Consider the following 57,671-nt stretch of genomic DNA (forward strand, 5'->3'; position numbering starts at 1 on the left):
AGATAACGACCTGATGGACAGACATCAGCAGTTAATCAATGAGCTGTCGACTTACACCAAAGTCACGGTCACGCGCAAGAACGCGGAAACCTTCAACGTCCTGATCGGCAGTGGCCATACCCTGGTGTCCGGGACCCATTCCAGCGAGCTGCAAATGATCAATGGCGATCCGGATCCGCAACAGACCCAGCTGGCAGTGGTGGCAGGTAAATCCCTGAAAGCCATTAGCTCGGACGATGTTGGCGGCAAATTGGCGTCACTGTTTGAATACCGTGACAAAACCTTGCCACAGGTGATGGATGAGCTGGGCAAAATGACCATAGGTTTCACCGAGTCGGTGAATCAGCTTCAGTCACAGGGGCTGGATCTGAACGGTCAGGTGGGTGAGGCCATGTTTACCGATGTCAATGCCCCTGAGGTTGCCGCCTCCCGCGCGCTGATCCCCCAGGGCTCAAGTGCGCAGGTGAAGGTGTATATACAGGATCTCAGCAAGTTGCAGGCCGGTGAGTACGAGCTGGGATTCAACGGCAGTCAGCATACGCTGAAAATGCCGGATGGTTCTTCGCAGTCCGTCATTCCGAGTGGCCTGCCGCCGAGTTTCGATGTTGATGGCGTGCGGATAGAAATTGCCGCTCCGATTGCCAGCGGCGAAAAAATCCTGCTGCGGCCTACCCGCAATGCGGCCAGAGACGTGCAGGCTGAAATGACAGATCCGGCAAAAATTGCGGCGCAGAGTTATCTCAGCTCTGCAACGCAGGCGCAGGGAAAAGCCGAGTTTGCTATTACATCTCCCGGCCCGTTACGTGAATTCCAGGTTGCGGTATCACCCGACTCCTCGCAGTTTGCGGTGCTGGATATGCAGGGCAATGTGCTGCAGGCTCCGCAGCCTTATCCGCCAAGCGGGCAGGTGGTGGTCGGCGGCACCGGGTTCACTCTGAGTAATGGTGCGGCAGGCGGTGACGTCTTTGCCGTTAACCTGAATGCGGCCACCGGCGATAACGGGAACCTGATCAAAATGCAGGATCTTCAGGATATGAAGCTCATGAATAAAGGCCGATCCAGCGTGATCGACGTCTATGAGGGGCTGAACACCGAAATGGGTGTGCAGCGCGCATCGGCCGCACGTCTGAAAGAAGTGGGTCGTCAGGAAAAAGAAGCTGCAGAGAGCCGTGTGGCTGAAATATCCGGCGTCAACATGGATGAAGAAGCCGCAAACATGATGAAGTTCCAGCAGGCCTACATGGCATCGTCCCGCATTATGACGGTGGCGAACGAAACCTTTAATACTTTGCTTAATGCCGCGCGATAAGGAGTTAAAGCCATATGATTAGCCGAATTGCCAGCTTTCATAACTATCAGTCCGTGGCGAATGATATGAACCGTCAACAAGTGAAAGTCGCGGATAACCAGGAACAACTGGCGTCCGGCAAGCAATTGCTGACCGCCGGGGACGATCCGGTTGCCTCTATCTATGTGCAGAATTTTTCACAGCAAAATACGGAAATTGATCAGTCGCTGCGCTCTATCACCCTGGCACGTAATCGCCTGAACAGTGAAGAAACCGCGATTTCCGATGCGGAAACCCTGCTCGATGACGCCAAACGCAAAACCATGTCTATGGTGAACGGTTCGTTGTCAGATGATGACCGAATCGCACACATGCAGGATTTGCGAGGGCTGTTTGATTCCGTTATCCACTTAGTCAATACCCAGGATGAATCCGGCAACTTTGTTTTTGCGGGCAATCAGTACGACAAACAGCCGTTTTTCCGTGACGGCAACGGCAATGTCAGTTATGTCGGCGACAGCTATCAGCGGATGTCTAAAGTGTCGCCGAACGTCGAAGTGCCTGTGAATGATCCGGGCGACAAGCTGTTTATGAACATCGAGAACCCGTATGGCGATTATCAGCCGGATTACGATCTGCAGTCTGGTTCGCTGTTGCTGCTGTCGCATGCCCGGAATAACAACCACTCAGACAATGCCAGCTATACCATTGATTTTACGCAGACGGGGTCAGGGGCGGTTTACGATCTTTATCAGGATGGTTTGCTGGTTGACAGTCAGCCCTTCGATCCGAAACGCGGAATCGAGTGGGGGACATTGTCGGTACAGCTGGAAGGCGAAGTGACAGACGGTGATCAGATCACCCTGAGCCGGCAGGATACTTTCAGTCTGTTTGATTCTTTCAAACGCGGAATTGAAGTCTCTGCCCGCGCACCTTCTGATGCCTCAGCAACCGCTGAATTGCACCAGGTGGCAGAAGAGTTTTCACAGGCGTTCAAGCATATTAACCGGGCGCGATCAGAAGTCGGCACCCGGCTGCAGACCCTGGATCGTCAGGCCGATATGCATGAAGACTTTAAGCTGGTGATCAATAAAGCACGCGGTACGCTGGAAGATCTGGACTATGGCAAAGCCGTGGTGGAGCTCAATGAAAATATGCTGGCGTTGCAGGCTTCCCAGCAGGCGTTTGCGAAAACTAAAAACCTTAGCCTGTTCAACTATATCTAACTTCCGGTCTCGGCTGGCCGTTTAATGAGCCCCTTTATCGGCATTTCAGGTAAGGGGCTTTGTTTTATCTTTGCCGCTGTCAACTTGCCGGGCGGCAAGGCTTGGCGGCAGAGCGGTTCAATGAGCTGGCATGGCTTTGCCGCTTTGCTTCAATTGCCACTGAAATAGAGTTCAAAGCCATGAAAATAAAGACTTATTATTTATGGCACACTAATTGCTAAAGTATTATTGTGATTTTCATTAACGACATTTTTACTAACGCTGGTCCCGCTTCACTCTCTGATGGGTTGACGTTGCGGGTAGCTGTTTCGCTAACAGCGAAAAGTCAAAGGAGAGCAAAATGGGTGTAACAGTGAACACCAACGTGTCTGCCATGACTGCGCAGCGCTACCTCAACAAAGCATCTGAGGGCCTGAGCCAATCCATGGAGCGCCTGTCTACGGGCAGCCGCATTAACAGCGCCAAAGACGATGCGGCCGGTTTACAGATTTCCAACCGTCTGATTGCGCAGACGCGTGGTCTGAACGTGGCGATGCGAAATGCCAATGACGGTATTTCAATTGCGCAGACCGCAGAAGGTGCGATGCAGGAATCCACCAGTATTCTGCAACGTATGCGTGATCTGTCGCTGCAATCGGCGAACGGTGCCAACTCGGATGACGACCGCGTTGCTATCCAGGAAGAAATTACCGCGTTGCAGGACGAGTTGAACCGTATCGCGGAAACCACTTCGTTCGGTGGCCGTAAACTGCTCAATGGTACTTTCGGTGAAGCGGCCTTCCAGGTCGGTGCGGATGCCGGTGAAGCGATTGTTGTCGGTCTGGACAGTGTCCGCGCTGACGAAGCGAAAATGGGCGGCAGCTTGCTGGTCTCGACCACGACGATTCAACCGGACGCAACGCTGGCCGCTGATACCAATATTGAATTGAGTGTTACGGCAGCAGACGGCACGGTCACGCCAGTGGCTATCGGTCTTATTGGCGGTGATGATGTGGAAGAAATTGCCACCCGTATTAATGGCCAGAATGGTCTGATTAATGCGTCCGTGACCGAGAAAGGTGAGCTTCAGTTGGTCTCCAGTGACGGTACCGTGGGTGTCACCAATGGTGCGATCAGCATGATCAACAGCGACGGAACGACTGTCGCGGGTGATATCGCCGGTACGGCGACTGATATTACTGTCTCGCAAGTCGATGTATCAACTGCAGGTGGGGCGCAGCGTGCTGTTCCTCTGATTGACTCGGCGCTGAAATATATCGACAGCATGCGAGCCGATTTGGGTGCAAAGCAAAATCGTCTGACGCACACCATCAATAACCTGGCCAATACCTCTGAGAATGTGTCTGCCTCGAACAGCCGTATCCGTGATACCGACTTTGCGAAAGAGACAACAGATATGACTAAGAATCAGATTCTGCAGCAAGCAAGTACCTCTATTCTTGCTCAAGCCAAACAGATTCCGCAGTCTGCACTGAACTTACTGCAGTAACCTCTAAACGCAGTATTTTGATTAAACGGCAAGGTGGCAATACCTTGCCGTTTTTTATTGGTGCCAGCCAATAAAAAATTAGCAAATAAATAGCAAAAAAATCCTGTAAAGTTTTCTTCCTTACCGCCGATAACCCTTATAGAACAAGAAAGTGCGCCACTGCTTAATCAAGGTAATGAATTCTGATTCATTGTTGATTGTGTTCAGTTTCACACTTTTTTGCCCAGTAAAAAAATTTCAAAAAAAATCTTAAAGCTTTCTTCACCAGTGCCGTTAAAGGTGATGTACGAAGAATAACTCGGACTTGCCGGCTGAGCTGGTCAAGCCACAAAGAAGCACAAGTAAGGAGAATTACTATGGCAGTTACAGTAAACACTAACGTTTCTGCAATGACCGCTCAGCGTTACCTGAACAAAGCTAGCGATAATACAGCAGCTTCTATGGAGCGCCTGTCTACCGGTTCACGCATCAACAGTGCAAAAGATGACGCAGCAGGTCTGCAAATTTCTAACCGTCTGATGACTCAGAGCCGTGGCCTTGACGTAGCAGTACGTAACGCCAACGACGGTATCTCAATGTCTCAGACTGCTGAAGGTGCGATGCAAGAAACCACCAGCATCCTGCAACGTATGCGTGACCTGTCTCTGCAATCGGCGAACGGTTCTAACTCAGATGACGACCGTAAAGCGATTCAGGAAGAAGTAACAGCACTGAATGATGAACTGAACCGTATCGCGGAAACCACGTCTTTCGGTGGTCAGAAGCTGCTGAATGGTTCATTCGGTACCCGTGCATTCCAGGTGGGTGCAGATTCCGGTGAAGCCGTACAGCTTACGCTGAAAAATATGCGTTCTGACAGCGCTGACATGGGTGGTAGCCTGATGGTTTCAACTAACCAGGTGGCAGATAAAAACTCTACCCTGGATGCAGATACAACCATCGAGCTGAGCGTAACGGATGCTGACGGTAATGCGACAGCGGTAAGCATCGACCTGGTTGGTGGTGACGATATCGAAGAAATCGCGACCCGTATCAACGGCCAGAATGACCAGATCAATGCGTCTGTTTCTGAAAAAGGTGAGCTGCAAATTTTCTCATCTAACGGTACTGTCGGTGTGACTACCGGTACTATCGCAATGACTGATACTGCGGGTAATGCTGTGGATGCCTCAATTGCAGGCACAGCGGCTAATATCACAGTGTCTCAGCTGGATGTCAGCACAGTCGGTGGTGCACAGCAAGCAGCGGCCATTCTGGATGGTGCTATGCAGTTTGTTGATTCGCACCGTGCAGAGCTGGGTGCGAAACAAAACCGTATGGATCACACCATCAGTAACCTGAACAGCATCAATGAAAACGTGACTTCTTCTAACAGTCGTATCCGTGATACTGACTTTGCGAAAGAAACCACAAACCTGACTAAGAACCAAATCCTGCAGCAAGCGTCGACCTCTATCCTGGCGCAAGCGAAGCAGGCGCCTCAGGCGGCACTGAGCCTGCTGGGCTAATCCGTTCAGTAAAGCGGCAGGGGCAAGCCCTTGCCGCTTTTTTCGATCAGAAGGTGTCAGAAAATGGACGTAAAATCTGTATTAAACCCTTCATTTCTATCCCGCTTTTCTTCAACCGGTGCGAAATCACCTGTTGGCACAGATGTTGCAAACCCTTCTGTTGGTCATCCACGCGAAGATTCTTTGGCGGTCGCAACCCCAGGGCACAATACCTCAGGTGTGGCAGCGAACACGGACGTCAGACGCGTAGAGCAGTCGGCCAGGTTGGAAGAACAGCAGCAGTTACATCGCCAGCAATTAGAGAAACTGGTGGAAAGTATTGAAGATTTTGTCGGCTCAATGAATAAAGGGCTGGCATTTAGAATTGATGAAGAGTCTGGACGTCAGGTCGTTACCGTTTATGAAAAAGCAAGCGGTGAAGTGGTCCGGCAGATCCCCGATGAAGATATGTTGGCGCTGTCACGTCAGATAGCTACCTATACCACCGGGCTTTTGACCACCAAAGTGTAATAGTAACTGATTGAGGTTGTAGATGAATATTGGCGCAATGGGTACGGCATCCGGTTTGGATATCAATGCCATGGTCGACAAGATTGTCGCCGCAGAGCGGGCGCCAAAAGAAGAGCGCATCAATCAGCGAAAAGAGCAGGCCAATGTCGAGCTGAGTGCTTACGGGCGCCTGAAAGGTGCACTGGATGGTATGAAAACCCTGATGGCAGACATCAGGCAGAACCATACACTGGCTGAGCGTACCGCTTCTTCAGACAATCAGGATCTGGTGTCTGTCCGTGCCAGCCATGAAGCGCAGCCCGGGCGGTATTCCGTTGAAGTCAAGCAACTGGCAACCTCGCATAAAATAGCGTCCCAGCCGGTTGATGATAAAACGGCAATGGGTGCCGGAAAATTGACACTGTCCGTCGGTGGTCAGTCTTTTGACGTTTCATTCGACCAGGATCAAACCAAACTGCTGGATGTGGTTCGTGAGATAAACCGTCATCCGGATAACAAAGGCGTGCTCGCCACTGTTATTAAGGATGCCAGCGGCGCCCGGTTGGTGCTGAACTCCGATAAAACAGGGGCTGGCAATCCGCTGAAAGTGACTGTCGAGGCGCAAGCCGGCAGTCCGTTGCAGTCTTTTGCGTTTGATACCGGTAATCCCGGCAGCCCAATGCAGGAAATGCAGGCTGCCTCTGATGCCAAAGTGCTCATTGACGGCCTGGCAGAAGTGACGAGCGACACCAATACCCTGACAGATGCGATTCCCGGTTTGGATATAGATTTAAAGCAACTGTCAGCGAATGCCGAAAAACCGCAAGCCGTGATTGAAATCGGCTACGACAAAGACAAGGCCGGGGCACAGATCGAACGGTTTGTGAACGCTTACAATCAGTTTTACGACACCGCTCTGGAACTGGGTAAATTTGACCCGAATACCCAGAACAAAGGGCCGCTGGTTGGTGACAGTATGCTGCGCTCATCGGTTCAGCAACTGCGAAACGCATTCAGTACGCCGCTGGAAGAAGGGCCATCGAGTTTGCAGACCCTGAGTGAGCTGGGTGTGACAACCACACTGAGCGGGCATCTGGAAGTTGACTACGATAAACTCGACAGGCAATTGAACCAGAATTTTGCTGCTGTCGGTGAATTTTTTGGCAGCCGTAAAGGTTTTGCCCGCCGGATTGAAGATATGTTACATGCTTATACAGGTGTGACCGGCAGTATCTCGAACCGGGAGAAAAGCATCAATGAGCAGGTGTTAACGCTCAATGATGATCAGCGCGATCTGGAACGCCGGATGGAAGGCGTCTATCAGCGCACCCACGACCAGTTTTCTGCAATGGATCATGCCATGGGGCAGATGCAGAGCCAACTGGGATCAATGATGAGTATGATGCCGCAGATGTAATAGCGGATAACAAGAGGGAAGGCAATGTCAAACAAGATGATGCAAACCCTGGCCGACATTGATCAGCAGCTGAATCAGCTTATCAATGACGGTACGGACATTGACGTGGACACCCTGTACCGCTTGCTGGCGGATCGCCAGACGGTGCTGAATGATCTTAAAGCCGTGCCAGAAATGCTGGATCAAGTCAGCTGGCAGGAAGCAATAACCCGAACATCGGATTTGCTGACAAGATTGCGCGAAAGGCGCGAAAAGTCAGCAAGTCAACTGAAACGATTACAGCACGGACAACGTTCGCTGCAGGCATATAATCAATTTCGTTAAGGTAACATCATGGGCATGAGAGGAAATCTACAGGCTTATAAACGAGTCTCAGTAGACAGTCAGTTAACATCCGCATCACCTCACCGTGTGATTCAAATGCTGATGGCGGGTGCCATAGAGCGTTTGATTCAGGGTAAAGCGGCTATGGAGCAAGGATCAATTGCCATCAAAGGTGAGCGCCTCGGTAAAGCTCTGGATATCATCATCAGCTTGCGTGGCTGTCTGTCATTTGATGATGGCGGCGAGATTGCCAGCAATCTGGACTCGCTGTATTTGTATATGATTGAAAAAATCACCGAAGCCAACCAGAAAAACGAAGTAGGGCATGTTGATGAAGTGATCGACATGTTAAGGGAACTGAAGTCAGCGTGGGATCAGATTCCTCCTGAGCATCACAATATTACTCAGATGGAGTATTAATCCGTTTACGAGTCAGTATTCAGCTTCCTACTTCCCCCGCACGATTTTGGCCGTTAATAGTCTATTAATTGTGTATCCGGCGTAATTCCGTGGCACTGGGCTCACAGCTTTTCACTGTGCCCGGTTGCCAAGTCCTGTTCTTTTATTACAATGGGCAGCATCAGTTTTGGTTGCTGTTCCGTTTGAATACGCCATAAGAATACATAAAGACAGGCAAATATCACTTCTATGCAAGGTTTAGCTAAGACCCTCGTCATTGATGACGACCCGCAGCACCGTCACGATCTCAGCGTGATCCTTAATTTTGTCGGTGAGCAGCATGAAGCGATATCCACCGATGAGGCTGAAGGCGCACTGTGGGAACAACCCTGGGGCGCCTGTTTGATTGGCAATATCCATTCTGTTAAAAAACAGAATCAGGTGCTGGAACAACTGCGTCAGCGATATCACATTCCTGTGTTATCCATGCCTCAGCATGAAAAAGCAGTCTCAGGCATGCCGAATTTTGTCGGCACCCTGGCCCATCCTCTGCACTACAGCCAGTTGATGGATGCGCTGCGTCATTGTCAGGAATTCCAGGGCAAAAATCATTTTCAGGTGCCGCAACTGTCCCGAAAAAATACCCTGTTTCGCAGTATGGTCGGGCGTAGTGACAGTATCAGTCAGGTCCGTTACCTGATTGAACAGGTTGCAGGGACGGACGCCAGTGTGTTGATCCTTGGTGAATCCGGTACAGGTAAAGAAGTCGTTGCCCGTAATATTCACTACCACTCCTCTCGTGGTAAAGGCCCGTTTGTGCCAGTCAATTGCGGCGCAATCCCAGCTGAGCTGCTGGAAAGTGAGCTGTTTGGTCATGAGAAAGGCGCATTTACCGGCGCGATATCCTCACGCAAAGGGCGGTTTGAACTGGCGGAAGGCGGTACGCTTTTCCTGGATGAAATCGGTGATATGCCGATGCCGATGCAGGTTAAGCTGCTGCGCGTTATTCAGGAACGTTGCTTTGAACGTGTGGGTGGCAATCAGAGTATTAAAGCCAATGTCCGCATTATTGCCGCGACCCACCGTAATCTGGATACTATGATTGCAGAAAACCTGTTCCGGGAAGACCTGTTTTATCGTTTGAATGTATTCCCGATTGAAACGCCGCCGTTACGTGAGCGACTGGAAGATATCCCTCTGCTGCTGCAGGAATTACTGTCCCGGATGGAAGCTGAAGGGGCGAGATCGGTGCATTTTACCCCGAGAGCGATCACCTCTTTGATGGAGCATGACTGGCCAGGCAACGTGCGTGAACTTGCCAATCTGGTCGAGCGCTTGATGATTCTCTATCCGGGTGAAATGGTGGATGTGAACCATTTACCGGTGAAATACAGGTACTGTGATTTGCCGGATTTCCGTCCTGAAGAGCGCATGATGTCTGTTGAGGAACAAGAGCGTGCGATGTTAGCCGATGTCTTCGCCGACAGTTATGATGAGCAGGACGAGAGTTTCGGTTTCAGCGATTTACCACCTGAAGGCCTTAACCTGAAAGAAATGCTGGCGGATCTTGAGATTGACATGATTCGTCAGGCACTCGAAGCGCAGGGAGGGGTGGTTGCTCGGGCAGCCGACATGCTGGGCATGCGACGCACAACTCTGGTCGAAAAAATGCGTAAGTACAATATCTCGACCAAAGAGTCTGTGCGTGAAGAGTCTGTGCGCGAATAGCATCAGCGAGTAAAAATTTATCCTGGAGTATTGTAACTTTTATGCAGTACTCCAGACTCTGACAGGAGTGATGTCAATATTCTGACATCACTCTTTTTTTATGGGCTTACCATAACTTGTTGTTTTTTGTTGAATATTTTTGGCATAAAAAGTGCTTATTTAGTGTAACAAAGGACAATGCGAAAGTAGGTGTAAGGTGGAAGAAGGGCAGTCTGTCTCCCCGCTGGGAAACCTGAGTCAACAGGTCAGCCGGTATAAGCAAGTGATTGAAGTCATGCCGACTGGCGTGATCTTGCTCGATGGAATGGGAATGGTATGTGAGGCCAACCCTGAAGCTGTCCGCCTGTTAGGAGAGCCATTGGCCGGGGAACGCTGGCTGGATGTCATACAGCGTGCCTTTGCGCCTCAGGAAGATGACGGCCATGAAATTTCTTTACGCAGTGGTCGTAAAGTCAAACTGGCCATCTCCGCGTCAGCCAGTGGACAGCTTATCGTGATCACTGACATGACAGAAACCCGCCTGTTGCAGTCCCGCTTCAGTGAGATGCAACGCTTATCCTCACTGGGCCGTATGGTTGCTTCGCTGGCGCATCAGGTCAGAACACCGCTGTCCAGTGCCATGTTATATGCCGCCAATCTGGCCGCGCCTCAGCTGACCGCGCAAACCCGCGACAGGTTCCAGAGCAAACTGATGGACAGGTTGCGGGATCTGGAAAAGCAGGTTAATGACATGCTGCTGTTTGCCAAAGGCGGTGATAACAAAGTGGTGGCACCTTTTACGCTCGAAGCCTTGTTCAATGAACTGGACGCCATGATAGAGGCCCAGGTGGTGTCCAATCAGGTGGATTTCTCGATTGAGTGTGATGATGAGAGCCCCAGTGTTTTGGGTAATGTGAATGCCCTGGCGAGTGCGATCAGCAATCTGATCACCAATGCCATTCAGATGTCAGGCAAAGCATGCAAAGTCTGTTTGTCGGTACACTGCGGCGCCGACATGATTCACCTCAGCATTACCGATAACGGTCCCGGCATTGCCCCTGAGATGCAGAAAAAAGTGCTGGAGCCTTTTTTCACTACCCGCCAGCAAGGCACAGGCTTAGGGCTTGCCGTGGTGCAGATGGTGGCAAAAGCCCACAATGGCAGCCTTTCGCTGTTTTCCACCCCGGGAGAAGGCGCCTCATTTACGCTCAGCCTGCCTAAGGCAGAAAGCCATGAGCAAGACTATGAATTAACAGCAACAGGAGACAGGCAATGACGAGCCGAGTACTGATCGTTGAGGACGACGAAGGTCTGCGTGAAGCTTTAGTGGATACACTGGCGCTGGCAGGTTATCAGTGGCTGGAAGCAGACAGTGCCGAACAAGCCCTGTTGCTGTTGAAATCTGAGCAGGTGGATATTGTGGTATCCGATGTTCAAATGGCCGGTATGGACGGACTGGGCCTGCTGCGAAATATCAAGCAACACTGGCCCAAACTGCCGGTACTGCTAATGACAGCCTATGCCAATATTGAAGATGCTGTACTGGCAATGAAAGACGGCGCCATTGATTACATGGCAAAGCCTTTTGCTCCGGAAGTGTTACTGAACATGGTCAGCCGCTACGCGCCTGTGCAAGCGGTCAGCAGCCAGGCGATAGCCGCTGATGAGAAAAGCCTGAAATTACTGGCGCTGGCCGAAAGAGTCGCGCAGACTGACGCCAGCGTGATGGTACTCGGGCCGAGTGGCTCGGGCAAAGAAGTCATGTCGCGATACATCCATGAGCACTCACTGCGCCGTGAGGGGCCTTTTATCGCGATCAATTGTGCCGCCATTCCCGACAATATGCTGGAAGCGACCTTATTCGGTTATGAAAAAGGCGCCTTCACCGGTGCGGTTCAGGCCTGTCCGGGAAAATTTGAACAGGCACAGGGTGGTACCATCTTGCTGGATGAGATCAGTGAGATGGACCTGAACCTGCAGGCGAAACTGCTGCGCGTCTTGCAAGAGCGAGAAGTTGAGCGTTTAGGCAGCAGGAAAAGTATCAAACTGGATGTGCGGGTGCTGGCCACCAGTAACCGGGATCTGAAACAATATGTGGCGGAAGGAAATTTCCGGGAGGATTTGTACTACCGCCTGAATGTTTTTCCGCTTGTCTGGCCGTCGCTGTCTGAACGTCCGGGCGATATTATGCCGCTGGCCAGTCACCTGGCTGACCGGCATTGCAAGAAACAGGGCATGCCATCGCCGGTCTTTTCTGCCGCTGCACAAGCCAAACTGCTGCAGTATGGCTGGCCCGGCAATGTCAGGGAGCTGGACAATGTGGTCCAGCGGGCACTGATTCTGGCCGGTGATGCCGACATAGGTGGCGAGCATATTCTGCTGGAAGGCATGGACTGGATGGATTCACACAGCCTGCAGCATGCTATCAGCCTGACTCCGGTGGCATCGCAGGCAGTGAACGACACATCGGTACATGTGATACCACCTGGTGTGTCAGGGGCTGACAGCCTGGGCAGCGAACTTCGCGAACAGGAATTTGCCATTATTCTGGAAGCCATACAGGCCTGCGAAGGCAAACGAAAAGAAGTGGCGGAGCGATTAGGCATCAGCCCGCGCACGCTCAGGTATAAATTAGCCAAGATGCGGGACGCCGGAATCGAGATCCCAGTTTGACCATAAAAGCGGAATTAACAGATTAATTTCATATTTTTGGCGTTAAGCTTGCACAACTTTATCTTTTAAGATGCGATCAATTTAGATTGTGTCAAAAAAGTACCACGGAGATAACCTATGAAAGTCAACGGATTTATGTCAGAAATGCAGGCAATGCAAATGGAAGCCAGCAATGCGTCACGTCCGGCGACTGGCGCTAAGGTCAGTGCTGATTTTGGTGCAGCCCTGCAAGATGCGATACAAACGGTTAACGGATTACAGAATACATCCAGTGAGATGACCAGTCGTTTTGATCAGGGCGATCGCAGCATTTCGCTGTCAGATGTCATGATCGCGCGAAATAAATCCAGCGTGGCTTTCGAAGCAACCGTCCAGGTTAGAAATAAGCTGGTTGAAGCTTATAAAGAACTGATGAATATGCCGGTTTAATTCAGGAATTAAGTGAGTGTCGGAACAAACATCCAACGAACTCGCCATAGCGGGTAGTGCTGCAGCTCCTGTCGTTGCCAACAGCGACCTGGATCTGCAAAATCCGGATCTTGAAGAGAAGAGTGCCAGCACACGTGTTGACAGCATGCTGGGCAACCTTGATTTGCTGCGTCAGATTATTCTGGTGCTGTCAGTGGCTATTTGTGTCGCTTTGATAGTGCTGGTCGTCGCCTGGCTCAAAGAACCGGAAATGCGTCCGCTGGGTAATTTCTCCACTGAAGAGCTGATTCCGATTCTGGATCATTTTGACCAGAAGCAAATTGAATACCAGCTGGAAGGCAATACCATCAGGGTGCCGGCTGATAAATACGGCGCACTTAAGCTGGAGCTGACCCGTGCCGGACTGAACAACCCGACGGCGGAAGGTGATGATATCCTGCTGCAGGATATGGGATTTGGTGTTTCACAGCGTCTTGAACAAGAACGGCTGAAACTGAGTCGCGAACGTCAGCTGGCAAGAGCCATAGAGCAGATCAGACAAGTGCGCAAAGCGCAGGTACTGCTGGCGATGCCAAAGCAAAGCGTTTTTGTCCGTCATAATCAGGAAGCGACGGCCAGTGTATTTCTGACCCTGAGTACAGGTGGCACGCTGGGTCAGCAGGAAGTGGACTCCATTGTTGATATGGTCTCTACCGCCGTGCCGGGCCTGAAACCCAGCCGTGTCACAGTCACAGATCAACACGGTCGTCTGCTCAGCTCCGGTACTGAAGATCCGGCAGCCACGGCACGCCGGAAAGAATACGAACTGGAGCGCAAACAAGAGCAAGCCTTGCGCGAAAAGATCGATGCAATATTAATTCCTGTCCTGGGGCTGGGTAATTACACCTCTCAGGTCGATGTCTCGATGGATTTCAGTGCCCAGGAAGAAACGCAAAAACGTTTTGATCCCAATACGCCGTCTACCCGCAGTGAATATACGCTGGAAGATTACAACAACGGCCAGTCTGTAGCGGGTATTCCGGGCGCGCTGAGTAATCAGCCGCCGCAGGATTCAGCGATACCGCAGGATGTGATTGACTTACAAACCGGTAAAGGCGGCAACGGCTCTGTGCACCGGGAAGCAACGCGAAATTTTGAACTGGATACCACTATCCGTCATAAGCGTTCGCAAACCGGCACTATCAGCCGTCAGACGGTTTCAGTGGCAGTGAATTATAAGCCGCAGATCAATCCGGAAACCGGCGAAATGACCCGTATTCCGGTGACCGAAGAAGAACTGGTGAAAATCCGTCGTCTGCTGATGGGCGGGGTCGGTTTCCTGCAGGATCGCGGCGATATGCTGGAAGTGATTTCCGTACCTTTCGCCACTCAGGAGCAGGAACGCATTGTCGACTTGCCTATCTGGGAACACCCGAATTTCAATACATGGATTCGCTGGCTGGCTGCAGCGCTGGTTATCATAGTCGTGTTGGTGGTGCTGGTACGCCCTGCCATGCGCAAACTGCTCTATCCGAACCAGGCTGCCGATGGTACACCTCTGGATGAGAATGGTCTGCCTATCATGGCGGGTGACGGTTCAGATCTGATAGGGGCCGATCTGGACGGTGTTGACGGTATCGATTTAACCAATAACAACCTGGATCTGCCAAATCTGCACAAAGACGACGACTTGCTGAAAGCCGTGCGTGCACTGGTGGCCAACGAACCGGATCTGGCGGCTCAGGTTGTGAAGAACTGGGTATACGAAGATGGCAAATGAAGTCGCGACTACAGATGAAAAACCGTTCGACATTAATAGCTTAAGTGGAACGGATAAAGCAGCCATCCTGTTACTCAGTCTGAATGAACAGGATGCGGCTTCCATCATACGCCACCTGGAACCCAAGCAGGTTCAGCGCGTGGGTGGGGCGATGGCCAGTATGAAGGAACTGAGCAATGATAAGGTGACGGCTGTGCACCGCCAGTTCCTGACCGATATCCAGAAATACACCAGCATTGGTATGGGCAGCGCCGACTTCGTCCGCAATACCCTGATCGCCGCACTGGGTGAAGATAAAGCCAATAATCTGGTTGATCAGATCCTGATGGGCAGTGGCTCCCGCGGCCTGGATTCTCTCAAATGGATGGATCCACGTCAGGTGGCCAGCATCATTCTCAATGAACACCCGCAGATTCAGACTATCGTGTTGTCGTATCTGGATCCTGAGCAATCGGCAGAGATTTTATCCCAGTTCCCTGAGCGCGTGCGCCTGGATCTGATGATGCGTATTGCGAATCTGGAAGAAGTTCAGCCTGCTGCCCTGCATGAGCTGAACGACATCATGGAGAAGCAGTTTGCAGGTCAGGCTGGTGCTCAGGCCGCGAAAATTGGCGGCATGAAGGCGGCAGCCGATATCATGAACTACCTCGACAACAATATCGAAGGTCTGTTGATGGATCAGATCCGCGAGAACGACGAGGAGATGGCCGTTCAGATCGAAGACCTGATGTTCGTGTTCGAGAACCTGGCCGAAGTGGACGACCGGGGTATCCAGAGCCTGCTGCGGGAAGTGCCTCAGGAACTGCTGCAAAAAGCGCTCAAAGGGGCCGACGATATGTTGCGCGAGAAAATTATGCGCAATATGTCCAAGCGTGCTTCTGAATTGCTGATGGATGACCTTGAAGCGATGGGGCCGATACGTGTCTCCGATGTGGAAGCAGCACAGAAAGAAATTCTGTCTATTGCCCGTCGTCTGTCTGAAGCCGGCGAGTTGATGCTGAATGGCGGCGGTGGGCAGGATGAATACCTCTAATTCAGCCGGGGAAGCACAATGACGATTGAACGCCGTCGGGGCTTTGTCCGCCTGAGTGGCCATCAGGCAGAAGAACTGGAACGTTGGGCTTATCCCGATTATAGCGATGAAGATCGCGGCCCGGTTGAGAACGCATTAAATTATGATCCGGGCTGGCGCCCGAGAGAAGTGCCGGAAGAGGAGCAGGCTCCTCTGCCACTGACCGCTGCCGATCTGGATGATATCCGCCAGTCAGCCTACGAAGAAGGACTGGCCGAAGGCCGGGCTGCCGGTCATGCTGAAGGCTTTGAAACCGGAAGGCAGGAAGGTGCTGCCGCCGGTCATCAGGAAGGGCTGGAGGCTGGCCGGGAAGAAGGACTGGCTGCCGGACAGGAACTGGTTGATCAGCATGTGGCTCATCTAACGCAGGTTTTTGACAAACTCGCCCAACCCTTACAGCAGGTTGATCAGCAGGTAGAAAGCCAGCTGGTGGAGATGGTCAGCGTGCTGACTCGTGAGTTAATCCGGGTTGAAGTGCAGACCAATTCTCAGGTTATTTTGTCCACGTTACGAGAAGCCATTGCCACATTGCCGCTGGCCTCTCAGTCGATCACTGTGCAACTGCATCCGGACGATCTTGCGCTGGTAACTGCCGCGTACAGCCAGCAGGAACTGGATAACCGTCGCTGGCAGTTGCTGGCAGAGCCGGGGCTTGAGCGCGGTGATGTCCAGCTCAGTGCCGGTGATTCTGCGGTGGATTATCGAATGGAAGATCGCGTTCGTCACCTGCTGAGCCAGTTTCTGGGCATGAATCAGCGCCCTGCTGACAGTTCATCACAGGATACCGCGGAATGACCCTGTCGCAGCGGCTGGGTAGCTACCGCTTACAGGGGCTAGCCTGTCGCCCCGTGGCCTCCGGGCGGCTGGTGCGCGTGGTCGGTTTAACGCTGGAAGCCATTGGTTGCCGGGCGCCTGTTGGCAGTGTGTGCCGTGTCGAGGCGGTACAGGGCAGTATCGAAGCCGAAGTTGTCGGATTCAGTGGTGACACCCTGTACCTGATGCCCAGTGAGCAGCTGACCGGGGTGATGCCCGGCGCTAAAGTCACGCCTGTGATGAGCGACGGTGGCCTGCCGGTGGGTCCTGAGTTGCTTGGCCGGGTTATTGACGGCATGGGAAATCCCCTGGACGGCAAAGGACAGATTTATACCTCGGCCCGGGCCGCACTGAATGCGGAGCCCATCAACCCTCTCGCAAGAAAACCAATCAGTGAACCTTTGGATGTCGGATTAAAAGCCATTAATGGGCTGCTGACCGTAGGTAAAGGCCAGCGCATTGGCCTGTTTGCCGGTTCCGGGGTGGGTAAATCTGTCACTCTGGGCATGATGACCCGGGGCACTACGGCGCAAGTGGTGGTGGTCGGACTGATTGGTGAGCGTGGCCGCGAAGTCAGAGAATTTATTGATGAGATCTTAGGTGAAGAAGGCCGCCAGCGCGCGGTTGTGGTGGCAGCCCCTGCTGATGCTTCTCCTCTGATGCGCCTGAAAGGGTGCCAGACTGCCCTGACCGTGGCGGAATATTTCCGCGATCAGGGCTTAGATGTTTTATTGCTGATGGACTCGCTCACTCGCTTTGCTCAGGCGCAGCGTGAAATTGCTCTGTCGATTGGTGAGCCACCGGCCACCAAAGGGTATCCGCCCTCTGTGTTTGCCAAGCTCCCGGCCCTGGTTGAGCGCGCCGGCAATGGCGGCGATCATCAGGGGTCGATCACGGCATTCTTTACTGTGCTGACCGAAGGCGATGACTTGCAGGATCCTATCGCCGATGCATCACGAGCGATTCTTGACGGCCATATCGTGTTGTCACGTGAGATGGCCGATGCCGGCCATTATCCGGCCATTGATGTTGAACGCTCCGTCAGTCGTGTTATGCCCGCCATAGTGGATGAAGAGCAGATGCTGATGTCGAAAGCGGTTCGGCAGATATTGTCTATTTGCCGCAAAAATCAGGATTTGGTGTCTATCGGCGCCTATAAACCTGGCTCAGATCCGGCGATTGACCAGGCCTTTACGTTAAAACCCAGGTTGGATCAGTACTTACAGCAAACAATGAAAGAGTCGGTTCCTTATGACATGTGTGTCAACATGCTCCGTTCTGCGCTGGGAGCCTGAGGATGAAACACCTAAGCGGCATGACCGGAGGCGCGGATGTCTGATCAGGCACTGAACCTGATTCTTGAACAGGTCAAAGACAAAGAACATAACGCGTTTCTGGCACTTCAGCAGGCTAAGCGGGATTTGGACAGCTTTTATCAGCAACGCGAACAAATTGAAAAATACCGCTACGATTACTGCCTGCAATTGACCGAGCGTGGTCAGAATGGACTGACGGCCAGCCAGTTTAGCCATCTGCATAAATTCCTGGGTCAGTTAGACGAAACTCTGGTTCAGCAGGGAGCGGCCGGCCGTGAATTTGAACGTCAGGTAGAGAAATGCGCTGAGTTCTGGCAACAGGCCCGTACTGAACGAAAGTCGGTTGAATGGCTGCTGGAAAAAAAACACACAGAACGGGAACAGCGTCTGGCGCGTCAGGAGCAAAAGTTAATGGATGAGTTTGCCACATTGCAATCTGCCCGCCGCCGGTGTTAGTCGCTTATCGCAGTCAACTCAAGAGCTGGTTCACTTCTTGCATAGTTTTGAGTATAGCCACGACTTTGGTCGTCAAATAATTGTCAGTGTAAGGTAGCTATGAAACCGTCCAGCAGCATTTCTGTCGATTTTAGCGCGTCCGGATCCTCTGTCCGGCCGGGTAAGCCTGCTCGTTCTGACAGCCGTGAAGAACCGGGACTGTCAGGGTTTTCATCACGACTTGAGTCTGCCGTCCACAGTGAAAATAAGACGGCGACTAAGCGTCAAAAAATTGAATCGTCTGCCGCGCAGCCGGCAAAAGCCAGTGACAATACCGCGCAAACACACAAGGCGAAAGACAGCCAGCGGCAAGAAAATGCAGATAAAGTGACTGCCAGTAAAGCATCGGGAGCGCCGGACGACCCCGCGCAGACAGCGGAGAACGACAAGCCTGAGTCTGAGGGCACTGAAGAAAGCATTCGCGCCGAGGCAGAAGCACTGTTAGACAGACTTAATGCCTCCAGCCAACAGCTGCAAATGGCAAAGGATGGCAAAGAATTGCCACCTGAAGCTGAAAGCAGCGAAACGGAAGGGGCGGAGATGGGCTTATTGTCGCCGGGTTTCTCTGTCCAATCCGGCGCTCAGACACTTGCTCAGACTGGTGATCTGTCTGAGGGTGGGGGTGATGATGACAGTGTGACGGCCGGACAGTCGGGTAAGCTTGCCGAGATGCTGGCGGCAGTCACTAAAGGGACAGCTTCTGATGCCAAAGGTAAAGGCGATAAACCTGACTTGACGCTGGTGGCCGGCTCGGTTCAGTCCGCCATTCAGGGTGACGCCAAGGCGGGCAGCGAAGGAGATACACAGCCAGATTGGCTCAGTGATGCTATTGCCCGGCTTTCTGCTTCTGCCAAAGGCGGGGAAGCGGGTCTGGCTGACGGTGCAAATGCTAATCAGGCCGGAGCCGGTCAACCGGGCGTCTCTGCATCGCTTCAGGCGGCTTTGGCTGATGCCGGACTGCAGATGGATACAGCGCAGAAAGAAGCGATGGCGACGGGGGCAGCATCAGGCACCAATGCGATCACCGGGCAGCCTACTTCACTGGCTGCGATGCAGCGAGCTGAAGCGCAGGCACAACCTACCGCACTGCCTTTACAAAAAGAGATGGCTGGTGAGCAACTGGCGGAGAGGGTGCAGATGCTGATGAGTAAAAATCTCAAGCATGTCGATATTCGTCTGGATCCGCCTGAATTGGGCCGGATGCAGATAAAACTGGCCATCAATAATGACCAGGCTTCAGTCCAGTTTCATGTCGGTAACGCGCAGACCCGGGATTTGGTTGAACAGGCCATGCCGCGATTGAGAGAGCTGTTACAGCAGCAAGGTATCCAGTTGACCCAGGGCAGCGTCCAACAGGACGGTAATCAGCAGTTTGCCGGCCAGCATACCGGGACCCAACAGGGTGAAGAAGGCTTGGCCAGAGGCGGTCAGAGCGGCCAGTCGCAACAGGATGATGACGATGGCAATGCGATTGCCGTGACTGTCAGTGAACCAAGCGACGGCATTGATTATTACGCATGACCTCCAGCGGCATAGCTGGCATCCTGCGACACCCAAGTGACTATTATTGACCCGCGAACGGAATTGGAAATATGGCTGAATCAGCGGCAACAACAAATAGCAAAAAACGCATTTTATTGATTTTAATTGCTTTGGTCCCCGTACTTCTGGGGGGCACAGCAGCCTGGTTTTTTCTGTCTGACGATCAGTCTGCTGCTGATAGTGACGGCATGTCGGCAAGCCAGTTATCAGGTAAGCCGGAACCGGCTTATTATGTGATTTTGCCGCATCCCTTTATTTTTAATGTGACGGGAGATACCCAGCAGCGGCTGGTACAGGTAAAAGTACAACTCATGGTACGCGGTGATGAGAATGATACTCTGGCCCGTCAACACATTCCTTTGGTAGAAAGCACCCTGCTTCAATCTTTCGGTGCAGCCAGTGTGGAGCAGCTTCGTTCTCCCAGCGGACGGCTTGAACTACGTCAACAGTCGCTGCAATCGGTGCAGTCTGCGCTGGTGAAAGTGTCTGGCAGCCCTGTGGTCGAACAGGTACTGTTTACTGGCTTTGTAATGCAATAGGTTCCCAGTGACTGATTTATTAACCCAAGACGAAATTGATGCGCTGCTGCATGGCGTCGATGATGTAGAGGATGATCACCCCCGGCAAGAGGAAGGCACTGGGGTTATATCGTTCGACTTCTCATCGCAAGACCGCATTGTCCGTGGCCGGATGCCGACGCTTGAGCTTATCAATGAGCGTTTTGCCCGTCATATGCGGATCAGTTTGTTCAATATGCTGCGCAAGACGGCAGAAGTGTCGATCAATGGCGTACAGATGCTCAAGTTCGGTGAGTACCAGAACACACTGTACGTTCCTACCAGTTTGAATATGGTGCGTTTTCGTCCCCTGAAAGGCACGGCCTTAATCACCATGGAAGCCCGGCTGGTCTTTATTCTGGTAGAGAATTTCTTTGGTGGCGATGGCCGTTTTCACGCCAAGATCGAAGGGCGTGAATTCACACCGACTGAGCGCCGTATCGTCCAGATGCTGCTGAAACTGGTGTTTGAGGACTACCGGGAAGCCTGGTCACCCGTGATGGGCGTGGAGTTCGAATACCTGGATTCTGAAGTGAACCCGACTATGGCGAATATCGTCAGCCCGACAGAAGTGATAGTGGTGAGCTCTTTCCACATTGAAGTGGACGGCGGCGGCGGCGATTTCCATGTTGTGATGCCGTACTCCATGGTGGAGCCGATCCGTGAATTGCTCGATGCCGGCGTCCAGAGTGACAAAATGGATACCGATGTCCGTTGGAGCAAGGCCCTGCGGGATGAGGTGATGGATGTCGAAGTGAATCTGCGTGCCAAGTTGCTCGATATTGACCTGACGCTGCGGGATCTGATGGAACTGCATTCCGGCGATGTTATACCGATTGAATTGCCCGAAACGGCCACTCTCTATGTTGAAGACCTGCCGACTTACCGCGGTAAAATGGGTAAGTCAGGCGATCACGTAGCGATAAAAATTTCCAAGAAACTGAAGCGGCCAGATACGGTGAAAACGGACCTTGCCTTCCTGGATGGCGATGAACTGAGTCCGACTTTCTCCGCCACTGACCCGATTGACGATTAATACAGGTGACTTATGTCAGATAAAGACCAACAAGTAGCTGACGACTGGGCGGCAGCCCTGGCCGAACAGGCCGACGACAATATTGAAGCCGCACCGCTGGAAGAACTTACAGATGAAAGTACCCCTATTTCTGATGAAGAACGTCGTCGTCTGGATTCCATCATGGATATTCCGGTCACGATATCGATGGAAGTCGGGCGCACCAAAATCAGTATCCGTAACTTACTGCAGTTGAACCAGGGTTCCGTCGTCGAGCTGGACCGTGTCGCCGGTGAGTCGCTGGATGTACTGGTCAATGGCACTTTGATTGCCCACGGTGAAGTGGTGGTGGTCAACGATAAATTCGGTATTCGTCTGACCGATGTGATCAGCCAGACTGAACGTATTAAAAAGTTGCGGTAACCGGGATGAAAGCATTGAAAAGCACATTGCTCGCTGGTCTGGCAGTGATCAGCCAGCCGGTATGGGCGGCCGGGGCGCCGGAGCTGGATATGGGCACAACGATAGGTTCATTGCTGCTGGTACTGGTTCTTATCGTGTTTCTTGCCTGGCTGCTGCGCCGCATGAAATTGCCGGGTGTGAGTGGCGGAGATAACGGGTTGCAGATTGTCCGCCAGGTGGTGGTTGGCCAGCGTGAGCGAATCGTGCTGGTACAGGTGGGTGACGAGCAGTTACTCATTGGTGTGACGCCGCAAAATATTTCAATGCTGACCAAGCTGGAAACCCCCTTGCCGGTCAGTGCTGGTGCAGGCAACGGTGAGTTTGCTCAGCAACTCGGTAAGTTGTTGAAAAGACAATGATGTATAGATCTAACTTCTTTATCTGGGTTATCGGTGTGCTTTGCCTGCTGCTTTCCGGCATGGCGAGTGCGCAGAGCGAAGATGGCGGGCTGGGCAATGTGGCGGGCAATAATGTCACCGTCAGCGAGATGCAGAGCGATAAAGGGGCGGCAACCCTGCTGACCACCAAAGGCGGTGGTGGTATTCCGGCATTTTCTGTGTCGGTGAACCCGGACGGCACCGAAGATTACTCAGTCACGCTGCAAATCCTGGCCTTGATGACCGCGCTGGGCTTTTTGCCAGCCATAGTGATCCTGATGACCTCATTCACCCGCATTGTGGTGGTGATGTCGATTTTGCGCCAGGCGCTCGGTCTGCAGCAGACCCCGTCAAACCAGGTGATTATCGGGATTGCCCTGTTCATGACTTTCTTTGTCATGTCTCCGGTTTTGGATGAGATCAATACCAAGGCCGTTCAGCCCTATATCAATGAAGAGCTCTCTGCCCGTGAAGCCTTGACGATTGCTCAGGATCCATTGCGCCAGTTCATGCTCAAACAAACGCGGGTGAAAGATCTGGAAACCTTCGTTGATATGTCGGGTTCGCAGGCGACAGACCCCCAGCAAGTCCCTATGACAGTCTTGATTCCCGCTTTTATCACCTCGGAACTGAAAACGGCGTTTCAGATTGGCTTTATGCTGTTTCTGCCTTTTCTGGTGATCGATCTGGTCGTGGCTTCAATATTGATGGCGATGGGTATGATGATGCTGTCGCCGATGATCGTCTCACTGCCGTTTAAACTTATGTTGTTCGTACTGGTGGATGGCTGGAACCTTATCCTGTCGACACTGGCCGGCAGCTTCGGCACCTGATGACAGGGAGAGACAGACAATGACACCAGAAGCCTTCGTCGAAATTTTCCAAGAAGCCCTGTACATGGTCCTGGTGATGGTCTGTGTGATCGTCATACCCGGCTTGCTGGTTGGTTTGGTGGTGGCAGTTTTTCAGGCCGCCACCTCAATCAATGAGCAGACGTTAAGCTTCCTGCCTCGTCTGGTGATCACCCTGGTTGCGCTGATGGTGTTTGGTCACATGATGACCAGAATGCTGATGGATTATTTTCATCGCATCATTGAGCACATTCCTCAAATTCTTTACTGAGCAGATTGGTCATGACGTATCCGGCGGAAGTCATATTAGATTGGCTGGCCAATTATTTTTGGCCGCTGACCCGCATCGGCGCCATGATGATGAGCATGACCTTCTTCGGTGCCCGTTTCGTGTCGATGCGCATCCGGCTTTATCTGTCGCTGACAGTCACTTTTGCTGTGATGTCCATGCTGCCTCAGGTCCCTGATATTCCTTTGTTGTCCTTTGAGGGCTTTCTCACCACAGGCCAGCAAGTGATCATAGGTGTCGCTATGGGGCTGGTCACTCAGTTTGTCACCCAGACTTTTGTCCTGTTAGGGCAGATTCTGGGCATGCAGTCCAGTTTGGGCTTTGCCTCCATGGTCGACCCGGCCAACGGACAAAACACCCCTGTGCTGGGCCAGTTGTATATGATGCTGGCGATCATGTTATTTCTCGCCACTGACGGTCATCTGGCGATGCTCAGGCTGGTGGTGCTGAGCTTTACCACTTTGCCGGTCGGCCAGTCTATGTTGCAGGCGGTGGATTACCAGCAGCTGGCGGGCTGGTTCGGCTGGATGTTCAAAGCCGGCTTAAACATGTCGCTGGCCGGGATTATTGCGCTGCTGACGGTGAATCTCTCGTTCGGTGTCATGACACGTGCGGCACCTCAGCTGAATATTTTCTCTCTGGGCTTCTCGTTTGCGCTGTTGCTGGGGCTGTTCGTCAGCTGGTATCTGTTAATGGGCATTCAGGCACAGTATGAAGAACACTGGCAACTGGGTACTGAGCAAATCTGCAGCCTGATCAGGCTGGATTGCTGATGACAGACAGGAGGGAGTCCGATGGCTGAGTCAGACGGACAAGAACGTACTGAAGACGCAACCCCCCGACGGTTGCAGCAAGCGCGGGAAAAAGGTCAGGTCGCGCGCTCAAAAGAACTGGCGTCGGTTGCGGTACTGGTATCGGGGGCGGTTGGCCTGATGTGGTTTGGCGAAATGCTGGCCGTTGCCTTGAGCGAAGTCATGCGCAAGTTCTTTACCCTCAGTCGCGAGGAAGTGTTTGATTTTACCAAGCTGCTTGCCGTGACCGGGGATGCCATAGTGCATATGCTGTGGCCTTTGCTTCTGGTGTTGATATTTTTGTTTGTGGCGGCACTGATTGGTGCTTCCGCCTTGGGCGGAATCAGCTTTTCCGCTGAGGCGGCAAGGCCCAAGCTCTCAAGAATGAACCCGGCCAGCGGCCTTAAACGTATGATTGGAAAGCAAAGTGCCGTTGAGCTGGTGAAATCCATCCTGAAAGTCACTTTGGTGGCCGGTGTCGCTTACTACCTGATGTACAGCAGCCTGGAAGGTTTCTTTCAGCTCAGCATAGAGATCTATCCGAGTAACATCTTTCATGCGCTGGAGATTTTACTGCGCTTTGTGTTGCTGATCTGTTGCTCGCTGCTGGTCGTGGTGGCTATCGATGTGCCGTACCAGATCTGGCAGCATAACGAGCAGCTGAAGATGACCAAGCAGGAAGTAAAAGACGAACATAAAGATGTTGAAGGTAAACCTGAGGTCAAAGGCCGTATCCGTATGCTGCAGCGTGAAATGGCGCAGCGGCGCATGATGGCGGAAGTGCCGAAGGCCGATGTGGTGATTACCAACCCGGAGCACTTCTCTGTTGCCTTACGATATGACCCCACGCTGGACAAGGCGCCAGTGGTCATCGCCAAAGGTACCGATCACATGGCGATGAAAATCCGGGAAGTGGCCAACGAATATAAGATCGATATTGTGCCTGCGCCTCCGCTGGCACGCTCCCTCTATCACAGTACCGAGCTGGAACAGCAAATACCGGATGGCCTGTTTGCCGCTGTGGCGCAGGTACTGGCGTACGTATTCCAGTTGAAACAATACCGGCGTGGTAATGGTAAGCGGCCTAAGTTATCTTCAGGCGCGGTTGATATACCTCCTGAATTACGGCACTGATTGCTTGCGGCAAAATGTTTTGGCTGCAGGTCAAAAAATTGACTTATCAAGACGGTATAAATTTTGCTTTATGCGAAGCTTAGCCCGTTCAGTTGTCTGCGATTCACTGCCGCACCAAGTGTCAGACAGAGAATAGCGGTGAACACTGAGTGAGCACTGACGATTAACCGATTCCAACCAAATAAGAATGCATGAAGCTGCCGATACCCTTTTCAGATAAATTGCCTTTACACCGATTGCAGTCACTGCCTGCAATCGGCGCCCCTGTCATGGTACTGGCAACATTGGCGATGGTTGTGTTGCCAATGCCAGCAATGCTGCTGGATATGGCCTTTTCTTTTAATATAGCCCTGGCCCTTGTGGTGCTGCTGGTCACTGTGTATACCCGCCGCCCGCTCGATTTTGCGGCTTTCCCGACCGTACTGTTGATTGCCACCCTGCTCAGGCTGGCGCTGAACGTAGCGTCAACCCGGGTTGTTTTGCTGAATGGTCATGAAGGCCCGGAGGCGGCAGGCCAGGTGATCGACGCCTTTGGTTCTGTGGTTATCGGGGGGAACTACGCTGTTGGTTTAGTGGTATTCCTGATTTTGATGATCATCAACTTCATGGTAGTCACCAAAGGTGCGGGTCGTATTTCAGAAGTCAGTGCCCGCTTTACCCTTGATGCCTTACCGGGTAAGCAGATGGCAATTGATGCCGATCTCAATGCCGGGTTAATTGATCAGGAGCAGGCACGAACACGGCGCAGCGAAGTCACCAAAGAAGCCGACTTCTACGGTTCGATGGACGGTGCGTCTAAATTTGTCAAAGGGGATGCCATTGCCGGCATCCTGATCCTCTTTATCAATATTATTGGTGGCCTGATCATTGGTATGGGCCAGCATGATCTCAGCTTCAATGAAGCGATTCATATCTACAGCCTGCTGACCATAGGTGATGGTCTGGTGGCGCAGATCCCGTCTCTGTTGCTGTCCATTGGCGCAGCCATGATGGTGACTCGTCAAAATACTGACGAAGACATGGGGCAGCAGATGCTGTTCCAGATGTTCAACAACCCTCAGGCGCTGATCATCACAGGCGGGATTTTGTTTGTGATGGGTATTGTTCCTGGCATGCCTCATGTCCCGTTTCTGCTGCTGGCGCTGATCATCGGCCTGATTGCCTACTGGCGGGTGAAGAAAGAGCAACAGGCAAAAGTGCTGGCAGAATCCGCACCGCCAGAGGCGCTGGACAGCAAACCCGTCACCAAAGAGCTGTCGTGGGATGATGTTCAGCCTATGGATACCATCAGCCTGGAAGTCGGTTACCGCTTAATCCCTATGGTGGATAAAGAACAGGGTGGCGAGTTGCTGGAGCGGGTGAAAGGCGTTCGGAAAAAACTGTCGCAGGATTTCGGCTTCCTGGTACCGCCTGTCCATATCCGCGATAACCTTGAATTGCCGCCCAATACATACCGTATCAGCCTGATGGGGGTGAATAACGGTGAGTCAAACATCCACCCTGATATGGAGCTGGCTATCAATCCGGGTCAGGTATTTGGCAGTTTGGAAGGGGAGCGGACGACCGATCCCGCTTTCGGGCTGGAAGCAATCTGGATTTTAGAATCGCAGCGAGAGCATGCTCAGGCATTGGGTTATACCGTTGTTGACGCCGCCACTGTACTGGCTACCCATCTGAGTCAGATTCTGGTGAACAATGCTTCTCAGCTGCTTGGGCATGAAGAAGTCCAGAACCTGCTGGAAGTGCTGGGGCAGTCTACACCGAAACTGGTGGACAATTTCGTCCCTGATCAGCTGCCGTTAGGGGCTGTGGTGAAAGTGCTGCAGAACCTGCTGCATGAAGGTGTGCCTATCCGGGATATCCGCACCATAGTTCAAACTTTGTCCGAGTATTCCGGTAAGAGTCAAGATCCCGACATTCTCACAGCCGCCGCACGTATTGGCCTCAAACGCCTAATTGTTCAGGAAATCAATGGAATAGAGCCTGAGTTGCCTGTTATCACGCTTGTTCCTGAGTTGGAACAAATATTGCATAAAACAATGCAGTCTAGCGGGGGCGAGTCCTCCGGTATCGAGCCGGGTCTGGCAGAACGTCTGCAGCGCTCTTTGACCGAAGCCACACATCAGCAAGAGTTGAAAGGCGAACCGGCTGTACTGTTAACGTCTGGCGTATTGCGCGGCACGTTAGCAAAATTTGTGAAAAACACCATCCCGACACTGCGGGTGCTCTCTTATCAGGAAATCCCTGATGAAAAGCAAATCCGTATTGTGAATGCAGTGGGTAACTAGGTGTCCCCAGGCTGACTGAGTCAGCCAAAACGTGCAGGGTAATCCGTACCGGATGGGAAGACTGAATTGAAAATTAAACGATTTTTTGCCAAGGACATGCGAACCGCGCTGAGTGAAGTCAAAGAACAACTCGGTGCGAATGCGGTGATCATGTCCAATAAGAAAGTGACCGGCGGTGTTGAGATCGTGGCGGCGGTGGATAATGACGCCAGCGAAGCCAAGGTGCCGTCGCCGTCACAGCCTACCCGTGATGCCCTGGCTGAACGTTTGGGCGAGGCCAGGCGTAAATTGGCTGACGACAAGGTGCAGCTGCAGCAGCCCGGTAGCGGCCACTTTGCCAAGGTGCTGCAAAATTATGCTCAGGATCCCGAGACAGAAGTGGACTCCCTGTCAGCCTTATTACAGCGCCAGTCGAAGCACACCGGTGGACACCCTGCTGAACGTCAAGGATATGACTATTCTTCCCGTCCTCAGTCTGAGAACAGCCCTTACGGCAGTGACAGGCGTCAGTCTTCCCACCCTTATGGAGCGGGCGGACGTCAGCCAGCACCGAATGCTTACAGTGACTACCGCCAAAATCATGACGCAGATGCACACGCACCGGCAGGACGCACCGGTCGGGCAAATCCAGCGGCTGCGAGCCAGAAAAACAGTGCTTTTCAGAACCGTCTGGATCCCAGCCGGTTTGAACAGCGAGCGCCGCACCGCGAGGATGATCTTGATGCCATGCGCAGTGAAATGGCGTCAATTCGTCGCCTGCTCGAACATCAGCTGTCTGGTTTGATGTGGCAGGAGGTTGAGCGTCGCGAGCCGATGCGGGCCATGATGATTAAGCGTTTGGAAAAAATGGGCTTATCAGCAGAACTGGCCGATCAGCTGGCTTGTTATATTCCTGAAGATGTCCAGCCGCACAAGGCTTGGTCATCCTTGCTTCAGTTGCTGGCCGACCAGATCATTACCACTGATGACTGTATTCTCGAAACCGGGGGCGTGGTCGCACTGCTCGGGCCGACCGGTGTAGGAAAAACAACGACAATTGCAAAACTGGCCGCCAGAGCGGCGATGGACTTTGGTCCGAATGAAATTGCTCTGGTTACCACAGATACCTATCGTATCGGTGCACATGAACAGCTGGCGACTTATGGTCGAATTCTGGGCTGTCCGGTAAGAGTTGCTAAAGATGCCGAAGAGCTTGCCGATATACTTCATCAGTTACGGCATCGGCGCCTTGTACTGCTGGATACAGCAGGCATGGGGCAACGGGATCTTCGCCTGCAGGAACAGCTGGATACCCTGATGCATAATAGTGGCTCACAAATTCGTAGCTTTCTGGTATTACCGGCGACCTCCCAGCGCCGCGTTCTGCACGAAACCATTGAGCATTTCCGTCGTATCCCGCTGTCGGGGTGCGTGCTGACTAAGCTGGATGAAACCCTCAGTCTGGGTGAAGTTATCAGTGTCACATTGGAAAGTGCTCTGCCGATCGCATATCTGGCGGACGGTCAACGAGTGCCTGAAGACATTAAAGTCGCCACAGGACACTTCATGGTTAATCGTGCAAACGAGTTGTTGGAAAACGACATGGGCCAGCAAACCCACTTCTGGAGCAGCGACAGCGCAGATAACCAGGGGGCGGATTTTTATGATTGAGAACATGATGCACGATCAAGCAAGCGGCTTGCGCCGTATGACAAAACTGGCCTCGACCAAAGTGATCACCGTCAGCGGTGGTAAAGGCGGTGTGGGTAAAACCAACATCACACTGAATATGGCGATTGCCATGGCCCGTCAGGGCAAGAGAGTGATGGTGCTGGATGCCGACCTTGGCCTGGCCAATGTTGATGTGATGCTGGGGCTGCGAGCGGGTCGTAACCTGTCTCATGTCCTGTCGGGTGTGTGCGATCTCCGGGACATCATTATCGAAGGTCCTTACGGCGTAAAAATCATACCGGCCTCTTCAGGCACGCAAAATATGGCGGAACTGTCCAGTGCTCAGCACGTTGGCCTGATCCGCGCGTTTGCCACGCTTGAAGATGAAGTGGATGTCCTGCTGGTGGATACTGCTGCAGGGATCTCAGATATGGTGTTGAGTTTTGCCGGTGCGGCCCAGGATGTACTAATTGTCGTATGTGATGAGCCGACCTCCATTACCGATGCTTATGCGCTGATTAAAATCCTGAACCGTGAATACCAGGTGCAGCGGTTTAAAATTGTGGCCAATATGGTACGCAGTTACCGCGAAGGGCGAGAGCTGTTTGCCAAGCTGACCCGGGTGACTGAACGTTTTTTGCAGGCCAACATGGAATTAGTTGCCTGTATTCCACTAGATGACAGGGTACGTCAGTCTATTAAGCGACAAAAAGTAGTCGTGGAAGCTTTCCCACGAAGCCCAGCGGCACTGGCCCTGACAACGCTCGCCAATAAAGCGTTAACCTGGCCGGTACCGAATAATCCGGCCGGACATCTGGAATTTTTTGTTGAAAAGTTATTAGTTAAACCAACACCTGAAGAGGTACCTCTGGGTGAATAAAGCACAAACATACGGCCGATATCAGGAATCCCCCCATGCTTTTGTTGAGCGGTATTCGTCACTGGTGAAGCGGATTGCGCATCACCTGATGGCGCGATTACCGCCCAATGTACAGCTGGAAGACCTGATCCAGGCTGGCATGATTGGTTTGCTGGAAGCACAACAGAACTATGATCCGAGCAAAGGTGCCAGTTTTGAAACTTTTGCCGGAATTCGAATTCGGGGCGCCATGCTGGATGATATCCGTCGTGGCGACTGGGTTCCTCGCTCCGTGTATAAAAACAACCGCCGGATATCTGAAGCCATTGCTCAATTGGAAAGCCGTTTTGGCCGCGATCCGAATGATCAGGAAATTGCTGAATATCTCGAAATGACACTCGAACAGTACCATCAGGCATTAAATGATGTTAATTGTGGTCGCCTAGTGGGTATGGACGACCTGGGTGTCTCAGAAGATACGGTAGCAACCGAAGATTCAGTGGCAGAAAACCTCCCTTTTCAGGATGTTGCGGACGGCAGTTTTCGCCACGCTCTGGCTGGTGCCATTCGTACATTGCCGGAAAGGGAAGCACTGGTGTTGTCGTTGTATTACGACGAGGAACTCAACCTCAAAGAAATTGGTGCCGTTTTAGGTGTCAGTGAATCCCGTATTTGCCAGATTCACAGTCAGGCAATGCAGCGTCTGCGGGCCAAGTTGTCTGCTTGGACTGCTTCATAAACACACGATTTAGAAGAAACACTGTGACCTCAGTGGAGGCAACTTTGAATAAAAATATGAAAATCCTCATTGTTGACGACTTTTCAACAATGCGCCGTATCGTCAAGAACTTACTACGTGACCTGGGCTTTAATAACACCCAGGAGGCGGATGATGGATTGACTGCGTTACCCATGCTAAAGAAAGGCGACTTCGATTTCGTCGTCACCGACTGGAATATGCCGGGCATGCAAGGTATTGACTTGCTCAAGCAGATCCGGGCCGATGCTAGCCTGAAACACCTGCCAGTATTGATGATTACTGCTGAAGCCAAGCGCGAGCAGATCATCGAAGCGGCTCAGGCTGGTGTCAATGGCTACATTGTTAAGCCATTCACCGCTGCCACGCTGAAAGAAAAACTGGACAAGATTTTCGAGCGTATGCAGTGATGCCGTCAGTCTGACGCTAACTAGGGTAGACACATATGATTTCACTTGAACAGGCGAAACAACTCGTCGCGCTGCTGGAAGAAGATCGGCAAGCGGACGCGGATGAGTTGTTCCGAAGCCTGGTGTCGGATTGTCGGGATCCGATGTATCTCGAAGTGGGTAAATTGACGCGTCAATTACATGACTCATTGCAGAATTTTCGTCTGGATCCCCGTATTGCTGATTTAGCGACGACCGACATTCCTGACGCACGTGGGCGTCTGAATTATGTGATAGACAAAACCGAGGAAGCGGCCAACAGGACAATGGATGCTGTTGAAGGCACCCTCCCTATCGCTGATTTATTGCGTGAACGTCTGATGCAAGTGAAACCCCAGTGGCAAAGTTTAATGCACGGGGAGATCACCCTTGGCGAATTTAAACGGCTTTGTCACGATATTGACGCATTATTAGTTCAGCTCGACGGTGACAGCGAGCAGCTTCACCGTCATCTGACCGATATTCTGATGGCACAAGACTTCCAGGATTTGACAGGCCAGGTTATTCGCAGAGTGATCGAACTTGTTCATGAAGTGGAACATCAGTTGGTTGAGATTCTGAAGGCTGCCGGTATTGAACAGAGTGAAAGCTCAGTGATAGTGAGCCAGAAAGACAAAACACTCTCCCCGGAAGGGCCAATTATCAACAGTGCTGAACGCACTGACGTCATGTCTACCCAGGATGACGTCGATGATTTGCTATCAAGCCTTGGATTTTAGGGGAAGCTTATGAGCTTTGATTTAGACGAAGATATCCTGCAGGACTTTTTAATCGAAGCCGGGGAAATTCTGGAATTACTTTCCGAGCAGTTAGTAGATTTGGAACGTCGTCCAGATGATACAGATTTGCTGAATGCCATTTTCCGCGGTTTCCATACTGTTAAAGGTGGTGCCGGGTTTTTGGCGTTAACGGCATTGGTTGACGCTTGTCACGGTGCTGAAAATATTTTTGACTTACTCCGTACCGGTAAACGCACTGTGACGTCAGAGCTGATGGATGTCATCCTTCAGGCACTGGATACCATCAATGTGATGTTCGCACAGGTGCAGAACCATGAGCCGATTGAGCCCGCGGAACAAAGCCTGCTGGATGCGCTGCATTATTACAGCCAGCCACCGGGAGCCGAAGAGATGGCGGCTGTTTCAGCCCCGGCATCGGTTGCTGCTCCCGTAGCGGCAACGGCACCGGCTTCGCCCGAGCAGCCTGCGATTGCCGGTGGTTCGGTTGATGAAATCACACAGGATGAGTTTGAACGTCTGCTCGATGAGTTGCATGGTGCGGGTGGAAGCCCAAGCCCGAGTGCAGCACCAGCCAGTGATGTTCAGAGTGCACCTGTCTCGACCGACATCGACACTGGCGATATCACCGATGATGAGTTTGAACGTCTGCTTGACGAGCTGCACGGTATAGGTAACGCGCCTGGCACTGAAACCACGGGGGCTGAAGTGTCGGCCTCGCCAGTTGTTGCACAAGCGTCCGAATCATCTGCTGCTGGCGACAGCGACTTAATGACAGATGACGAATTTGAACGTCTGCTCGATGAACTGCACGGCAGCGGTAAAGGGCCGTCAGATGAAGAGCTGGCGATCGCAACCAAACCGGCTTCCGCGTTACAGGCTAAAGCTGAATCAGCGCCTGTTACCTCTCAGCCCGTTACTGAGATGCCGCAACCTGTGCCGGAGCGTAAAGCAACAGGACTAAAAGAAAAATCCAAAACTCAGGCTGAAGCCACAGTACGTGTCGATACCTCTACGCTGGACACCATAATGAACATGGTTGGCGAGCTGGTATTAGTTCGTAACCGTCTGATCAGCCTGGGCCAGAACAGCAATGACGAAGAAATGTCAAAAGCTGTTGCGAACCTGGATGTGGTGACTGCAGACCTTCAGGGTGCGGTGATGAAAACGCGTATGCAGCCAATCAAGAAAGTCTTTGGCCGCTTCCCGCGTGTTGTTCGCGATCTGGCCCGAAGTCTGAAAAAAGAAATCGTGCTGGAAATGCGCGGTGAAGAAACCGATCTCGATAAAAATCTGGTGGAAGCGCTGGCCGATCCTCTGGTTCACCTGGTGCGTAACTCAGTCGATCACGGTATCGAAATGCCGGATAACCGCGAGAAAGCCGGCAAGCCGCGTATTGGCACCGTACTTTTGTCTGCGGCGCAGGAAGGGGATCATATTCTGCTGACTATCGAAGACGATGGCGGCGGTATGGACCCGGATCGACTGCGTCAAATCGCCGTTGACCGTAATGTCATGGATGCCGATGCCGCCGCGCGTCTGTCTGACAGCGAATGTTATAACCTGATTTTCGCGCCCGGCTTCTCGACCAAGAAAGAAATCTCAGATATTTCCGGCCGTGGTGTCGGAATGGATGTCGTAAAAACTGCTATCAGCCAGTTGAACGGTTCCATTTATATTGATTCCAATCTGGGCAAAGGCACACGCATTGATATTAAAGTGCCGTTGACGCTGGCCATTTTGCCAACGCTGATGGTCGGTGTTGCTGACCAGCCATTTGCACTGCCTCTGGCCAGTGTAAATGAAATCTTCCATTTGGATCTCAGTAAGACCAATGTGGTTGATGGGCAGCTGACTATCATAGTGCGCGATAAAGCGATCCCGCTGTTTTATCTTCAGGATTGGCTGGCAGGTCACAGTGTTTCCAAGCGGGAAAGACAGCTTGGGCATGTGGTGATTGTTCAGATAGGCCATCAGAGAATGGGCTTTGTGGTGGATACGCTTATTGGTCAGGAAGAAGTGGTGATTAAGCCACTCGATGAGTTATTGCAAGGCACACCTGGTATGGCGGGGGCCACCATTACCAGTGATGGTCACATTGCACTGATTCTGGATGTCCCCAACCTTCTGAAACATTACGCAGGCCGCAGATAATAATAATTGACAGGGGCTTAGAAGGCCCCTGTTCATTCAGGCCTGATTGCTTACGGAAAGATAAAACATGGCTGTAAAAGTGTTGGTGGTGGACGACTCCAGTTTTTTCCGCCGCCGGGTGAGTGAAATTATTAATGCGGATCCGCGCCTTGAAGTGATTGGCGATGCTGTTAACGGTAAAGATGCCGTTGAAAAAGCGCGGACACTGAAGCCTGACGTCATCACTATGGATATTGAAATGCCTGTGATGGATGGTATCACCGCAGTGCGCGAAATCATGAAGTCGAACCCGACACCTATCCTGATGTTTTCGTCGCTGACCCATGAGGGCGCGCGGGCGACATTAGATGCTCTGGACGCGGGCGCGTTAGACTTCCTGCCGAAAAAATTTGAAGATATTGCGCGTAATAAAGACGAAGCAATCTCTCTGCTGCAAAAACGTGTCGCCGAGCTGGCCCGTAAACGTGTCTTTATGCGGGCGCCTGTGCGTACCAGCACTCCGGTTTCGCCATCGCCGGCTGATCGCCCGCTGACGTCAAGCCGCCCGGTCGCAAGTACGGCCACTGCCACGACGCTGACACGATCAGCACCGTCACAGGTTCGTCCGACCGCGCGGTTTAAAGCGACAGGTAAACAGTATCAGCTGATGGCGATAGGTACATCGACCGGCGGCCCTGTGGCGCTCCAAAAAATTCTGACACAGCTGCCTGGCTCATTTCCGTACCCCATTGTTTTGGTGCAGCATATGCCTGCAACATTCACCGCGGCGTTTGCTGCGCGTTTGAATAACCTTTGCAAAATCGGTGTGAAAGAGGCCGAAGATGGTGATGTACTGCGTGCCGGTACGGCTTATCTGGCACCTGGCGGTAAACAAATGATGCTGGAAGGCCGCCCGGGTAATGTGCGTTTACGTATTATTGATGGTGGCGATCGTATGAACTACAAGCCTTGTGTCGATGTCACTTTTGGCTCTGCAGCCAAGGTGTATCATGACAAGGTGCTGTCCATGATCCTGACAGGAATGGGCGCAGACGGGCGTGACGGATCGCGTATGCTGAAGTCGGCCGGCGCAACCGTCTGGGCGCAAGACGAAGAAAGTTGTGTGGTATACGGTATGCCACAGGCGGTTGCCAAGGCAGGGATATCGACCGAAGATCTTCCTTTGGATCGCATTGCTGAGCGTATTCTGATTGAGGTTGGCTTAGCTTAAGGAGATGTCGTGGTAGTCTGGAGCATTGCCAACCAGAAAGGCGGCGTGGGGAAAACCACCACTACTGTCAGTCTGGCGGGCCTGTTAAGTGAACGAAACAAACGCGTATTATTGGTGGATACTGACCCGCATTCATCACTGACGACATACTTGAATTTTGATTCTGATCGCCTTGAATCCAGCCTGTTTGATTTGTTCCAGCTGTCGACAATTGACCGTGACACTGTCAAACCACTGGTGCTGGAAACACGATTTAAAAATATCCATCTGATACCGGCGCACATGTCGCTGGCGACCTTGGATAGAGTCATGGGGACTCGCAGCGGCATGGGATTGATTCTGAAAAAGGCACTGAAATGCCTGGAAGAAGAATATGATTATGTGCTGATTGACTGCCCCCCGATCCTGGGTGTCATGATGGTGAATGCGCTTGCTGCCAGTGAGCGCATTTTGATTCCGGTGCAAACGGAATTTTTGGCGATGAAAGGTCTGGAGCGAATGATGCGTACTTTGCAAATCATGCAAAAATCCAGGCCGGATGAATTCAAAGTCACTATTGTGCCAACCATGTATGACAAACGAACCAGGGCCTCACTGGAAACCCTGCAAGAACTGAAGTCGCGTTATGCCAATCAGGTCTGGGCTTCGGCTGTGCCCATTGATACCAAGTTTCGTGATGCCAGTATCAAGCACATGCCGCCATCTCTGTATGCCCGTGGCTCTCGCGGTGTGTTTGCGTATAAAACTTTATTGAATTATCTGGAGCGGCTTGGTCAAGATGAGCGATAACGCAAAGCTGTCCAGTGAACAGGCATTAGATGATTACTTTTTCGGGCTGCTGGATGATTCTTTGCTGCCCGAAGAGGGTAGCGTGGACGCTGTCAGCCCGCAGGATGACCTGCCAGCGTTAGCAGAGGAAAATGACGGCCAGATGTTGTTGTCTGATTCTGCTGTTGCTGATGAAGCAGCGGCTGAGTTGCAAAGTGGCAGTGAGCCCGATGATGCGATAAGTCTTGCGGTGATCCCCCAGACTCATCAGCCCTTTGATTTTAATAGTCTGGATCAATCCGGGCGAGATAACTCGTCTGTGAACTCGTTTGCAGAAGGTGGCGAACCGCCATCACTGCGGGCAATGGCAACCCAACTGCCGAGTGCTGCTGCGCCGGTTTCGTTGTCCGCAGAGCCAGAGCTGAGTGTACCTGAAGTCAGGTTTACCCCGCCGCGAACGAGAACGGATCTTGAGCAGTTGCAGCGTCTTCTCGACCAAATGTCAGAGATGCAAGAGGAAGTGATTGTTGAAAGTGAAGCCTGGATTGCCGAGCAACAGCAATTGGCTGAACTGGAAAAACAGCAAGAAGTTAAGCAAGAAGATGTTAAGCCAGCCGTTTTAGACGACCCGGGCTGGTTTGAGGATGACAGCGCGCTGACTCAGCATCAGAACACTGCGCCAGAGCCGCTGCAAAAATCGCCGGCAGTGGCTGCGCAGGCGTCAGCTGTTGAATCGGCTCCCTATGCAGAGCCGCAAAACAGTGTCCAGCTGATGCAGATGCTGCCTAAGATCGCTGAGGCTCCGGCTGTTGCTGACAAGGCGGCGCAGGTGGCTGAATTGGAAACAAGCTCTCAGCCTCAGAGTGAAATAGTTGCAACGGAGCCTGTTCCAGACATTCTTGATAAAGAAGAGAGTGTGCAGGAAACTGTGGCCGATGCCGCACCTGAGCTGGCGGCTGAGCCGCCACCGCCTTCCTGGGTATTACCTGGCGCCAGTGAGCAAACAGAATTTCAGGCGCTGTTTTTTGCTGTCAACGGTGTGACTTTTGCTGTTCCGCTGACAGAGCTGGGAGGGATTCACCAATTGGGTGAGATGAGTCACCTTATTGGCCGCCCGGACTGGTATCTTGGCTTGCAGCCGGTACAGAACCGAAAGCTGGATGTGGTGGATACCGCCAGATGGGTGATGCCAGAATCTATCTACAATGATGACCATCAGGAAAATTACCGATATGTGGTCATGTTGGGAGAAAGTAAGTGGGGACTGGCTTGTGATCAACTTCACGGAACAGAAACCCTGACAAAACAAAGTGTTCGCTGGCGAGAAAAGGCAGGTAAACGGCCTTGGCTGGCGGGTATGGTTAAAGAGAAAATGTGTGCTTTAATTCATGTCAATGAACTCATTTCCATGCTGAAAGCGGGTTTGGACGTGAAGAGCGTTTTGTGACGATGGCCGGAGAGGATACAGCATGTCGCAGGTAAGTGTTGCCGAGATTCAAAAAGAAGACAGTAACGACCAGGTATTACAGTGGGTTACCTTCCAGCTGGAAGAGGAAACCTACGGTATCAATGTAATGCAGGTTCGTGAAGTGCTGCGTTATACTGAAATCGCCCCGGTTCCGGGCGCGCCAGATTATGTGCTGGGAATTATCAACCTGCGTGGCAATGTGGTCACAGTGATTGATACCCGTGCACGGTTTGGCCTGATGTCAGGTGAGATTTCAGATAATACCCGTATCGTAATCATTGAAGCTGAAAAGCAGGTTATCGGTATTATGGTCGACAGTGTGGCAGAAGTGGTTTATCTGCGTAGCTCTGAAATCGACAGTACGCCAAGCGTGGGCACTGATGAAAGTGCCAAGTTTATTCAAGGCGTCAGTAACCGTGACAATCAACTGCTGATCCTGGTTGATCTGAACAAGCTCCTGTCTGATGAAGAATGGGAAGAGATGGCGTATCTCTGATGCCTGCTATCTTGCTTGAATGGCTGCCTTTGGTTGTTGCTTTGCTGGCAGTGGTGATAGCGGTTGTGCTGGTCCGGCGTGAGCGAAAAGCACGCCAGGATCTGGAAACCAAGTTTGCAGCAGCAGAGTTGCTGTTAAAAACCGCCAGACAGCAGCAGGAAAGCTTAACCAAACAGTTTCATGAGTTGCGTGCGGGTACGATGGCAATGAGTAATAAAATGGCCATATTAACCCGCCAGCAGGAAGAGCTGTCTGAGCGTCAGGGTGAAATGGCCATGCAGGATCCCGATGGCCGCCTGTACAGCCGCGCCAGTAAAATGGTCGAGCTGGGTGCCGATGTTAATGAGCTGATGGAAGAGTGTGATTTACCGAAAGCGGAAGCTGAATTGCTGTTGCGGTTACAGCAGCGCATGAATAAAGGCCGGCGTTAGCACTGTTGCTTGCTGGCTGTTATTTGTGGATAGCGACACCTTGCCGCTTTTATTCACGGTTTCGGTTATTCACGGCACCTGTGTATAGCTTCGGTACACGCCTTAGTACATAGCTTCAGCGCCAGATTCTGCCGCTTCACTGCACAATAGCGTCAGACGGTTTCGTTTACAGACACAGGCCCTTCCCATCCGGGAGGGGTTTTTCCGTTTAAAACCCACGAAAAAGCAATCAGTTCGGCTATGATCACGAACAGGGCGGGTGGGATGTTATCTCCGGCCTCTAGGTTATTGAGGTACTCAGCCAGTGCCGGATCCTGGTGTATCAATCCTCCCTGGGCTTTGGCCTGCTCGATGATCTCTCTTGCCCAGTCGTCATAACCTTTCGCTGACACATAAGGGGTGTTATAGCCATCGTAGCTCAACGCGATAGCCCGGTTTTGTTCTGTTGTCATACGCTGATCCTGATGCCGCATTGTGGGTGGATGTCCGGCGCTGAATCATCATGGGTTGGCGTCTGATGAAAACTCACGGACTCACAGTTAATCTCCAGCTGTTTCAGGCGACGCATCAGCTGAGGTGTTAACTGTTCAGTCAATGTCAGTATGTCTGACTGCTCGCAACTGAAAGCCAGATTGAGCTGGCTGTCCTGCCAGATGGCAGTGGCTTCTAACGTGTTCGACTCACCGACAGGTAATCCCAGTTTGACTGTCCAGGCCCGGCCGGGCGATTGCCGTTTCGAGGCTTGTTGCGATGCGTTTGAATGCACACTGAGACGGATTTCGCGGCCGTTACTTTGCGGTAAATGCAGTATAAAAGACGTGTTTTCGTCGCGTCCGGCTGGCGCACCGGCAATACGCTGCTCGGCGGCCAGGCGTATCAGTGCTTTGAGTTCGGTTTGTGAATCAGCCGGCAGGCTGGCGAGTAACCGGGCAAGCGGACTGTCGGGCTGTGTCAGCTGGGTTACCAGTGCCTTCAGGCTGTCTTTACCGGCCCCTTGCTGTAACCAGGGTGCGATATCGGCCGGCGTTCGCGGCAGCACCAGCTGAGACAGCCATGGTGCGATCGGTGAACTCTGGCCGCTCACTGCAGGAGGTAAATTGGCAAATAATCGTTGCAACACATGAAGTTGTGTTAGCAAGTGTGAAAGTTGGCTGATTTGCTGGCCGGATTGGAATACAGTTGCGCCTGCCTGAGCTTGACTTGCATGGCTGACCGAAGCGGTCTGCTGCGGCGCAGTTGCCTTCGACGCACTGGCCGCTGCTGTCGGATAAGCGGAGGATTGAGATATAGAGGTCACATTTAGATACCTTGCTGCCGGATCTATAACAGCCTGAAACTAACAAAGATCTCAGTCGCTGTGATATTATCCGAGGATTATTTGTGTCATTCAGGATGTCTCATCCCTATGTTATCAGTCAAAGGATTGAGCTGTACCCGTGATGAGCGTGTATTGTTCGATGACCTCCAATTTAATGTTGCTTCTGGCGAGCTGGTTCAGATTGAAGGCCGCAACGGGGCCGGTAAAACGACCTTATTGCGTATCATCGCTGGGCTCGGCTCTCCTGATACCGGCGATGTCTATTGGCACGATAACAAGATAGGCCATGTGCGTGAAGAGTATCATAGCCAGATGCTGTTTTTGGGACATCAAACTGGGGTCAAGCGCGAATTAACCGCCTCAGAAAACCTGGCTTTTTTCCAGGCCATGCATACGCTGGATAACAGCGAGAGACTCAGTGGTCAGGCAAGAGTGCATGGTGATGATGCTATCTGGCAGGCACTGGCCCATGTGGGGTTGGCCGGACGCGAAGATGTGCCTGCCGGACAATTGTCCGCCGGCCAGCAGCGTCGGGTGGCTTTGGCCCGCTTATGGTTAAGTAACCATCCGCTGTGGATTTTGGACGAGCCGTTGACAGCGATTGATAAACTGGGAGTAAAAGTCCTTGAGCAGCTTTTTGTTTCCCATGCTGAACGCGGCGGGATTGTGCTGCTGACGACTCACCAGGATATGTTTTCTGCGCAGAACAGATTGCGCAAGGTGACACTGGGGCAGGCGTTGTGATGTGGCATTCTATGTATCAGGTTATCCGGCGGGAATTGCTGATTGCGTTTCGTCGTCAGGCCGATGTGTTCAACCCTTTGTGGTTCTTTATTATTGTCATTACCCTGTTTCCATTGGGGATAGGGCCTGAACCGAACCTGCTGGCGCGTATCGCGCCCGGTATTATTTGGGTAGCAGCTTTACTGGCGGCTTTACTGTCACTGGAGCGTCTGTTCCGGGATGATTTTGTTGACGGCTCGCTGGAACAAATGATGCTGATGCCAACCCCGTTATCGGTATTGGCACTGGCAAAAGTCGTGGCTCACTGGTTGCTGACGGGTTTGCCGCTGATAATAATCAGTCCGTTATTGGCAGTTTTACTGTCACTCGACTGGTCAACCTGGACTGCGGTGGTATTAACCTTGCTGCTTGGCACGCCAACACTGAGCTTTTTGGGTGCGATTGGGGTTGCACTGACGGTGGGATTGCGTAAAGGTGGAGTATTATTGAGCTTGCTCATCTTACCGCTGTTTATTCCCGTGCTAATCTTTGCTACGTCGGCGATAGAGGCGGCGTCGCTGGGAATGAGTTATCAGGGGCAACTAGCTTTGATGGGAGCAATGTTAGCCGGATCAGCCACACTGGCTCCTTTTGCGATATCAGCATCATTGCGTATCAGTGTTAACTGACGCGTGAATATAACGAATATTATTATTAATCATAGAGTAAAAAACTATGTGGAAGTGGTTACATCCCTACGCTAAAGCAGAAAACTGCTACCGCCTGTGCGGAACCCTGCTGCCCTGGTTTGCGGCACTGTCTGTGATCAGCCTGATAACAGGCACTGTCTGGGGCCTGGCTTTTGCGCCAACCGATTACCAGCAGGGTGACAGTTTCCGCATTATTTACCTGCATGTACCGGCTGCTATCTGGTCCATGGGGGCTTATCTTTGGATGGCGGTAGCTGCCTTTATCGGCTTAGTCTGGCAGGTGCGCTTATCTGACATGGCAGCTGCGGCCATGGCACCGATTGGCGCTGTGTTCACCTTTATTGCATTGCTGACCGGTGCGGTATGGGGCAAACCAATGTGGGGCGCCTGGTGGGTGTGGGATGCACGTCTGACATCTGAACTGATTCTGCTTTTCCTCTATCTGGGTGTGATTGCGCTGTATAACGCTTTCGACGATCAGAAAACGGCGGCCAAAGCGGCCGGTATCCTGGCGATAGTGGGCGTGATCAATCTTCCTATCATTCATTATTCCGTTGAGTGGTGGAATACCCTGCATCAGGGTGCCACTATTACCAAATTCGCTAAACCGTCGATCGACAGTCGTATGCTGTGGCCATTACTGCTGAATATTTTGGGTTTTGCCTGTTTTTTTGGTGCGCTGACTCTGATTCGGTTACGCAATGAAATTCTGACCAGGGAAAGCCACCGCCCCTGGGTTCGTCAGTTGATTCAGTGAGGTGAGTATGCATTTCGATTCGTTCAGTGATTTCCTTGCCATGGGCGGGTATGCCGGTTATGTCTGGTCGGCCTATGGGATATCTGCTTTATCTTTGCTGATTCTTTTATGGACCAGTATCCGTAAGAGTCGTCGTCTGGCTGCTGACATTAAAAATAGAATTGCCCGCGAGCAACGCATTAAAGCGGCCGAGAATTTGGAGAATACCTTATGAACCCAAGACGCAAAAAACGCCTGACCGTGATCATTGCCTTGCTGGCCGGTCTCGGTGTGACGGTTGGCCTGACTTTGTATGCCATGAGCCAGAATATGGATCTCTTCTATACCCCAACGGAGCTGGTAGAGGGTAAACCAGATGGCACTAAACCCGAAGTGGGTCAGCGTTTACGCATTGGCGGTATGGTAGTCAAAGGCTCAGTCAGCCGTGACCCCCATTCTTTGCAGGTCAGCTTCAAAGTGGCTGATGTTGGCCCGGCCGTGACTGTGACTTATGACGGTATTTTGCCTGATCTGTTCCGCGAAGGGCAGGGGATAGTCGCTCAGGGTGTGCTGGTTGATGCCCAAACGGTGAAAGCCCATGAGGTGCTGGCTAAGCATGACGAAGAATATATGCCGCCAGAAGTGGCTGAGGCGATGCAGAAAAATCATAAGCCTCTGAAATATACCGAACAACAAATGCAAGGTAGCGTGCAATGATTGCAGAATTAGGGCAGTTCAGCCTTATCCTGGCACTGGGGTTATCGCTTCTGGTGAGTGTTTATCCACTGTATGGTGCCTATAAAGGTAACCCGGTGCTGATGCGTTTGGCCCGGCCTTTGACCTTTGGTGTCTTTGCGATGCTGCTAGTGTCTTTTGCATTGCTGTCGTGGGCCTTTTACATCAATGATTTTACTGTGACCTATGTTGCCAGTAATTCGAACAGCAATCTGCCCTGGTACTATAGGCTGACGGCGGTCTGGGGCGCACATGAAGGGTCATTGCTGCTTTGGGTCTTGATTCAGGCCACGTGGGCTGCCGCGGTGGCCATGTTCAGCCGGGGCATGCCACAGGAATCTGTGGCACGGGTGCTGGCCGTGATGGGGATGATCTCAGTTGGTTTTCTGTTATTTATCATCATCACCTCCAACCCGTTTGAGCGTACTCTGCCTTATTTTCCTGTTGATGGCCGCGATCTGAACCCCTTGCTGCAGGATCCGGGGTTAATCATTCATCCACCTATGCTGTACATGGGCTATGTTGGTTTCTCAGTAGCCTTCGCCTTTGCTATTGCCTCCTTAATGACAGGCCGGTTGGATACAGCCTGGGCGCGCTGGTCGCGGCCCTGGACAATTGCTGCCTGGTCATTTCTGACCGTAGGGATTGCTCTGGGCTCCTGGTGGGCGTATTACGAGCTGGGCTGGGGTGGCTGGTGGTTCTGGGATCCGGTCGAAAATGCCTCTTTTATGCCTTGGCTGGCTGGTACGGCGTTAATGCATTCGCTGGCAGTGACGGAGAAGCGAGGCACCTTTAAAGCCTGGACAGTGTTACTGGCAATATCGGCTTTCTCTCTGAGTTTGCTCGGAACTTTCCTGGTGCGCTCCGGCGTGCTGGTGTCAGTGCATGCCTTTGCTTCCGATCCGGCACGGGGCATGTTCATTCTGGGCTTCCTGGTGGTGGTGATCGGCGGTTCGCTCTTACTGTATGCCTTGCGTGGGGCACAGATCCGCTCCCATGGCAGTTTCAGCTTGTTTTCACGAGAGAACTTCCTGCTGGCTAATAATCTGCTGCTGATTACCGCCTTGCTGGTGGTGTTGATCGGCACCTTGTTACCCCTGGTTCATAAGCAGCTTGGTCTGGGCTCGGTATCCATTGGTGTGCCTTTCTTTAATACCTTGTTTACCTGGCTGATGATTCCGTTTGCTTTCTTTCTGGGTATTGGCCCTCTGGTGCGCTGGAAACGTGAGAATTTCTCGACTATCCGCCGGCCACTGCTGATTACCGCATTGATCACGCTGCCATTAGCCGTGTTTGCGCTGTGGCTGCGTCCCGATCCGATCCAGCCACTGGCTGTACTGGGTATGGTGATGGCATTCTGGATCATTATCCTGCAGGGGTATGAGGTTTATGAGCGCGCTACTCATCGCCATAGCCTGATGGTCGGCCTGGGTAAGCTTGGCCGCAGTCACTGGGCTATGGTACTGGGCCATATTGGTCTGGCCGTGACCTTGATCGGTATTACGCTGGTTTCCAATTACGATCTGGAGAAAGACGTTCGCCTGGCTCCCGGTCAGACAGTGACAGTCGAAGGCTTCGATTTTAAATTGTCCGGGTTGCGTAATGTCGAAGGGCCGAACTATGACGGCTTTATTGGCGACTTTGTGGTGTCTCGTAACGGTAAGCACATCGCTGAACTGCATGCCGAAAAACGTTTTTATACGGTATCGGGCTCTATGATGACCGAAGCGGCGATCGACAGTGGTGTGACCCGTGATCTCTATGTGGCGCTTGGCGAACAGCTGGATGACAGCGCCTGGGCGGTCCGTATTTACTATAAGCCGTTTGTTAACTGGTTATGGCTGGGAGCGCTTCTGATGGCACTGGGTGGCGCAATGGCCATCAGTGACAAGCGTTACCGTTTTCGTCGTCGCTTTAAAAAAGAAGTGAAAGATGAAGAGGTTGTCAGTGCCCCGCACGCAGAGGTGAATGGATGAACAAAAAACTGCTTTTTATTCCTTTAGTCCTGTTTCTGGGCCTGGTGGCTGTCTTTATGGTGCAGCTGACCCGCAATGCTGACGGAGACGATCCGACGAAGCTGGAGTCCGTCCTGGTCGGTAAGCCCGTCCCGGCCTTTCGCCTCGAAGATTTGGAAGATGCGAACAAACTGTATCAGCAGGATATTTTTCTTGGTGAGCCTCTGCTGTTGAATGTCTGGGCAACCTGGTGCCCAACCTGTTATGCAGAGCACCGTTACCTTAATGAGCTGGCCAGCCAGGGGGTCAAAATTATTGGCCTGAATTACAAAGACGAGCGCGATAAAGCCAACCGCTGGCTGAAAGATCTCGGTAATCCTTATATGCACAGCCTGTTTGATGGTAATGGCATGCTGGGTATGGATTTAGGCGTGTACGGCGCACCAGAAACCTTTCTGATCGATGCCAGTGGCGTGATCCGTTATCGCCATGTCGGCGATGTGAATCCGCAAAACTGGCAAGACACCCTCAAGCCGATTTATGAACGTCTGCAAGAGGAAGCGAAAGGATGAAACACGCAATAGCAGTATTTACGCTGCTGATCGGAAGCTGGTTTGTCGCCAGTGTGCCGGTTCAGGCCGCGATTGATGTCTACGAATTTGCGACGCCTGAACAGGAAGCCGCGTTCCAGGAATTGACAGCCACGCTGCGGTGCCCGAAATGTCAGAATAACAATATCGCAGACTCCAATGCGGAACTGGCCAAAGACATGCGCCAGAAGGCGTATGAGATGTTAAGCGAGGGAAAATCCAAGCAGGAAGTCATAGATTATATGATTGCCCGTTACGGAAACTTCGTGACTTATGATCCGCCACTTATGCCATCTACCCTGATTTTGTGGCTGGGCCCTTTGTGTTTCCTGCTTATTGGCGCCAGTGTGCTGGTCTATCGTTCCCGGAAAGGAGTGGTGGCTTCATCTCAGCCAATGGATGAAAAAGAATCTGCCCGTCTTCATGCATTACTAAATGATATTGAAAAAGAGGCAGAAAACCCGCACGCCGCCAGTGGTTCGGCAGGTGAAAGCAAGGTGAAAAAATGACGTTATTTTGGATTTCCTCCCTGATACTGGTGTTGATTGCGCTGGCTTTTTTCATTGTTCCAGCCTTTGTGGGAAGCAATCAGGATCGGGTTGCCAGCCGGGACGAACTGAACAAAGCTTTCTTTCGTGACCGGTTGGGTGAACTGAAAGAAGAGAGCAGTGAAGGACTGGTGTCGAATCCGGATGAGCTGGAAGTTGAACTGCAGCAGTCGTTGCTGGATGACGTACTGGAGACACAGGCACAGCAGAACAGTCAGTTTAAACCCTGGTTATTAATTCCCGGTATCCTGATGATTGTCGGGGTGGCGTATGGTCTTTACGGCGTCGTTGGCAATCAGCAAAAAGTGGCTGACTGGCAGCAGACGGTTTCAAAGTTGCCTCAGCTGACTCAGCGTCTGATGGGAGATAATGCTGCTCCGATGACAGATCAGGAGATGGAAGAACTGACCTTAGGACTCCGGACCCGGCTGCATGAGCGACCGGATGATGCCACCGGCTGGCTGTTGCTGGGACGAATAGGCATGGCAAACCGCGATATTGAAACGGCCCAGGGGGCAATGAAGCGCGCTCTGGATCTGGAACCGAATGATCCCAGTCTGCAACTGAGTTATGCTCAGGCTCTGATGATGGGGGGGCAGCCAGGTCAGATTCAGCTTGCCCGTAATATGCTGACGCACTTGCTGGAACGTGATCCTGATAATCTGCAGGCGTTATCCTTAATGGCATTTGATGCGTTTGAACAGGCTGATTATCAGGCTGCCATCAAATACTGGGAACAGATGAAATCGCAGCTCAGCGCAGGTGATAATCGCATCAATATGCTTGAGCGCAGTATTGCCCAGGCAAAGGTGGAGATGTCGCAGACTGCCAATCCCAGCCCGGGTGTCAGGGTGACGGTTGAGCTCGGCGCCTCGGTGAGCTTGCCGGCGCAAGGCATGGTTGTGGTGTCTGTCCATACCGCAGATGGTGCGCCCATGCCGCTGGCAGCCAGACGCCTGCCGTTATCACGCTTCCCGCTGACGCTCACCTTAACCGACAAAGACAGCATGATCCCTGATAGACTGATGTCAAAACAGTCTGAGCTGATAGTCAGGGCCAGGATCGACAGTGACGGCAACGTGGCGACAAAAGATGGCGATTGGTTTGGTGAGAGCGACATTGTGCCGTTAGGCGGAGAGACGACAATCACCATTAATACTCAGTATTAAAACATACTGGCAGTTAAGAAACAGACTGGATATCATTATCCAGTCTGTTTTGCATTTATTAAGTGGCTAACACATTGAAACCAAATCTGTTCTTATCCCTGTTACTGACATTCATCCTTATGGGATGTGCCAGCTCGCCGCCAGATCCGTCACCGGAAAAACTGGCGGGAAACGAATACGGCCTGGATGATGAGGAGCTTGAAGCTGCCGGTCTGGATGTCGAAGAGCTGGAAGCCCTGAGTGAGCCGGAAAACGCGGTTTATGACCCTTTTGAAGGGTTTAACCGTGCCATGTGGACAGTAAACTACGATTATCTTGACCCCTATTTTGTCCGCCCTGTGTCACTGGCTTATGTCGATTATGTGCCGTCACCGGTGCGTACCGGTTTAAGAAACTTCCTGTCCAACCTGGAAGAACCGGCTAACATGCTGAACAGCTTCCTGATGCAGAACCCGGAAAAGGCGGTGGATCATTTCACCCGCTTTTGGATTAACAGTATTTTTGGTCTGGGCGGGTTGATTGATATTGCGGCCGCTGCCGATATTCCGCCACCGGGAGAGCAGGCATTTCCTGATACGCTGGGTTATTACGGTGTCGGGAACGGCCCTTATTTCATGATACCCGCATACGGCCCTTTGACCTTGCGTGAAGGTGTCGGGGATCGCGTGGATGCTCTGTATTTTCCGCTCAATCTGCTGACTTTTTGGCAAAGCGTTGGCAAGTGGGCGCTGGAAGGCATGGAAGACAGGGCCAAACTGGTGGCTCAAGAACCTATGTTGAACAACTCACCGGATCCGTACGCTTTCACGCGCGATGCTTATATTCAATATAAGAACTTCAGGGCTGCGGGCAGGGAATCTGAACCCGCACAGCCGCAAAATGAAGAATATCTTGATGATTTTCTTGATGAAATAGACAGCGAATAGTCATCCGGTCTGTGTGTAAGATAAACCAGAGCAAAACTGCTCTGGTTTTTTTATACCTCTAACACAGTTTGATTTTTGTTAATTTTTTGTAAATAAAAACATTTCTGACAAAGTTAACACTTTGGCTGATTTCCAGTTTGATGAGTCCCAATAATACCGCTGCTGAGCGACACTTATTTGTAGCACTGAACTAATACCGGTCAAGCGAGTAGAATACTGCAGTAATTATCATTTCATCCCGTTCCATTGCCAGAAGTTTCATTTAGGTTGGCATAAGATCACAAAGCGCAATATCCAAAATAGAAATCCGACTTTCTTTCTTTGCGACAAAAAGAAACTGAACTATTGATTACCTAGCATGGTTTCATATCCGTGCTTTGTTACTTACTTTTTAACTCAAGGAACGAAGTAATGTTTTTCAATAAGTTAAATCCTGTCGCGGCAGGTATCGCCGTGATGACTATGTCGTGGGGAGCGATGGCAGCACCAGGCACTCCGCAAATTGCCTGGATGGAAACGGATTACGCTATCGTAGAGGTTGATCAAGCGGCTTCAGCCTATAAAAGCTTGATTACGGTTAAGCCGGCAGCGGAAGTCCCGGTTGCCTGGCAGCGTTATTCTGGTGAAACGGCTGACCTTTGGAAAGTGAAGCTCAATGGTAATGTGGTGTTTGAGCAAAGCATTGCTCCGGCATCCAGCGGAGCGGGTTCAACAACACTGTCTGTAGCCCAGGGTGGTCAGTATGCCATGACAGTTGAGCTGTGTAGTGGCGTGGGGGCGGCGCAAGCCTGTACCAGCAGTGCGGCAACGAACATTGTTGTTGCCGATACCGATGGCAGCCACTTAGATCCATTACCCATGAACGTGGATGCTAATAATGGCAATTACACAACGCCTGCGAACACTGTGGTTGGTGCTTACTTTGTCGAGTGGGGCGTCTATGGCCGTAAATTCTCGGTGGATAATATTCCGGCGCAAAACCTGACCCACATTTTGTACGGCTTTATTCCTATTTGCGGACCCAATGAATCTTTGGGCGAGATTGAAAATGGCAACAGCCTGGCCGCATTAAACCGTGCCTGTCAGGGAACGCCGGATTATGAAGTGGTGATCCATGACCCTTGGGCGGCGGTTCAGATGCCTCAGCCGCAATCAGGCCATACCCACAGCACGCCTTATAAAGGTACCTATGGTCAGATGATGGCGTTGAAACAACGTTATCCTGATCTGAAGATTGTTCCTTCTGTTGGCGGCTGGACATTGTCTGATCCCTTCTATTCTTTCACCGACAAAGCCAAGCGTGACATTTTCGTCGCCAGTGTGAAGAAATTCCTCAAAACATGGAAATTCTTCGACGGTGTTGATATCGACTGGGAATTCCCGGGCGGGAAAGGCGCGAATGCGAATCTGGGCGATCCGGTCAATGACGGCCCTGCGTATGTGGCTCTGATGCGCGAACTGCGTGTCATGCTGGATGAGCTGGAAGCCGAAACTGGCCGCCAGTACGAGCTGACATCTGCAATCGGTGTAGGCTATGACAAGATTGATGTCGTGAACTATGCCGATGCGGTTCAGTATATGGACTACATTTTCGCCATGACGTATGACTTCTTCGGCGGATGGAACAACGTTCCTGGCCATCAGACAGCACTGTTCTGCGGCAGCCACATGTCTGCTGATGTCTGTAACGGCACAGGTGTTGATGAAAACGGCGTGCCTCGTCAAGGTCCGGCTTATACTGCCGCGCACGGTATTGATCGTCTTCTGGCGCAGGGTGTTCCTGCAAACAAACTGGTACTGGGTACTGCCATGTACGCACGTGGCTGGACAGGTGTTACCGAAGCCAGCATGACAGATCCGACGAATCCAATGACAGGTACAGGCAACGGCATGGTGCCTGGTTCGTGGGAACCTGGGGTTATTGACTACAAAGACGTTGTGACTGACTACATCAATAATGCAGCAGTTACTAAGGGTTATGATGCGCAGGCAGAAGCACCCTGGGCGTACAATCCAAGCAACGGTAACCTGATCACCTATGATGACCGTCGTTCAGTGCTGGCTAAAGGTCAGTATGTCCGTAATCTGGGGCTGGCGGGCTTGTTTGCATGGGAAATTGATGCCGATAACGGCGATATTCTGAATGCGATGCAGGATTCACTGGCTGGTGGCGGTGGCAACTACGCCCCGGTAGCGAAAGCGGGTGCTGATCAAGTGGTTAATGGTGCGGCGTCTGTGACTCTGGACGGCTCTGCATCCAGCGATCGCGATGGTCAGATCGTCAGCTATCAGTGGACACAAACCAGTGGTCCGGCACTGACTCTGACCGGGTCAGATACCGCGACAGCTACCGTTGCTGTTCCTGAAGTGACGGCAGATACTCAGTATGCGTTCACGCTGACAGTCACCGACAATGCCGGTGATACCGCTACTGACAGTGTGACAGTCACAGCTAAAGCACCAGGTTCAAACACCGCACCTGTGGTGGCAGTGTCTGGTCCTGCGACAGCCAGTGCCGGTGATACTGTAGTGCTGGATGCGTCGCAATCGTCAGATGCCGACGGCGATACACTGACCTTTACCTGGACAGTGCCTGCCGGTGTTAACGCGACAGTAAATGGTGCAACAGTGAGTTTTGTTGCCGACAGCTACACAGTCGATACGCCGCTGAACTTTACCGTCGCGGTATCCGATGGGACCGATTCAGTGACAGAGTCAGCCACAGTAACGGTATTGAAAGACGGCGGCACAACTGGTTGTACCAATGCCTGGGCAACTGGTGGTGTGTATAACTCCGGTGATATCGTGACGCATTCAGGCAAGTCCTGGAAAGCGAAATGGTGGACGACTGGTGAAGAGCCAGGAACAACAGGCGAGTGGGGCGTTTGGGAAGATCTAGGCGCAGCCAACTGCCAGTAAATTCAGATACCCACCTGAAGGCTGGGAACTGATAAAATCCATAAAGAAAAGCCGCTCTAACGAGCGGCTTAGTTTTTTCAGGCAATATCCCGTTCTTAGTTAGAAAGAGCGGCTGTACTGCACACCGTACAGCAGCGCATCAGCACGGGTTGTCGCACTGATTGAGGTCGCCGCGGTTTGTTCGGTTGCGGCGATATCTTTACCCATCAGGTAGGTCAGGCCGAAATCAATCGTTGATTTAGTATCGAGATTATAGGTAAAGCCGCCAGAGAACCATTGGCGATCTGAATCTGGGACAGAAATGGAGGTTTTCTTGTCCTGAGCACTGGTGTCGTACATGTAGCCGGTACGCAAGGTCCAGTCTGAATTCAGTGTATAAGTACCACCAATCGCATAGTGCCAGCCATCCTGCCACTGGTAATCATTCAGTACTACGCCTTTGTCGGTTTTCAGCGTATCAAAGCTGCTCCACTCGATCCACTGAACACTATAGTGAACGGCGAACTGGCTGTTTAGCTGATGGAAACCGGAAAACTCAACCATATCTGGCAGCGGCATCAGCAGTTTCTGACCTTGAAGGTTCCCGCCGGCTGTCTGCGCATACATATCACCTTCGGCTTTCAGCTCGGGACTGTAATGATAAGCCAGACCAAAGCGGTTGAGGTCATTCAGTTCATAGACTGTGCCCAGGTTGAAGCCAACAGCGGTGCCGTCAACATCAACATCCAGCAGTGGGCCGGCTACACCGGTTTGTTGCTGAACCAGTCCTTCTAATGTCTGATTGGAACGCTGCAGTTTGCCCTGGCCGTAAATGATGTCTAACCCGCCGCCGACGCTCCACTGATTATTCAGTCGATAAGCTGCATTCAGAGTCAGGTTCAGGCTTTTCACATCCGTCAGGCCGCCAAACTCGTTGGCAGAGTAGCTGCTGCTGAATTCGGTCTTGGTGCCGAAGTTTGAATAAATCCCGGCACCCAGAGCCAGTTTGTCGTTGACAGGGTGCACGTAATACAAGTTAGGCACATAAGAGCTACCACCAATCTGGGCATCATCAAGAGATGATGGTCCGAAGGGGGTGGAATACTGGGCATTTTTCACTTTAATGTCGGTGTCGATAACATTCAGACCCAGTGACATCGCTGGTGCATTAAACAAGGTCATAGCCGCCGCGTTACGCGACATCACTGAAGCATTGTCAGCAATGACGGCATCACCGGCAAAAGCGCGGCCCAGGCCAGTGGCAGACTGTGAGTTAAGCTGGAATCCGGCCGCCAGTGATTGCTGCGAGGCCAGCATGACGGCGGTTGCCATCAGAGTTTTTGTAAACAGACGCTTCTTGTACATAGTTATTTTTATCCTGATCGTTTTGTGCTGACACTTTAACTGTGCCAGAGAGGCAGCGATTGTAGGAGCAGGCAAAAAAACAACAAATCAGACCAGTATATAAATCATTGTTTTATTGGATTGGACAGGGACTGACTGACGAAATGAACAGCACTTTTTTGCGGTGGTCACTGTTGGTGATACCACCGCAATGTTAAATACTGGTCCAACGCATGGCGTCTTTCAGCTGTTCGGCGACAGGCATGACATCTTCGCCTTTGTTACCCACCACTATCAGGCTGGCGTTCTGAGAAGGCATGACAACACCGCGCATATTGCTGTCTTCGAAGCTTTTCATGGTGTTGGAGGATTGGGGCACGACAAAAACAGTAATTTTTCCGTGCTTACCGCCGATGACCATATGTAAGGCTTCACCGCCATCAAAACCACAATGATTGAGATAGTAAACATGAGAAGGCAAACCGCTGAGTTCAGGCCCGAAAGGTTTGAGTTTGGCGTTAACCTGAGTCAATGACACCCCTTCGTCAACCTGGTCGACAAAAGCGGCTTCGTTATAAATATGCGCCAGCGCAACCTGACCCATGTCTTTGGCGGGATTCAGCGAAAACCCGGGCTGAAACTGACCGATTAACAACCCGCACAGGAAAGCCACAGAAGCCGCTATGGCTAAATGACGGCGCACTTTTTTCTCGGCCTTATAGCCTTGCCCGGATTGGCGGAACAGGATTTTATCGGCCAGATCTTCCGGCACATCCACTTTCATCGCTGCAGACAGCTTGCTGTCTAATTGCTGTAACTCATCGTGAAGTTTACGGTTAGCAATTGACGCATTTTTCGTAGCGACCATTTCTGGACTCTGATCATTAGGATCTGCCAAAATTCGGCGACGAAATTCAAGATCGTCCATTCTGGTGGCCCCTCCGCTCGGTTTGCTTTTCTAAAGCATCTTTTAACTGGTTACGCGCTCTGAACAATCGGGTCATCACTGTGTTTCTGTTCAGTCCAAGGATATTAGCAATTTCATCACCGTTGAATCCAGCCATGACCTGTAAAACTAAAGGTTCCCGGTATTCGGACGGCAGCTGTTTAATCATATGTTGTAGCTGGCCAAGTTCTGACTCGTTTAAACCGCCTGCGTCGGTGCCATGATCATCCGCAATGGGGTGATCGTCGATGTCGACCAAATCGAGCTGTTTGCGCTCAAAACGCCGGGCATTTTCGCGACGCAGGATGGTGATAAGCCAGGCTTTGGCCGCACTGTCATCGTTGAGGCTGTCTAGCGATCGCCATGCGCGCAGGCAGGTTTCCTGCACCAAATCTTCGGCAATATGCTGATCATGGCACAGCCAGTAGGCGTACCTGTAAAGGTCTTTGTGCCAGGCCCTGACCAGGGCTTCATAGCGTGTCTGTTTATTCATATCCACAGAGACCGAGGCATCTGTGTTTTTCTTGCGAAAAAATTGCTTAATCATGATGTAGCCCGTCCGTATCCTTTGAGCCGTAGTCAATAATACGGGAGATAACAGGAATTGGATTCATAAAATAGACTGTTGTGTTATTGATTTCCCTCAATATCTGTCAGCCCGCTTTCGTTATAGTAGCAGTGTTATCGGGTCTGACCCCTGATAACGTCCTTTACGGACTGAGTATACCCTTCAACTACTTGCGCGCGGAAAGTGTCAGTATTTCAATTGATAACTCAATAAGGAATGTTGAACGTTATTGTTCGCTATTGCTATCAAATTTGCACAAACGACTGACACGTTGAGTTTGTTAACCATACCATAGCGGTGTGGTTTTTTTTTGCGCTATGTTTTAACTCCTTACACTTTTCATTGTTTTTGGTTGCTCCAACTTCTTAAACATTAATTTGAATTAAATAACAATGCCGTTACAATCGGTGTGGTCTGACCTCTACCATATTGATAAGGAGCCGCGATGACACGTCGCCAGAATCTCACGACCCAACAGGGTGAACGCATCGCTGTCGTAACAGGATTACGTACCCCTTTTGCCCGCCAGGCTACAGCCTTTAACGGTGTCCCGGCACTGGATCTAGGCAAGATGGTGGTCAATGAAATGCTGCAAAAGATTGATTTTGATCCCGCTTTGATTGAGCAGGTCGTGTTCGGTCAGGTCGTGCAGATGCCTGAAGCACCGAATATTGCCCGTGAAATCGTGCTGGGAACGGGGATGAATATTCACACCGATGCTTACAGTGTGACCCGAGCGTGTGCAACGAGTTTTCAGGCTGCGGCGAATGTTGCTGAGAGTATCATCTCGGGCACCATTGATATCGGGATCGCAGGCGGTGCGGATTCCTCATCGGTATTACCTATTGGTGTGTCTAAAAAACTGGCTGCCACTTTATTGGCGCTCAGCAAAGCGAAAACCATGAGCAAAAAAATGGGCCTGCTCAGTAAGCTCAGCCTGAAAGATTTAATGCCAGTTCCGCCTGCTGTGGCCGAATACTCAACAGGCTTGAGTATGGGCCAGACAGCAGAGCAAATGGCAAAAACGCACGGAATCAGCCGTGAAGAGCAGGATGCACTGGCCCACCGTTCACACAGCCTGGCAGCCCAGGCGTGGCGGGATGGGTTGATTCAGGGTGAAGTGATTACCGCTTTCCCGGAACCTTATCGTCAGTGGATCGATAAAGACAACAATATTCGCGAAGATTCCTCGGTAGAAGGCTACGCTAAATTGCGTCCGGCTTTTGACCGTAAATTTGGCACAGTGACGGCCGCTAACAGTACGCCGCTGACCGACGGTGGTGCGGCTGTGCTGCTGATGCGTGAAGGACGGGCAAAAGAGCTGGGCCTGAAACCGCTGGGCTATATTCGTTCTTATGCCTTTTCTGCGATAGGCGTAGAGCAGGATATGCTGATGGGGCCATCTTATGCGACACCGCTGGCCCTGGACCGTGCCGGTCTGACACTCTCAGATCTGACCCTGATTGAGATGCATGAGGCATTCGCCGCTCAAACTCTGGCGAATGTGAAAATGTTTGCTTCGAAGAAGTTTGCACAGGAAAAACTCGGTCGCAGTGAGGCGATTGGTGAGATCGACATGGATAAATTCAATGTCCTGGGTGGTTCGCTGGCATATGGTCACCCCTTTGCCGCCACCGGCGCGCGAATGATTACACAAACGCTGCGCGAGCTGCAGCGTCGCGGTGGCGGTCTGGCACTCAATACCGCCTGTGCCGCCGGCGGTTTGGGTGCTGCCATGATCCTGGAGACTGAATAATGACGGATGTAACCATGACTGAACAGACGAATACAGAACATACTGTTGAGCCGCAATCAGCTTTCAGCCTGAGCTACGGCGAGAATGGCCTTGCCTGGCTGAAAATTGATGTCCCCGGGGAAAAAATGAATACCCTTCAGGCCGCCTTCGCCACTCAGGTCGGAAGCGTGCTGGACGAGCTGGAAGCGAAAAAAGCAGAGATCAAAGGCTTGGTGGTGTATTCCGGTAAGCCGGATAATTTTGTCGCCGGGGCCGATATCCGTATGCTGGCGGCATGCACCACGGCCAAAGAAGCCGAGCAGTTGGCAACGCAGGGGCAGCAGATGTTCCTGCGTCTTGAAGCGCTGCCGTTTCATGTTGTCGCTGCCATTCATGGCCCGTGCCTGGGCGGTGGTCTTGAACTGGCGCTGGCGTGCCATAGCCGGGTATGTACCGATTCGGATGCCACTAAATTGGGTCTGCCGGAAGTCCAGCTTGGTCTGCTGCCGGGCTCAGGCGGCACACAGCGTCTGCCTCGCCTGATTGGCGTGGCAAATTCGCTCGATATGATCCTGACCGGTAAACAGTTGCGTGCCAAGAAAGCGAAGAAGTTAGGCGTGGTCGATGAATGCGTGCCGGAAAGTATTTTGCTCAAGGTGGCAGAAACACTGGCGCTGAAAGGCAAACCGGTACGCAAGCACAGTTTCCAGGACTGGGCGATGGGCGGCAACCCTGTGGGCCGCGGTCTGGTGTTTGACCAGGCCCGTAAGAAGACACGCGAAAAAACCCGTGGCAATTACCCGGCAGCGGAAGCCATTTTAGATGTCATCAAATATGGCTTGCAGCACGGCATAGTCAAAGGACAAAAAGAAGAGGCCCGCCGGTTCGGAGAGCTGGTGATGTCTTCAGAGTCTGCCTCGCTGCGCAGCATCTTTTTTGCTACGACCGCCATGAAAAAAGAAACTGGTGCTGGCGATGGTATTAAACCGGCCGAGGTGAAGCGTGTCGCTGTGCTGGGTGGCGGGCTGATGGGCGGTGGCATCAGTCATGTGACCGCATCAAAAGCTGGCTTGCCGGTCAAAGTAAAAGACATCGCCAACGACGGCATTTTGAATGCCATGGCGTATAACTTTAAGCTGCTTGATAAAAAGCGTAAGCGCAAAATTATCAGTAAAGCCGAGTTACAAAAACAGATGCTGATGATCAACGGCGGTGTCGATTATCAGGGCTTTGATAAAGCCGATGTGGTGATTGAGGCGGTCTTTGAGGAGCTCAGCCTCAAGCATCAGATGGTGCAAGAGGTGGAAGGCCATGCCAGACCTGACACTATTTTTGCCACTAATACGTCCTCGCTGCCTATCAACCAGATTGCTTCTGCCGCAGAGCGTCCTGAGCTGGTGGTCGGTTTGCATTATTTCAGCCCGGTAGAAAAAATGCCGTTGGTGGAAGTGATCCCCCATGCCGGTACATCGGAGCAAACGGTCGCGACCGTGGTGAAATTAGCCAAGAAGCAGGGGAAAACCCCGATTGTAGTCGCCGATAAAGCCGGTTTTTATGTCAACCGTATTCTTGCCCCGTACATGAACGAAGCCGCGCTGGCTCTGCTGGGCGGAGAGCCCATCGAACACATTGATAACGCACTGCTGGACTTTGGTTTCCCGGTTGGGCCTATTACCCTATTGGATGAAGTGGGCGTGGATGTCGGGGCCAAAATCAGCCCGATTCTGGAAACAGAGCTGGGCGATCGCTTCAAGAGCCCGGATGTCTTTGACATCTTGCTGAAAGATGGCCGCAAAGGCCGTAAAACAGGCAAAGGCTTTTACCTCTATAACGGCAAGAAAAAAGGTGTCGATAAGAGCGTTTATAAACTACTGAAGCTGAACCCGGCGCGGAAAGCCTCCGGCCATGACATCGCGATCCGCTGCGCACTGATGATGCTGAACGAAGCGGCCCGCTGTCTGGATGAAGGTGTGGTGCACAGTGCCCGTGACGGCGACATTGGTGCGATCTTCGGTATTGGTTTCCCGCCATTCCTGGGCGGTCCGTTCCGCTATATGGATCAGCTCGGTGCCAAGCGTGTC

The 57,671-nt window shown here is 52.0% G+C and carries 56 protein-coding genes (2 of these 56 only partly in view); 51 read left to right on the top strand and 5 right to left on the bottom strand.

From position 1 onward, the window contains the following. The 38 genes from flgK to L6J37_RS08960 form a co-directional block, all read left to right on the top strand. Positions 1–1,309 carry the 3' portion of a flagellar hook-associated protein FlgK gene (gene flgK / locus L6J37_RS08775; RefSeq protein ID WP_192014691.1) on the top strand. Its footprint begins 575 nt before the window's first position, so only the last 1,309 of its 1,884 coding nucleotides appear in the window; its start codon lies beyond the left edge, outside the window; it ends in the stop codon at positions 1,307–1,309. Positions 1,310–1,323: 14 nt separating this feature from the next. Then, positions 1,324–2,514, top strand: coding sequence for a flagellar hook-associated protein FlgL (gene flgL / locus L6J37_RS08780; protein ID WP_192014692.1), 1,191 nt, complete (start codon positions 1,324–1,326; stop codon positions 2,512–2,514). Between the two features lie 340 nt (positions 2,515–2,854). Next, the gene (locus L6J37_RS08785; protein ID WP_192014693.1) at positions 2,855–4,003 is read left to right on the top strand and encodes a flagellin; all 1,149 of its coding nucleotides are present in this window, start codon (positions 2,855–2,857) and stop codon (positions 4,001–4,003) included. Positions 4,004–4,359: 356 nt separating this feature from the next. Continuing rightward, positions 4,360–5,511 carry a flagellin gene (locus L6J37_RS08790; RefSeq protein ID WP_192014694.1) on the top strand — a complete coding sequence of 384 codons (1,152 nt, stop codon included), beginning with the start codon at positions 4,360–4,362 and terminating at the stop codon, positions 5,509–5,511. A gap of 63 nt (positions 5,512–5,574) precedes the next feature. Continuing rightward, positions 5,575–6,021 carry a flagellar protein FlaG gene (locus tag L6J37_RS08795; protein ID WP_192014695.1) on the top strand — a complete coding sequence of 149 codons (447 nt, stop codon included), beginning with the start codon at positions 5,575–5,577 and terminating at the stop codon, positions 6,019–6,021. Positions 6,022–6,043: 22 nt separating this feature from the next. Next, entirely contained in the window at positions 6,044–7,417 is a 1,374-nt protein-coding gene (gene fliD / locus L6J37_RS08800; protein WP_192014696.1) for a flagellar filament capping protein FliD, read from the top strand. A gap of 24 nt (positions 7,418–7,441) precedes the next feature. Then, positions 7,442–7,741 (top strand): flagellar rod protein FlaI, encoded by a 300-nt coding sequence (locus L6J37_RS08805; protein ID WP_192014697.1) that lies wholly within the window; start codon positions 7,442–7,444, stop codon positions 7,739–7,741. A 15-nt stretch (positions 7,742–7,756) separates the two neighbouring features. Next, positions 7,757–8,161 (top strand): flagellar export chaperone FliS, encoded by a 405-nt coding sequence (fliS, locus tag L6J37_RS08810; RefSeq protein WP_237794794.1) that lies wholly within the window; start codon positions 7,757–7,759, stop codon positions 8,159–8,161. 228 nt (positions 8,162–8,389) lie between these two features. After that, a complete protein-coding gene (locus L6J37_RS08815) occupies positions 8,390–9,868 on the top strand; it encodes a sigma-54 dependent transcriptional regulator (protein ID WP_192014698.1) in 1,479 nt (492 codons plus the stop codon). Between the two features lie 196 nt (positions 9,869–10,064). Further along, positions 10,065–11,123: a sensor histidine kinase gene (locus tag L6J37_RS08820; RefSeq protein ID WP_237794796.1), complete on the top strand. Its 1,059-nt coding sequence runs from the start codon at positions 10,065–10,067 to the stop codon at positions 11,121–11,123. After that, positions 11,120–12,520: a sigma-54-dependent transcriptional regulator gene (locus L6J37_RS08825; RefSeq protein ID WP_237794798.1), complete on the top strand. Its 1,401-nt coding sequence runs from the start codon at positions 11,120–11,122 to the stop codon at positions 12,518–12,520. The genes L6J37_RS08820 and L6J37_RS08825 overlap by 4 nt, the downstream gene beginning before the upstream one ends. Before the next feature lie 117 nt (positions 12,521–12,637). Then, on the top strand, positions 12,638–12,949 hold the full coding sequence (gene fliE / locus L6J37_RS08830; protein WP_027253934.1) for a flagellar hook-basal body complex protein FliE: 312 nt from the start codon (positions 12,638–12,640) through the stop codon (positions 12,947–12,949). A gap of 16 nt (positions 12,950–12,965) precedes the next feature. Continuing rightward, positions 12,966–14,708, top strand: coding sequence for a flagellar basal-body MS-ring/collar protein FliF (gene fliF, locus L6J37_RS08835; protein WP_192014700.1), 1,743 nt, complete (start codon positions 12,966–12,968; stop codon positions 14,706–14,708). Next, positions 14,698–15,741 (top strand): flagellar motor switch protein FliG, encoded by a 1,044-nt coding sequence (fliG, locus tag L6J37_RS08840; RefSeq protein ID WP_046219526.1) that lies wholly within the window; start codon positions 14,698–14,700, stop codon positions 15,739–15,741. Before fliF ends, fliG begins: the two co-directional genes overlap by 11 nt. Before the next feature lie 18 nt (positions 15,742–15,759). Further along, positions 15,760–16,575, top strand: a complete 816-nt coding sequence (fliH, locus tag L6J37_RS08845) for a flagellar assembly protein FliH (RefSeq protein WP_237794800.1) — start codon at positions 15,760–15,762, stop codon at positions 16,573–16,575. Then, entirely contained in the window at positions 16,572–17,888 is a 1,317-nt protein-coding gene (fliI, locus tag L6J37_RS08850; RefSeq protein WP_192014702.1) for a flagellar protein export ATPase FliI, read from the top strand. Before fliH ends, fliI begins: the two co-directional genes overlap by 4 nt. A gap of 36 nt (positions 17,889–17,924) precedes the next feature. Next, positions 17,925–18,365 carry a flagellar export protein FliJ gene (gene fliJ / locus L6J37_RS08855; RefSeq protein ID WP_192014703.1) on the top strand — a complete coding sequence of 147 codons (441 nt, stop codon included), beginning with the start codon at positions 17,925–17,927 and terminating at the stop codon, positions 18,363–18,365. 99 nt (positions 18,366–18,464) lie between these two features. After that, on the top strand, positions 18,465–19,925 hold the full coding sequence (locus tag L6J37_RS08860; RefSeq protein WP_237794802.1) for a flagellar hook-length control protein FliK: 1,461 nt from the start codon (positions 18,465–18,467) through the stop codon (positions 19,923–19,925). Between the two features lie 71 nt (positions 19,926–19,996). Beyond that, positions 19,997–20,485, top strand: coding sequence for a flagellar basal body-associated protein FliL (fliL, locus tag L6J37_RS08865; protein ID WP_237794804.1), 489 nt, complete (start codon positions 19,997–19,999; stop codon positions 20,483–20,485). A 7-nt stretch (positions 20,486–20,492) separates the two neighbouring features. Next, positions 20,493–21,539: a flagellar motor switch protein FliM gene (gene fliM / locus L6J37_RS08870; RefSeq protein WP_027253942.1), complete on the top strand. Its 1,047-nt coding sequence runs from the start codon at positions 20,493–20,495 to the stop codon at positions 21,537–21,539. 12 nt (positions 21,540–21,551) lie between these two features. Continuing rightward, positions 21,552–21,941, top strand: coding sequence for a flagellar motor switch protein FliN (gene fliN / locus L6J37_RS08875; protein ID WP_192014706.1), 390 nt, complete (start codon positions 21,552–21,554; stop codon positions 21,939–21,941). Between the two features lie 5 nt (positions 21,942–21,946). Continuing rightward, positions 21,947–22,339: a flagellar biosynthetic protein FliO gene (gene fliO, locus L6J37_RS08880; RefSeq protein WP_237794806.1), complete on the top strand. Its 393-nt coding sequence runs from the start codon at positions 21,947–21,949 to the stop codon at positions 22,337–22,339. Next, on the top strand, positions 22,339–23,190 hold the full coding sequence (gene fliP, locus L6J37_RS08885; protein ID WP_442957005.1) for a flagellar type III secretion system pore protein FliP: 852 nt from the start codon (positions 22,339–22,341) through the stop codon (positions 23,188–23,190). Before fliO ends, fliP begins: the two co-directional genes overlap by 1 nt. Before the next feature lie 19 nt (positions 23,191–23,209). Continuing rightward, a complete protein-coding gene (fliQ, locus tag L6J37_RS08890) occupies positions 23,210–23,479 on the top strand; it encodes a flagellar biosynthesis protein FliQ (protein ID WP_192014708.1) in 270 nt (89 codons plus the stop codon). An 11-nt stretch (positions 23,480–23,490) separates the two neighbouring features. Next, positions 23,491–24,270, top strand: a complete 780-nt coding sequence (gene fliR, locus L6J37_RS08895) for a flagellar biosynthetic protein FliR (protein WP_237794808.1) — start codon at positions 23,491–23,493, stop codon at positions 24,268–24,270. Between the two features lie 21 nt (positions 24,271–24,291). Further along, positions 24,292–25,422, top strand: coding sequence for a flagellar biosynthesis protein FlhB (gene flhB / locus L6J37_RS08900; RefSeq protein WP_218383754.1), 1,131 nt, complete (start codon positions 24,292–24,294; stop codon positions 25,420–25,422). Between the two features lie 191 nt (positions 25,423–25,613). Next, positions 25,614–27,710, top strand: a complete 2,097-nt coding sequence (gene flhA, locus L6J37_RS08905) for a flagellar biosynthesis protein FlhA (RefSeq protein WP_192014711.1) — start codon at positions 25,614–25,616, stop codon at positions 27,708–27,710. A gap of 66 nt (positions 27,711–27,776) precedes the next feature. Then, positions 27,777–29,360 carry a flagellar biosynthesis protein FlhF gene (gene flhF / locus L6J37_RS08910; RefSeq protein ID WP_192014712.1) on the top strand — a complete coding sequence of 528 codons (1,584 nt, stop codon included), beginning with the start codon at positions 27,777–27,779 and terminating at the stop codon, positions 29,358–29,360. Beyond that, positions 29,353–30,240: a MinD/ParA family protein gene (locus L6J37_RS08915; protein WP_027253951.1), complete on the top strand. Its 888-nt coding sequence runs from the start codon at positions 29,353–29,355 to the stop codon at positions 30,238–30,240. The genes flhF and L6J37_RS08915 overlap by 8 nt, the downstream gene beginning before the upstream one ends. Next, on the top strand, positions 30,233–30,958 hold the full coding sequence (locus L6J37_RS08920) for an RNA polymerase sigma factor FliA (RefSeq protein ID WP_192014713.1): 726 nt from the start codon (positions 30,233–30,235) through the stop codon (positions 30,956–30,958). Before L6J37_RS08915 ends, L6J37_RS08920 begins: the two co-directional genes overlap by 8 nt. A 56-nt stretch (positions 30,959–31,014) precedes the next feature. After that, positions 31,015–31,386, top strand: coding sequence for a chemotaxis response regulator CheY (cheY, locus tag L6J37_RS08925; protein ID WP_036748874.1), 372 nt, complete (start codon positions 31,015–31,017; stop codon positions 31,384–31,386). 35 nt (positions 31,387–31,421) lie between these two features. Then, on the top strand, positions 31,422–32,144 hold the full coding sequence (locus tag L6J37_RS08930; RefSeq protein ID WP_218383749.1) for a protein phosphatase CheZ: 723 nt from the start codon (positions 31,422–31,424) through the stop codon (positions 32,142–32,144). Between the two features lie 9 nt (positions 32,145–32,153). Continuing rightward, the gene (locus L6J37_RS08935) at positions 32,154–34,316 is read left to right on the top strand and encodes a chemotaxis protein CheA (protein ID WP_237794810.1); all 2,163 of its coding nucleotides are present in this window, start codon (positions 32,154–32,156) and stop codon (positions 34,314–34,316) included. Between the two features lie 67 nt (positions 34,317–34,383). Next, complete coding sequence (locus L6J37_RS08940) at positions 34,384–35,526, top strand: protein-glutamate methylesterase/protein-glutamine glutaminase (RefSeq protein WP_237794812.1); 1,143 nt, start codon at positions 34,384–34,386, stop codon at positions 35,524–35,526. Positions 35,527–35,535: 9 nt separating this feature from the next. Then, entirely contained in the window at positions 35,536–36,315 is a 780-nt protein-coding gene (locus tag L6J37_RS08945) for a ParA family protein (RefSeq protein WP_027253957.1), read from the top strand. Further along, positions 36,305–37,741: a chemotaxis protein CheW gene (locus tag L6J37_RS08950; protein ID WP_237794814.1), complete on the top strand. Its 1,437-nt coding sequence runs from the start codon at positions 36,305–36,307 to the stop codon at positions 37,739–37,741. Before L6J37_RS08945 ends, L6J37_RS08950 begins: the two co-directional genes overlap by 11 nt. Before the next feature lie 22 nt (positions 37,742–37,763). Next, complete coding sequence (locus tag L6J37_RS08955; protein WP_027253958.1) at positions 37,764–38,258, top strand: chemotaxis protein CheW; 495 nt, start codon at positions 37,764–37,766, stop codon at positions 38,256–38,258. Continuing rightward, the gene (locus L6J37_RS08960; RefSeq protein WP_192014717.1) at positions 38,258–38,689 is read left to right on the top strand and encodes a DUF2802 domain-containing protein; all 432 of its coding nucleotides are present in this window, start codon (positions 38,258–38,260) and stop codon (positions 38,687–38,689) included. The genes L6J37_RS08955 and L6J37_RS08960 overlap by 1 nt, the downstream gene beginning before the upstream one ends. Before the next feature lie 152 nt (positions 38,690–38,841). Here L6J37_RS08960 and L6J37_RS08965 read toward each other — a convergent pair whose 3' ends face one another. Both L6J37_RS08965 and L6J37_RS08970 read right to left on the bottom strand, forming a co-directional pair. Beyond that, on the bottom strand, positions 38,842–39,141 hold the full coding sequence (locus L6J37_RS08965; protein ID WP_192014718.1) for an EscU/YscU/HrcU family type III secretion system export apparatus switch protein: 300 nt from the start codon (positions 39,139–39,141) through the stop codon (positions 38,842–38,844). Next, the gene (locus L6J37_RS08970) at positions 39,138–39,986 is read right to left on the bottom strand and encodes a hypothetical protein (protein WP_237794815.1); all 849 of its coding nucleotides are present in this window, start codon (positions 39,984–39,986) and stop codon (positions 39,138–39,140) included. Before L6J37_RS08970 ends, L6J37_RS08965 begins: the two co-directional genes overlap by 4 nt. A gap of 108 nt (positions 39,987–40,094) precedes the next feature. On the opposite strand from L6J37_RS08970, the gene ccmA reads away from it, so the two are divergent. The 11 genes from ccmA to L6J37_RS09025 all read left to right on the top strand — a co-directional run bounded on the left by ccmA (position 40,095) and on the right by L6J37_RS09025 (position 51,018). Further along, positions 40,095–40,751: a cytochrome c biogenesis heme-transporting ATPase CcmA gene (gene ccmA / locus L6J37_RS08975; protein ID WP_237794816.1), complete on the top strand. Its 657-nt coding sequence runs from the start codon at positions 40,095–40,097 to the stop codon at positions 40,749–40,751. Further along, positions 40,751–41,419 (top strand): heme exporter protein CcmB, encoded by a 669-nt coding sequence (gene ccmB, locus L6J37_RS08980; RefSeq protein ID WP_192014721.1) that lies wholly within the window; start codon positions 40,751–40,753, stop codon positions 41,417–41,419. The genes ccmA and ccmB overlap by 1 nt, the downstream gene beginning before the upstream one ends. A gap of 46 nt (positions 41,420–41,465) precedes the next feature. Continuing rightward, the gene (locus L6J37_RS08985) at positions 41,466–42,197 is read left to right on the top strand and encodes a heme ABC transporter permease (protein ID WP_218383741.1); all 732 of its coding nucleotides are present in this window, start codon (positions 41,466–41,468) and stop codon (positions 42,195–42,197) included. Between the two features lie 7 nt (positions 42,198–42,204). Beyond that, positions 42,205–42,411, top strand: coding sequence for a heme exporter protein CcmD (ccmD, locus tag L6J37_RS08990; protein ID WP_192014723.1), 207 nt, complete (start codon positions 42,205–42,207; stop codon positions 42,409–42,411). Further along, complete coding sequence (gene ccmE / locus L6J37_RS08995; protein ID WP_192014724.1) at positions 42,408–42,893, top strand: cytochrome c maturation protein CcmE; 486 nt, start codon at positions 42,408–42,410, stop codon at positions 42,891–42,893. The genes ccmD and ccmE overlap by 4 nt, the downstream gene beginning before the upstream one ends. Next, entirely contained in the window at positions 42,890–44,887 is a 1,998-nt protein-coding gene (locus L6J37_RS09000; RefSeq protein WP_218383739.1) for a heme lyase CcmF/NrfE family subunit, read from the top strand. The genes ccmE and L6J37_RS09000 overlap by 4 nt, the downstream gene beginning before the upstream one ends. After that, the gene (locus L6J37_RS09005; protein ID WP_192014726.1) at positions 44,884–45,438 is read left to right on the top strand and encodes a DsbE family thiol:disulfide interchange protein; all 555 of its coding nucleotides are present in this window, start codon (positions 44,884–44,886) and stop codon (positions 45,436–45,438) included. Before L6J37_RS09000 ends, L6J37_RS09005 begins: the two co-directional genes overlap by 4 nt. Further along, entirely contained in the window at positions 45,435–45,965 is a 531-nt protein-coding gene (locus tag L6J37_RS09010; RefSeq protein WP_192014727.1) for a cytochrome c-type biogenesis protein, read from the top strand. The genes L6J37_RS09005 and L6J37_RS09010 overlap by 4 nt, the downstream gene beginning before the upstream one ends. Next, positions 45,962–47,173: a c-type cytochrome biogenesis protein CcmI gene (gene ccmI, locus L6J37_RS09015; RefSeq protein ID WP_237794817.1), complete on the top strand. Its 1,212-nt coding sequence runs from the start codon at positions 45,962–45,964 to the stop codon at positions 47,171–47,173. Before L6J37_RS09010 ends, ccmI begins: the two co-directional genes overlap by 4 nt. Positions 47,174–47,247: 74 nt before the next feature. Then, positions 47,248–48,099 carry an MlaA family lipoprotein gene (locus tag L6J37_RS09020; protein WP_225445038.1) on the top strand — a complete coding sequence of 284 codons (852 nt, stop codon included), beginning with the start codon at positions 47,248–47,250 and terminating at the stop codon, positions 48,097–48,099. A 411-nt stretch (positions 48,100–48,510) separates the two neighbouring features. After that, entirely contained in the window at positions 48,511–51,018 is a 2,508-nt protein-coding gene (locus L6J37_RS09025; protein ID WP_442957004.1) for a glycosyl hydrolase family 18 protein, read from the top strand. Between the two features lie 99 nt (positions 51,019–51,117). Here the strand turns inward: L6J37_RS09025 and L6J37_RS09030 are convergent, their stop codons facing one another. From L6J37_RS09030 to L6J37_RS09040, 3 genes are all read right to left on the bottom strand, one after another. Next, the gene (locus L6J37_RS09030; protein ID WP_192014730.1) at positions 51,118–52,362 is read right to left on the bottom strand and encodes an outer membrane protein transport protein; all 1,245 of its coding nucleotides are present in this window, start codon (positions 52,360–52,362) and stop codon (positions 51,118–51,120) included. A 193-nt stretch (positions 52,363–52,555) separates the two neighbouring features. Next, complete coding sequence (locus L6J37_RS09035; RefSeq protein ID WP_237794818.1) at positions 52,556–53,269, bottom strand: DUF3379 domain-containing protein; 714 nt, start codon at positions 53,267–53,269, stop codon at positions 52,556–52,558. Then, on the bottom strand, positions 53,256–53,834 hold the full coding sequence (locus tag L6J37_RS09040) for a sigma-70 family RNA polymerase sigma factor (RefSeq protein ID WP_192014732.1): 579 nt from the start codon (positions 53,832–53,834) through the stop codon (positions 53,256–53,258). The genes L6J37_RS09035 and L6J37_RS09040 overlap by 14 nt, the downstream gene beginning before the upstream one ends. Before the next feature lie 466 nt (positions 53,835–54,300). Here L6J37_RS09040 and fadI point away from each other — a divergent pair, with 466 nt between their 5' ends. Both fadI and fadJ read left to right on the top strand, forming a co-directional pair. Further along, on the top strand, positions 54,301–55,611 hold the full coding sequence (gene fadI, locus L6J37_RS09045) for an acetyl-CoA C-acyltransferase FadI (protein ID WP_192014733.1): 1,311 nt from the start codon (positions 54,301–54,303) through the stop codon (positions 55,609–55,611). 14 nt (positions 55,612–55,625) lie between these two features. After that, a protein-coding gene (gene fadJ / locus L6J37_RS09050; protein WP_237794819.1) for a fatty acid oxidation complex subunit alpha FadJ crosses the window boundary here: on the top strand, positions 55,626–57,671 show its 5' portion. The gene runs 102 nt beyond the window's last position; only the first 2,046 of its 2,148 coding nucleotides appear in the window; the start codon lies at positions 55,626–55,628; its stop codon lies off the right edge, out of view.

Origin of the sequence: Photobacterium sp. WH77, from assembly GCF_022014395.1 — a bacterium.
In the GTDB taxonomy this organism is placed as follows: Bacteria; Pseudomonadota; Gammaproteobacteria; order Enterobacterales; family Vibrionaceae; genus Photobacterium; species Photobacterium arenosum.

Coding starts and splice junctions, on each gene's coding strand:
- flgL (WP_192014692.1), top strand. CDS start 1,324: ATGATTAGCCGAATTGCCAGCTTTCATAACTATCAGTCCGTGGCGAAT.
- L6J37_RS08785 (WP_192014693.1), top strand. CDS start 2,855: ATGGGTGTAACAGTGAACACCAACGTGTCTGCCATGACTGCGCAGCGC.
- L6J37_RS08790 (WP_192014694.1), top strand. CDS start 4,360: ATGGCAGTTACAGTAAACACTAACGTTTCTGCAATGACCGCTCAGCGT.
- L6J37_RS08795 (WP_192014695.1), top strand. CDS start 5,575: ATGGACGTAAAATCTGTATTAAACCCTTCATTTCTATCCCGCTTTTCT.
- fliD (WP_192014696.1), top strand. CDS start 6,044: ATGAATATTGGCGCAATGGGTACGGCATCCGGTTTGGATATCAATGCC.
- L6J37_RS08805 (WP_192014697.1), top strand. CDS start 7,442: ATGTCAAACAAGATGATGCAAACCCTGGCCGACATTGATCAGCAGCTG.
- fliS (WP_237794794.1), top strand. CDS start 7,757: ATGAGAGGAAATCTACAGGCTTATAAACGAGTCTCAGTAGACAGTCAG.
- L6J37_RS08815 (WP_192014698.1), top strand. CDS start 8,390: ATGCAAGGTTTAGCTAAGACCCTCGTCATTGATGACGACCCGCAGCAC.
- L6J37_RS08825 (WP_237794798.1), top strand. CDS start 11,120: ATGACGAGCCGAGTACTGATCGTTGAGGACGACGAAGGTCTGCGTGAA.
- fliE (WP_027253934.1), top strand. CDS start 12,638: ATGAAAGTCAACGGATTTATGTCAGAAATGCAGGCAATGCAAATGGAA.
- fliG (WP_046219526.1), top strand. CDS start 14,698: ATGGCAAATGAAGTCGCGACTACAGATGAAAAACCGTTCGACATTAAT.
- fliH (WP_237794800.1), top strand. CDS start 15,760: ATGACGATTGAACGCCGTCGGGGCTTTGTCCGCCTGAGTGGCCATCAG.
- fliI (WP_192014702.1), top strand. CDS start 16,572: ATGACCCTGTCGCAGCGGCTGGGTAGCTACCGCTTACAGGGGCTAGCC.
- fliJ (WP_192014703.1), top strand. CDS start 17,925: ATGTCTGATCAGGCACTGAACCTGATTCTTGAACAGGTCAAAGACAAA.
- L6J37_RS08860 (WP_237794802.1), top strand. CDS start 18,465: ATGAAACCGTCCAGCAGCATTTCTGTCGATTTTAGCGCGTCCGGATCC.
- fliL (WP_237794804.1), top strand. CDS start 19,997: ATGGCTGAATCAGCGGCAACAACAAATAGCAAAAAACGCATTTTATTG.
- fliN (WP_192014706.1), top strand. CDS start 21,552: ATGTCAGATAAAGACCAACAAGTAGCTGACGACTGGGCGGCAGCCCTG.
- fliO (WP_237794806.1), top strand. CDS start 21,947: ATGAAAGCATTGAAAAGCACATTGCTCGCTGGTCTGGCAGTGATCAGC.
- fliP (WP_442957005.1), top strand. CDS start 22,339: ATGTATAGATCTAACTTCTTTATCTGGGTTATCGGTGTGCTTTGCCTG.
- fliQ (WP_192014708.1), top strand. CDS start 23,210: ATGACACCAGAAGCCTTCGTCGAAATTTTCCAAGAAGCCCTGTACATG.
- fliR (WP_237794808.1), top strand. CDS start 23,491: ATGACGTATCCGGCGGAAGTCATATTAGATTGGCTGGCCAATTATTTT.
- flhB (WP_218383754.1), top strand. CDS start 24,292: ATGGCTGAGTCAGACGGACAAGAACGTACTGAAGACGCAACCCCCCGA.
- flhA (WP_192014711.1), top strand. CDS start 25,614: ATGAAGCTGCCGATACCCTTTTCAGATAAATTGCCTTTACACCGATTG.
- L6J37_RS08915 (WP_027253951.1), top strand. CDS start 29,353: ATGATTGAGAACATGATGCACGATCAAGCAAGCGGCTTGCGCCGTATG.
- cheY (WP_036748874.1), top strand. CDS start 31,015: ATGAAAATCCTCATTGTTGACGACTTTTCAACAATGCGCCGTATCGTC.
- L6J37_RS08930 (WP_218383749.1), top strand. CDS start 31,422: ATGATTTCACTTGAACAGGCGAAACAACTCGTCGCGCTGCTGGAAGAA.
- L6J37_RS08935 (WP_237794810.1), top strand. CDS start 32,154: ATGAGCTTTGATTTAGACGAAGATATCCTGCAGGACTTTTTAATCGAA.
- L6J37_RS08940 (WP_237794812.1), top strand. CDS start 34,384: ATGGCTGTAAAAGTGTTGGTGGTGGACGACTCCAGTTTTTTCCGCCGC.
- L6J37_RS08950 (WP_237794814.1), top strand. CDS start 36,305: ATGAGCGATAACGCAAAGCTGTCCAGTGAACAGGCATTAGATGATTAC.
- L6J37_RS08955 (WP_027253958.1), top strand. CDS start 37,764: ATGTCGCAGGTAAGTGTTGCCGAGATTCAAAAAGAAGACAGTAACGAC.
- L6J37_RS08960 (WP_192014717.1), top strand. CDS start 38,258: ATGCCTGCTATCTTGCTTGAATGGCTGCCTTTGGTTGTTGCTTTGCTG.
- L6J37_RS08965 (WP_192014718.1), bottom strand. CDS start 39,141: ATGACAACAGAACAAAACCGGGCTATCGCGTTGAGCTACGATGGCTAT.
- ccmA (WP_237794816.1), top strand. CDS start 40,095: ATGTTATCAGTCAAAGGATTGAGCTGTACCCGTGATGAGCGTGTATTG.
- ccmB (WP_192014721.1), top strand. CDS start 40,751: ATGTGGCATTCTATGTATCAGGTTATCCGGCGGGAATTGCTGATTGCG.
- L6J37_RS08985 (WP_218383741.1), top strand. CDS start 41,466: ATGTGGAAGTGGTTACATCCCTACGCTAAAGCAGAAAACTGCTACCGC.
- ccmD (WP_192014723.1), top strand. CDS start 42,205: ATGCATTTCGATTCGTTCAGTGATTTCCTTGCCATGGGCGGGTATGCC.
- ccmE (WP_192014724.1), top strand. CDS start 42,408: ATGAACCCAAGACGCAAAAAACGCCTGACCGTGATCATTGCCTTGCTG.
- L6J37_RS09000 (WP_218383739.1), top strand. CDS start 42,890: ATGATTGCAGAATTAGGGCAGTTCAGCCTTATCCTGGCACTGGGGTTA.
- L6J37_RS09005 (WP_192014726.1), top strand. CDS start 44,884: ATGAACAAAAAACTGCTTTTTATTCCTTTAGTCCTGTTTCTGGGCCTG.
- L6J37_RS09010 (WP_192014727.1), top strand. CDS start 45,435: ATGAAACACGCAATAGCAGTATTTACGCTGCTGATCGGAAGCTGGTTT.
- ccmI (WP_237794817.1), top strand. CDS start 45,962: ATGACGTTATTTTGGATTTCCTCCCTGATACTGGTGTTGATTGCGCTG.
- L6J37_RS09025 (WP_442957004.1), top strand. CDS start 48,511: ATGTTTTTCAATAAGTTAAATCCTGTCGCGGCAGGTATCGCCGTGATG.
- L6J37_RS09030 (WP_192014730.1), bottom strand. CDS start 52,362: ATGTACAAGAAGCGTCTGTTTACAAAAACTCTGATGGCAACCGCCGTC.
- L6J37_RS09035 (WP_237794818.1), bottom strand. CDS start 53,269: ATGGACGATCTTGAATTTCGTCGCCGAATTTTGGCAGATCCTAATGAT.
- L6J37_RS09040 (WP_192014732.1), bottom strand. CDS start 53,834: ATGATTAAGCAATTTTTTCGCAAGAAAAACACAGATGCCTCGGTCTCT.
- fadI (WP_192014733.1), top strand. CDS start 54,301: ATGACACGTCGCCAGAATCTCACGACCCAACAGGGTGAACGCATCGCT.